This is a genomic window from Kineosporia succinea, assembly GCF_030811555.1.
Lineage (GTDB): Bacteria > Actinomycetota > Actinomycetes > Actinomycetales > Kineosporiaceae > Kineosporia > Kineosporia succinea.
This window is the reverse complement of record NZ_JAUSQZ010000001.1, coordinates 7,630,305-7,687,975: the sequence shown is the minus strand read 5'-3', so window position 1 is coordinate 7,687,975 and position 57,671 is coordinate 7,630,305. Positions and strand designations below refer to the sequence as shown.

Annotated in this window: 12 protein-coding genes (2 of these 12 cut by a window edge); 6 read left to right on the top strand and 6 right to left on the bottom strand. The window is 71.1% G+C overall.

Annotated features, from left to right (window positions below):
* Both J2S57_RS33615 and J2S57_RS33610 read right to left on the bottom strand, forming a co-directional pair.
* Positions 1-3, bottom strand: the start of a protein-coding gene (locus tag J2S57_RS33615; RefSeq protein WP_307250337.1) for a hypothetical protein. The gene continues 294 nt to the left of window position 1, outside the view; only the first 3 of its 297 coding nucleotides appear in the window; its start codon is at positions 1-3; its stop codon lies beyond the left edge, outside the window.
* A 27-nt stretch (positions 4-30) separates the two neighbouring features.
* On the bottom strand, positions 31-357 hold the full coding sequence (locus J2S57_RS33610; RefSeq protein ID WP_307250334.1) for a hypothetical protein: 327 nt from the start codon (positions 355-357) through the stop codon (positions 31-33).
* Positions 358-613: 256 nt separating this feature from the next.
* Here J2S57_RS33610 and J2S57_RS33605 point away from each other — a divergent pair, with 256 nt between their 5' ends.
* The 5 genes from J2S57_RS33605 (at position 614) to J2S57_RS33585 (ending at position 50,092) form a co-directional block, all read left to right on the top strand.
* The gene (locus J2S57_RS33605) at positions 614-1,744 is read left to right on the top strand and encodes a hypothetical protein (RefSeq protein ID WP_307250332.1); all 1,131 of its coding nucleotides are present in this window, start codon (positions 614-616) and stop codon (positions 1,742-1,744) included.
* A 113-nt stretch (positions 1,745-1,857) separates the two neighbouring features.
* Positions 1,858-29,721, top strand: a complete 27,864-nt coding sequence (locus tag J2S57_RS33600; RefSeq protein WP_307250330.1) for a coiled-coil domain-containing protein — start codon at positions 1,858-1,860, stop codon at positions 29,719-29,721.
* Entirely contained in the window at positions 29,718-32,321 is a 2,604-nt protein-coding gene (locus tag J2S57_RS33595; RefSeq protein ID WP_307250328.1) for a right-handed parallel beta-helix repeat-containing protein, read from the top strand. Before J2S57_RS33600 ends, J2S57_RS33595 begins: the two co-directional genes overlap by 4 nt.
* 90 nt (positions 32,322-32,411) lie before the next feature.
* Positions 32,412-48,563 (top strand): hypothetical protein, encoded by a 16,152-nt coding sequence (locus tag J2S57_RS33590; protein ID WP_307250326.1) that lies wholly within the window; start codon positions 32,412-32,414, stop codon positions 48,561-48,563.
* Positions 48,467-50,092, top strand: coding sequence for a hypothetical protein (locus J2S57_RS33585; protein ID WP_307250325.1), 1,626 nt, complete (start codon positions 48,467-48,469; stop codon positions 50,090-50,092). Before J2S57_RS33590 ends, J2S57_RS33585 begins: the two co-directional genes overlap by 97 nt.
* 26 nt (positions 50,093-50,118) lie before the next feature.
* On the opposite strand, the gene J2S57_RS33580 is transcribed toward J2S57_RS33585, so the two are convergent.
* On the bottom strand, positions 50,119-50,862 hold the full coding sequence (locus J2S57_RS33580) for an SDR family oxidoreductase (RefSeq protein ID WP_307250322.1): 744 nt from the start codon (positions 50,860-50,862) through the stop codon (positions 50,119-50,121).
* A 156-nt stretch (positions 50,863-51,018) separates the two neighbouring features.
* Here J2S57_RS33580 and J2S57_RS33575 point away from each other — a divergent pair, with 156 nt between their 5' ends.
* Entirely contained in the window at positions 51,019-52,062 is a 1,044-nt protein-coding gene (locus J2S57_RS33575) for an alpha/beta hydrolase (RefSeq protein WP_307250320.1), read from the top strand.
* Positions 52,063-52,070: 8 nt separating this feature from the next.
* On the opposite strand, the gene J2S57_RS33570 is transcribed toward J2S57_RS33575, so the two are convergent.
* The 3 genes from J2S57_RS33570 to J2S57_RS33560 form a co-directional block, all read right to left on the bottom strand.
* Positions 52,071-54,920 (bottom strand): AfsR/SARP family transcriptional regulator, encoded by a 2,850-nt coding sequence (locus tag J2S57_RS33570; RefSeq protein ID WP_307250318.1) that lies wholly within the window; start codon positions 54,918-54,920, stop codon positions 52,071-52,073.
* Positions 54,921-55,164: 244 nt separating this feature from the next.
* Positions 55,165-55,554, bottom strand: coding sequence for a YbaB/EbfC family nucleoid-associated protein (locus J2S57_RS33565; protein ID WP_307250316.1), 390 nt, complete (start codon positions 55,552-55,554; stop codon positions 55,165-55,167).
* Between the two features lie 17 nt (positions 55,555-55,571).
* Positions 55,572-57,671 carry the end of a hypothetical protein gene (locus tag J2S57_RS33560; protein WP_307250314.1) on the bottom strand. It continues 4,443 nt past the right edge of the window, so 2,100 of the gene's 6,543 nt are visible here — the last part of the coding sequence; the start codon falls outside the window, past its right edge; its stop codon occupies positions 55,572-55,574.

The following is a 57,671-nucleotide window of genomic DNA, read 5'->3' as shown; positions in this document are numbered from 1 at the left end:
CATGCGAATTCCTCCTCTTCCTGGGCTGTCTCAGCGCTTGGAGCTGTCTCCACCGGCTTCGGAGGCCTGGACGATCTGCCGGTCCATGTCCGAGATCTGCGTGACGATGTTGTCGAACTGATTGGCCCAGGAGGGGATCGCGTTGAGCGCCTGGGTGACGGAGGTGTTGAAGCTCTGGTACTTCGCCTCCAGCACCGGGCTGGCCTCGCGCAGCCACAGCCCGCCGCCGTCGGTCAGCAACGCGTTCACGGTGTTCTGCACGGTGGTGAGTTTCGGAACGGTGTCGGCGTTCGCCGAGTTCAGGCGGGTCGAGACCGTCTTCACGTCGTCGTACGTGACCTTGATGTCTGAGGGCACGGCTGGGCTCCACTTCGGTAGGACGACAGGATGCTCTCTCACCGGTACGACGCAGGCCGTCCCGTGTTCGTTCACTGTGCCTCTGACCTGCGTAATTATTGGTCCCCGAGGGGTGTTCGTGTCACCCGAGGGGCCAAGAGGTCTGCCCTTCCGGCCAGATCGGCATCGCCGGGCCACCGCACGTGGTGTCATCGTGGGTCCGGCCCGGCCGGTTCCCTGTCGTTCCTGCGTCCCTTCACCTTCGAGGAGTGCCGGCGTGCCCGACCTGCAGATCAACTACGACCGGCTGCACGAGCTCGCCGGTCAGGCCCGGCTGCTCAAGGAGCATCTGGACGACAAGGTGCCCGGTCTCAGTACCGGGGTGATCAACGCCAACGGCTCCCGGGGTGAGGGGGTGGGGGACCCCAAGGTCGCCAGCGCGCTGTCGCACTTCTACCACGCGTGGGACAAGCCGTTCCGGGACTCGATGAAGCGCCTGGACGAGATGGGCGAGCTGCTGGACTCGGTGGCGACCCAGTTCTTCACCATGGACGCCAAATTCGCGGCCAAGGCGCAGAGCTCGCTGTCGGCGATGATGTACGCGCAGTGGCAGTCCGAGCGCGACGAGTACCAGCTCTACCAGGAGACGAAGGACGAGAAGTTCCAGCCCTCACCGCTGTGGGGTGCGGACGGGCGCAAGCACGACCAGGAGGCCGTGCCGCTGCTGCCGTGGGAGAACCCGCCGGAGGACCCGGGAGCGGCTCCCACCCAGCTGAACGCCGAAGACGTCTGGAACGAGCTGCATCCCGGAGTGCCCTACCCCGGTGACAGCACCCCGACCGTCACCAGCAACCAGTACGACGACCACGAGCGGCTGGTGTCGCAGGAGACGACGGTCCAGTCGGACAAGGGGCTGGGGTACACCGAGAAGACGACCTACACCTACGACGACGACGGCAAGGACCCGTCGCAGGTGAGGACGGAACTGACGCACAGCGACGGAACCACCGAGACGATCGTCACCCATTACAACGACGACGGAACCATCACCAGCGAGAACAGTTTCGTCGATCCGGACAACAGCAAGAACAACTCCTCCTCGACGACGAACACCACGTTCAAGCCCGACGGGGGTGGGTACACGTCGGTCTCGAAGAACCAGGACGGCGAGGAGACGGTGATCGAGGTCGTGAACAACCCGGGCACCACCACCGACACCCGGGTCATGACCGACGACGAGGGACGCGTGCGCAAGTGGGTCGGTGACGCCGACACCGACGACTGGGAGCAGACCGAGGGCCCCAGCATCTACGACGACTCCGATCCCGACGGCGTCCCCGACGCCGGCCCGAACGGCAGCGGCAGTCGTGACAACAGCGACGGGGGAGCGTCCACCGAGGCCCTGTGACCGGGCGTCCACCCGCTCGTCGACCGTTCGTCAACACCGCTGCCGGAGGCTGGCCTCCGGCAGTGCCACCATTTTGCCCGCGGCCGCGCGTGGGCTGACCCTGGAGTTCCGACGTGCCCCGTGAGAGTGACTGGTCCAAGCTCGGTCTCGACGGCGACCCCACCCCCGGGGACCCGGAGGTCGTGCACCGGATCCGCGTCTACATGGAACTGATCCAGGGAGCGGTCACCGACGCCCGCAACGGCATCGGCGAGATCATGGCCGGTACCGGTGACGGTGCCTTCGTCGGCCAGACGGCCGACTGGCTGCGCCGCGAAATCGACACCAAGACCACGACGTTCCTGAACGCGGTCGCGGACGCCTTCGCGATCGCGGCCCCGGCGATGGCGACGTACGAGGAGAAACTGCGGGAGGCCCAGGGGGCCGCCGACACCGCGCTGACCAGCGCGCAGGGGCTGGCGGACGACGACCCGCAGCTGGAGGTGCTGAAGGGACGGGGCACCGGCGCCGCGGGTGACCTGAAGACGGCCGGTCAGGTGGCGGCGGCCGCGCTGGACTCGGCCTCGCACGCGGTGAACCCCTGGGCCAAGAGCCGCTGCGCCCAGTTCTGGGACGTGTTCTTCTGGATCACCCTGCTGATCACCATCGTGGCGATCTTCGTCGGTGGGCCGCTCGGGCTCCTCGCCTTCGCCGCGAACGCGGTGCTGCTGGTCAAGTCGGTGGTCGACCTGTACGCCGGGCACGGAAGTCTCGGCGAGGTGCTCTTCTCGCTGTTCGGGGTGCTGTTCCCGAGCACCCGGGCGATCAGGATCAGCGATCTGGTGAAGCTGATCGGCCGGGGTGCGCAGGCGGTGGGACGGGGCGCCGCCAGCATCCTGCGCTCGGCCGGCGGCGGTGCCTGGGCGTTCTTCCGGTCGATCTCCTTCAGCACGATCGTCAAAGGCGTGTTCGACATCGGCTCGGTGATCGCCGCGTCCACCCGCTCGGGGGCCACCTGGATCGCGAGGGGGATCGCCTCCGGCGGGCTGGCCGCGCGCGGATTCACCGTCCTGAGCGGATTCAGCATCACCGCGGGCTCCAAGGCGTTCATCTCCGGGATGGGCGTGATCGCTCGATCCGGGCGTACGGCGATCACCCGGGCGCTGGACGCGTTCTCCAACAGCGCGTTCGCGAACTTCATGCGGCGGGAGCTGGGCGACTGGGCCTGGCTGCGGATCTTCCTGCCGATGGCCGGTGACGAGATTCGGGTGCTGGGGGTCTCCGGGGCCTTCAAACTCGGTGTGCTGGGCCGGGGGCTGATGCTCCCGGCCTTCCGCGAGGGGATGATCCTCGACCGGATGGGCAACAGCCTCCAGATCACCAAGGGCCTGCTGAACGTCGGCGGTATGGGGGGCCACGTGGGCATGCACCTGATGCCGCGGCCCGAGATCCTCCTGCCCGGCCCGGGCGCCGGAGCGCCGGGCGGGCACGTTCCCGGGCTGCTGGGCGACCTGCCGCCGCTGACCGCCCACGACATGACGATCGGCTTCCGCGAGGCCGGGGCGCCGGTGGACGCTCCCTCTCTCGCGGGCCGCACGCCGGTCACCCCGCCCACCCCGAGCCTGACGAACCTGAACCTGACCACCCACGTGGCGGATTCGGGGTTCACGGCGACGCCCAACGGTCTTCTGGTGCCGACGCGGTTGGCGGACGGAAGCACGGTCGCCACGGGCGGGCGTGGCCTGGGTGTCGCTCGGCACACGGTCGACGTGCTCAGCAGCGCGTTCGTGCACGGCTCGGCGCACATCATGGGCGAGATCGACTCGCTGACCCGGGTCGGCAACCTCGCGCACGTCCTGGGCGGTGCCGACGCAGCGGCGGTGCGTCTCGGATCGGGCGACGTGCGTCTGAGCAGCACGGGTCTGTCCCTGACCGACGGGGGCACGACCGTCCCGCTGAACCGGGTGATGGTCACCGACGGTACCGCGCTGATCCCCCTGCGAGACGTGCGGCTGACCGACGGAACGAGCACGGTACGCCCGAACGGGCTTGAGGTGGTGGGGTCCTCGGTCTCCCTGGGCCACGGCGGGGTGGACATCCCCCGGACGTCGAGCACGGGGTCCGGGCTGAAGTTCACGAACGGCGAGGCGACGCTGGAGGCGGCCCGGATCCGGATCACCGACGGCGGCGACGTGTCCCTCTCGTACGGGCACCTCAAGTTCGCCGACACCGACGGGACGCCCCTGGACCCGGAGGACCTGCGCCTGAGCGACGGCGAGCAGTCCATCGCGCTCGACGAGGTGCACGTGCTGGGCACTGGGGAACCTACCCGGATCAGCGGGGTGCAGGGACTGGACGAGCTCTCGGAATCGCCCGAGACCCTGGACCTGCTCATCGGCCTGCCCCAGCCGGGTCTGGCCGACGAGGTCATCTCGAGTCTGAGCAGCGCCGCCTTCAGCCGCTCGGGCACCACCCACAGCGCTTACGCCGACACCCGGAATGCCAACCGGGTGGTCGACGACCTGCTGGGATTTTCCAGGAACTCGGTGCACCGGATCCTCGACAGCGAGATGACCGTGGTGCGCCGGGCCGACGACGTGATCACGGTGCACATCTCGGACGACGCACTGCCCGCGGGGAGCCCGGCGTATCTGAGGACGGAGCAGCGGGCCCGCACCGAGGCCCAGGTGGTCACCCCGGAGCATCTGATCGAGGAGTCGGTCGCGGTGTTCGACCACGTCGACAATGTGCGGCCGGTCACGGAGCGGGTTTCGCGGGGTGAAGGCCGGGCCAGCGCCGCCAGCGCGCACGACGCCGAGCTGGAGGTGGCGGGCGCGAGCGGGCAGCCGCGTGCGGATCTGGCGGGGGAGCGGAGGCCGACGACCTGGACCGAATTGCTGGCCCCGGAGGACGGCCTGGTGCGGGTCGGGCCGGACGAGACGGTTCCGCGACCGACGGACGTCAGCGCGCAGACGCGGTACGACGTGTTCGAGCGGGAGGCGCCGGGGGCGCTGGAGGACCAGATCGGCTGGGACACGAGCAGTGTGCGTTCCCTGGCGACAGAAGGGGACGGGTCCCGGTCGGTCACGGGCGGGACGTCGGTGGACGGGGCGGCGGACGTGCGTGCGGCGGACGTGCGAGTGGGGGACGTGCGAGTGGGCGACGCAGGGCCGGCGGATGTGCGGGTCCGGGACCTGGAGCCGGGGGACGCGCGGGTCAGGGACGCAGGGGCGGGGGACATGCGGGTCGGGGACGCAGGGGCGGGGGACGTGCGGGTGGGGGACGACGCCCGTCCCGCCGACTCCGTGGTCCCGGCTGCACCGGAGTCGTCCGCTTCCGTGCCACCGGTGGTTGCGTCGTCCTCTCCGGGACCGGCCACTGAGTCGTCCTCCTCGATGCCGGTACCTGAGTCGTCCTCCTCATCGGCGACCCCGGTCCCGGCCTCCACGCCGCTGTCGCCGGCTCTGCGGGACCTCACCGATCTCACCCGGCGCGTCTGGGGCCCCGACCATCCGGCCGTGGTCACCTACCTCCGGGCCGAGGCCCACGTGCAGCACACCCGCGCGGCCGCTTTCGAGGCGCGGGCGGCGCAGATCGGCAATCTTCGTGACGTCTCCCGGGTGCACGACGTGCACCTGGCGGTCATGCTGCGCGACCGCGCCCGCGATCGCCTCAGCCGGCTCGGGATCGACCCGAAGGACGTCATCCCCCAGCTGGAACGTCTGCACGCCGGTGACGAGGCGTTCCATGCGGCCCGGGCCGAGCTCAACGAGGCCTACGGCCGGCACGTGGAATCCCTGCGGGGCAGTGAGTCCGGCGGCCGGCCCAAGGCCGGTGCGGCCCGGGAGCGAGCGGGTGAGACCGAACCGGTCAAGGCACTGGGGCTGACGGACGAGCAGTGGGCCGCTCTGGACCGTGCCTACACGCAGTCGTCGCTGTTGCGTTCGCAGGCGGCGCACGATCACCTGAACGCCGTCCTGCACCGGTACCAGGTGGATGAGAAGGACTTCCGGACGCTGATGGTGGCTCGGGAGGTCGGTCCGTCCCCGTCCCAGGTCGTCGCCGGGCGGGGGAGCCGCGACGTGACGGACGCCCAGGTGCGCCGGGAACTGATGCTCTCGGCCAACGACCGCGACCTGCGCCAGGCCCTCTTCACCGATCCTGACTACCGGGAGATCCGCAGGCAGTTCGCGAGTGCCTGGCTCGACCACGCGGGTGTCTCCGACACGTTTTCCCGGGTCGACACCGAGCTCCTCGCCCTGGCCGAGAAACGGCTGGATTTCGCGCACTGGGAGGCGGCTCCCCTTCGGGAGGGTCGTCTGCCCGCAGACTGGATGCCCGGCGACTTCCAGAAGATCCTCGGGCGGCGTGACCTGGACGTCGCCCCCGAGGCCTTCCCGCCGGGGCTGCGGACCCAGCAGGTCGATGAACTGCGCGTCCCCGGGGATCTGTCGCTGTCCGGGCTGAGCCGGGTGCTGAACGACTACCTGGAGGCCGTCCGCGGAGCCATCACGGACCTGCGGCACAACCCCGGCCACCTGGACCGGGTCCAGGCCCACCGGCTGGACCTCGCGCTCGACGAGTTCGCCGAGGCGCTGCCCGCACGCTTCGCCCAGGAGTCCTGGTTCGAGACCGAGATCGTCGTCGCCATGCGGGAGTTCGAGCAGCGGGTGCAGGCGCTGGAGGTTCACGGCGGCTGGGGCGACCTGACCGGCCGGTCTCAGGTGGACCGGGCCCGGGTGGCCTTCCGCTCGGAGGCGCGGGCCCACTTCGACCGTACCGTGCGGAATCTGCAGGACCCGCTGGGCTCGTTCGAGGGTGATCACTGGGTGCGGTCGCGGTGGGACGAGGGGATCGAGGAGATGCTCGGGAACCTGCCCCAGCGCCTGCGTTTCGAGGTCGAGGCCGAACACGCGCTCGACCTGGCCGGTCGACGACTGCGCCAGATGACCGACGGCGCGAAGATCCACGAAGAGAGCCTGAAGTTGCTGGCGGCCGACTTCCGCGAGGACACGGCGCTGGCGTTCCACGACGCGTACCAGGCCGAGGGAAGCAAGCGGGTCTGGCTGGACCAGGAGGCCCGGCAGGTCAATGCCTTCGACGCGGGCCTGACGGCGCCCACGCTGGACGACCTGGCGGACCAGGCCACCTGGCGGCGGGAGATGCGCGAGCAGATGCGCCGGGCGTGGCCGGAGGAGGCCGCCGAAGGGGCCGAGTCGGAAGTGGCGCGGATCCCGCGTCCGGTGCCGTACGAGTTCCGCAAGGTGGCCACGGCGCAGGAACTGCTGAGCGACCCGGCCGCCGCGATCGCGCGGGACGCCGAGCAATTGCGTCCGGTGCTGCAACGGGGTCGCTTCTCCCCGGAGGGTGCCGAGGAAGTGCTCCAGCGGTACCGGAGCCGCACGCAGCAGCTGATCGAGGCGATCCCGGCCGAGCAGCGGGCCAACCCCGACGCCTCGGTGCTGTCCCGGCTCGACCGGGCGTACTCGGCCGGGCTGGTCCCGGGGTTCCACCGGCTCGGTGAGGTTCCGCAGGACATCCTGGAGACGATCAGTGATGTCTCGGGCGGTCTTTCGCGCCGGCTGGACCAGGCCGAGGCAACGGTGCCCACCCACCCTGAGGTCGCGGAGCGCGTCTCCCGCGGGCGGGAACTGGTGGCGGACCTGGCCGCCACCACCCGCCAGATCGAGCAGGCGGTGATCCATGCGCTGGACGCGCCGGGCAGCACCGCCAGGGTCGTTCCAGCACTGGTCGAGGGGCAGCTGAAGACGGAGGTCGGGCGGGTCACCCGGGAGCTGGACCGGGTGCTGGAAGGCCGGCCGCCGGAGGTCGTGTTCTCGAGCGCGCGGGATCTGCTGCGTGATCCGGAGACGGCGATCGCCGGTGACGTCGCCCAGTTGCGAGCCGGTCTGGAGTCGGAGGGAGTGAGCCCGGCCGCGGCCGAGACGTACCTGGACGACTTCCGGGCCGAGGCCTGGAAGATCGTCGACCGGGCGGGGCCCGAGGTCCGGGAGATCCCGTCCAGCCTGGACATCCAGAAGGTGGAGCGGGGGTACGGGCATCATCTGTTCCCCGACTGGGAGGCGTTCCGGGCCCTGCGTGAGGGGGCCGGGCGCCAGATCGACCAGGCCCACCTGGATCTGTCCCGGCGGATCGAGCAGGCCGACCTCAGCGGCCTGACCGCGGCGCAACGAGAAGCCCGCCTCGCCCAGGGACAGGAGATGCTGCACGAGCTTTCGGACCTGCGCGGCCGCATCGACGAAGTCGTGCAGGATGCGATGCGCTGGCCCGGAATCAACCTGGCCGAGGTACCGGCTGTCGTCACCGGGCACGTCGCCGGTGAGATCACCCGGGTCACCCACGAACTGAACCGCAGGCTCGAGGGCCGGCCCGACGACGTGCAGTGGTCCGGCGCGCAGGATCTGCTGCGTGATCCGGAGGGCGCCATCGCCCGCGACACCGAGCAGATCCAGGAGCACCTGCAGTTCCGCGGATACTCCCCGGAGGCGGCTGCGCACCTGATCCACGACTTCCGGGCGGGGGCCCACCAGATCGTCGACGCCGTCCCGGCCGAGCAGCGGATGGCTCCGGGCGACACGGTGATCCAGCAGGTGGCGCGGCAGTACGGGAGCCGGCTGTTCACCGGACTGCATCAGCTGAACATTCTGCGTGAGGAGGTCGAGGCCCGTGTCAGCCAGGCCGAGGCGAGCCTCTCGGCCGAGCTGGAGCAGGCCGATCTGGGGCACCTGCCCGAGGCCGAGGCGGCCGCGCGGATCGCGGGCGCCGAGCAGGAGATCCATCGGGTCTCGCAGCTGCGGTCCGACTTCGAGTCGCTCGTGCTCGACGTCCGGGCCGGGAACAGCTCCCAGGTCGAGGTCGAGGCCGAGGTCGACCGGCAGGTCCGGGACCGGATCCGCCACGCGAGCAGCGAACTGCGCAGGAAGCTGGAGGGGCGTCCGGAGGACGTGGTGTTCGGCGGGGCGCGGGATCTGCTGCGTGACCCGGACGGGGTGATCGCGCGGGACACCGAGCAGCTCCGCCCGCACGTGGAGTGGACGCGGGTCTCGCCGGAGATGTCCGGTGAGCTGCTGGACGAGTTCCAGGCCGGGGCCCGGCGACTGGTGGAGAGCATTCCGCCGGAACTTCGTGCGAACCCGGACACCGCGACGATACGCCGGGTGGAGCGGGAGTACGGCAGCTCGCTGATCCCGGACCCCAGAAGGCTGGTGGGCCTGCGCGAACGGTTCGAGGGACAGATCGGCCAGGCCGAGGCGGACCTCGCCCGGCAACTGCAGGAGACCGACCTGAGCCATCTGCCGCCGCAGGAGGCCGCGGCCCGGACCGCCCGGGTTCAGGAGGCCGTGCAGGAGGTTTCGGATCTGCGGTCCGGGTTCGAGCGGTCCCTGAGCGCGGCCCTGAAGACGTCCTCACCGGGGCAGCCGGGACTGGCGGCGGCGGTCACCCGGCCGCTGCGGGAGCCGATCGCCCGGGCCACCCGGCAGGTGCAGCTGCGCCTCCAGGGCCGGCCGGACGACGTGGCCTGGTCGAGCGCGGCGGAGCTGCTGCGCGATCCGGACACGGTGATCGCCCGCGACGCCGGGCAGGTGCGCCCGCACCTGCACCAGGCTGCCGTCGTCCCGGAGCTGGCCGAGGAGATGCTCACGGCCTTCGGCAACCGGGCCCGGCGGCTGGTGGAGACGGTGGAGCCGCAGGAGCGCGAGGCCCCGTTCCACGACGATCTGCGCCGGGTCGGGCAGGTGTACGGCCGGGGGATCGTTCCCGCGGCCCCGGAACTGATCGCGGCCCGGGAACAGTTCGAGCGGCAGGTCGGCGAGGCCACCCGCGATCTGACGCAGCAACTGGACCGGGCCGACCTGAGCCATCTGCCGCCCGAGGAGGCCGCGAGCCGGTTCGCCCGGGCCGAGCAGACGGTCCACGAGGTGTCGCAGCTGGCGGGCCAGTTCGACCACCGGATGCTCGACGCCCTCCGGCAGGAGAGCACCGCCCCGGTGCTGGAGACCGTCGCGAGCACCCTCACCGACAAGATCGCGAAGGCCCACACGGCGCTGCGCGAGCAGCTGCCCGAGAGGCCGCGGGTAGAGGAGGTTCGCGAGACGGTCCCGCTCGGGCAGGAGCTGCTGAGCGACCCGGAGACGGTGATCGCCCGGGACGCCGAGCGCCTGCGCGGCGAGCTGGAAGCCGATCACGTTCCACCGGAGGCGATCGGTGAGGCCCTCGGGCAGTTCGGCGACCGGACCCGCGGGCTGGTCGAGGCCGTCTCGCCGCAGGCCCGGCAGAACCCGGACGCCGCGATCCGGAGCGAGGTGGAGGCCGGCTACAACCGTCTGGTCCAGGGCGTCGAGCAGCTGGTGGGGGTGAGGCAACGCGTCGGCCGGCGGATCCTTACGGCCGAAAGGGATCTCTCGAGGCGGCTGGCCGAGATCGACCTTCGGCATCAGGGCCCCCTGGAGCGTGCGGCGACCCGGGAGCGCGTGCAGGCGTCGTTGCGGGGCGTGACGGCGCTCCCGCGGCAGTTCGGGCACCTCCTGCAGGAGAGCGTGGAACAGGCCGACGACCTCGGCCAGGTGCCGGACCTGGTTCTCGCCGAGGTGGACCGGCAGATCGAGGCGGCGTTCGACGTGCTCGGGGCCGTCGTGCGCCCGGCGGAGCCGAAGCCGGTGCCCGCGCCGGAGGCGGCCGCGCAGGCCGTCGAGGCCCGGTGGCGTTCGGACGCTGATCTGCTCACCGAGGTCCACCGGCAGGCGCGGCGCCTGTACCGGCTGGTCGAGGAACAAGCCGCCCAACGCCCGTCACTGATTGATCAAGCCGCCGAACGCCCGTCGCTGAATGAACGAGCCGCCGAACGCCCGTCGCTGGCGAAGACGGTTGACCAGTTCGTCCGGCGGGCGCAACGACTGGTTTCCCGGCGAGGAGGGTTCACACCCGAGATCGAGCAGGAGATACGCGCCCTGCTCGAGGGCGTGCAGTCCCTGGTCGAGACCGGTGTGGCCGTGAGGCAGTGGCAGTCCGCCCTCCAGGAGCACGCGTTCCAGCGGGTCCGGACGGTGGTGGCACTGGATCCGGCATGGGCCGCGAAGACGACCTCGGAGCTGGAGGAAGGCATCGAGCTGGCCGCCCAGTCGGTCATCAGGGTGATGGACGGGCATCCGGTGCGGTCACTGGCCGACCCGGGCACGGTGCGGGAGATCCGCGCCCGCGTCGGTGAGGTGATGAGCCGGATGCACACCGAGATGCTGGCCGAGCTGACCGACGAGATCGAGACGCAGCTGACGCGGGCCGGTTCGCCGGAATCGGCACCCGACACGGGGGTCCTGGAAGAAGTACCGGCGGGGTCGGAGCTGCCCGATGCCCACGGTTCTGCACCGAGGGAGCTCGCCACGATCGAGTGGGAGCCGACGGCCGTCGCGGAGCCCCTCAGCCCCGAGCAGGCGTTCACCGAGGGGAGCCCGATACCGGCCGGGCAGTGGCCGCACGCGTCGATGACGGAGTTCGGCCAGTGGCTGGACTGGATCGAGAGGAAGCTCGGGAAGACGGCCGAGCACCGCATTCCCGAGGTCGCCGATCCCTGGCTCCGTCTCATCGGTTCCGAACTGGCCGGCCCCGCGGCCGGAGCATCCCGCCGCGCCGCGACCGCGGCGCTCGCCGCTGTCCAGCGGGCCACCGGGATCACCGACCTGCGGGCGAGCCGTCACCGCAACGCCGAGCCGCTGCGGGACAGTGTTCTCCCGCTGGCCACCGTCCTGATGCACCGGGTGCACCAGGACCTCGGCCCCCGGATCGCCGGCGCCGAGGGCCGCGCGGCCCTCGAGGCCGTGGCCGAGGCGATGGGCCGGACGGTCACCGCGTTCGACCTGCGCCCGCGGGCTCTGCCCGCGGTTCCGCCGTCGCAGATCACCTTCTCCCCCCAGGACGTCCTCACCGAGGTCCGCCTTCAGCTGGCCCGGCCGGAGATGACGGGGGCCGCAACCGGTATCACACTCGATGCCGGCTCGGTGCTCGCAGCGATGGCCGCGGTCACGGTGCCCACGGCCAATGTCCGGGACATGGCCCACGCGGTGGTGAACGTCTTCCTGGACAACCGGCTCACTCTTCCGGGAGGGGCCCGTCAGGCCGGTCCCGCGCAGGCCACGTCGGCGGCCGGGGCCGAAAGGGTCTCGGGTCCGGCTGATGTCGTGGGCGCGGCTCCGACGACTGTCATCCGATGGCAGGACGCGTCGGCCCGGCTGGCCGAGGAGACCGGCCTCGACAGCTCGCCGGCCCGGCTGGAGCAGCACGGGTTGTCGGGGGCCCTGCCGTCGGCGGAACAGCCGTTCCCCGAAGGGCTCACCACCGTTCTCGAGCTGCGGGGCTTCCGATCGGGTGACGAGGCTTCGCTCCAGACCTGGATGGCGCTCCAGCGCTTGGGACGTGAAGTCAGGCAGGGCCAGCTGGCCGCCGAGTTCGACATCCGGGTGAGTGTCACACCCCTGACTGGTGACGAATTCGAGGCCCAGGGCGACGCCGAGGGCGCGACCCAGCAGTTCACCGTCATGCTGGACCAGGCCCTGCTGCGCCAGGGCGTGCTCCCCGGGACCTACGAGATTCTCGAGGAACCGGCCGAGTCCGCCGGCGAGAGCGGGTTCCGGGTTCGGGCCGAGTTCTCCCCGGTGGAAACGGTACCCAGCATCTGGACGGATTCCACTTCCGTGATCCAGTACCTGATCAGGGCCCGGCAGGCCGGCCGTGACGGTGTGATCAGGGTCTTTTCCGAGCGTGTCGACGACGCGGTCTCCGTCCTGAACCCCGGCGACCGGCGCCACGAGGCTGTGCTGGGTGATCTTGAAGTCCTGCAATATGTTCTCTCGCGGCATATTTCGCAGAACTCGGGTCCGGCGCAGACGTTCGTCCCCCGGCAGATGCATGTCGTCTGGATGGGGGGCGAGCTCTCTCCCGACGCGTTGGAACACCTTCGGGCCTGGCGCCGGGCAGCCGGTGGCGAGGTGCCGTTGCACCTGTGGACAGTTCCCGCCGTCAATCGTTGGTCCGGCGAGCATCGTTCTCTGCTCGGGGATCTCGTCGAGATCCACGACGACACGATGGATCTGGTGCAGGCCGTCGGTGGGCGTGAACTGACCATCTTGGTGGACGACGCGCTGGCGGCGGGTGCCTTCCCGGCGGCCAGCGACCTGATCCGGTTGTCGGCCCTGTGGCTGATGGGCGGTGTCTACGTGGACGTGGACGTGGCCCCGGGCGACTTCTCCTGGGCGGACACCGCGGACATGCCCATGCGCATCGGGGACATGCCGATCGTCGGACCTCTGATCCCCTCCCGGACCTGGCTCGAGCGGCACCTGCGGAACGCGAACCTGCCGGTTCCTGAGGCGATCGGCCCCGAGGACATCGAGGCGGCCGCCCGACAGTCCTACGGCGCCGGGCGGTTCAACAACAACATGCTCGTCTCGGTGGCCCAGAACCGGGTGCTGGGACTGCTGCTGAACCGCTCGAAGGAGTACCTGCAGCAGGTCCGGCCGATGGATCCGCACGATGCGGTGGCTGTGGCCGAGTACCACGCGCGGCTGCTGCAGCAGGCGTCGTTCATCAGCGGGCCGCTGGGTCTCTACGACCCGGAGCCCTTGCCCGGACGGCCGTTGCCGGCGGTGAACCGCTACGGGACAAGAGATCTGGGCCTTCGGATCGAGGGCGGCGGGACCGAGCTGCAGGCGCAGGAGGTACGGCATCTCTTTGACCCGGTCGTTCTCGACCTCTGGAAGGGGTTGAGGTGGTGGACCCCCGAGAGCGAGAACATCCTGCCCGGCCAGCGCGGCCTGGAGGGCCCTGGCGCCGATGAGGTCGTCGCCGCCGGGGTGAGCCTTTCGCCCCCGGCCCGGCTCGGCCGGGAGCTCGAGGCGTTGTCCGGGCCTGAGCACGAACAGGCACGCCGGGAGTGGTGGGACGCACTGGTGAGCGGGGCAGAGGCCGAAGTCGGCGACTTCGACCGGGTGGAGCAGGGACAGGCCCTGTTCCTGGCCGACACGATGGTGGGCAACCGGCTCGGGGGACGTGAGCCGGCCGACGTGCCCGTGCGCCGGGAACTGAGCCGGGTGGCGGCGCACCTCCTCCTGCGCGGTCTGCCGGAGGGCTCCACGGCGCCGCGTGCTCTGAACCCGGAGATCGTGCGCCCGGTCGGTGATTTCGCCGACCAGGTGGTGCGGGAGGTCTTCGGGCTGGAGGTGGCCCCGAGGCCCGCGGCCCCGGACACAGCTGCGGACACGGCTGGGCAGCCGCTCTCCTCCGACAGGACGCAGGCCCCGGAGAAGGCTGCCCGCCCGGACGGTCCGGTGCGGTCCTCGGCCCAGGCGGCCGGTGAGGCGCTGGCGTTCCTCGACGTCTCGGCGATGTCGGCCCCCGGCCCGGTCGGTGCCCCGGCGCCGGTGGACCCCGTCGCGGCCCCGGACCCGGTTTCGCCGGTGTCGGAACGGGTCCGGTGGTGGCGATCCATCCTGCTGGCCGGGTTGCGGCGCGGGGACCTGGGCCGGCGACTGGGCGGGTTCCTGTCCGCGAACCATGTGCGCGGCCAGGTCGAGGACTGGCGGCCGGGCATGCTCCAGTCGGCGGTCGCCAACGCGCGCGACATGCGCCCGGTGGGCTCGATCGCGATCGTCGTCGGCGGCGGGAAGGAACGGGGCCTGGTGTTCCGGTCCGGGGAGGAGTTCCTCTGGCTGGATCTGCAGGATGACGCCCTGCTGGCCGGAGGTGGGGTCGTGCCGCTGGAGGAGGCTCTGTTCCCCGACGGCGACCGGCTGACCATGACGTTCCACCGGTACGTGAACGCCGGGGTGGAGCCGGATCTCGAGCAGCTGCGGGAGGCCCTGCGGGGGATCGCGTTCAGCCCGCTGGCCACGGAGGAGACGTCTCTGTGGGCGCTGTACGGGGCGCGGCGTAACCTCACGACCGCCCATGTCCTCGATCCGCGGGACCTCGGCCTGTTCGGTGACGGTCTGCGCGCCAACCTGATTCAGGGCGGCCGCGGGACGTCCGTCGTGGTCCACGCCGGCAACCGGTTCCGGGGCATCGCCCACAACTCCCACGACGAGTTGCTGTGGATGGACGCGGACGCGAGCGCGGGGGGGCGCCGGGTCGGGTCCCTGGAGGCGGCCCTGGCCGCCGGCCGGGTGCCCACCGGGCTGGATGTCACCGTGGCGGTGAAGGATGCCGAACCCGGTCAGCGGAGCTGGCGGCCCCGGGCCCAGGGGGAGGCGCCCGCCCCGACCGTGCAGACCGGGTCCGACCGGCTCCTGGACGTCGCGCGGGCGAGAGCCGTCGCCCGACTCGCGGACGGTGACCTGCTGGGCCTGGCCGTCGGCAAGCCGCAGCTGGTCACGGTCGAGAAGGATCTGCCGGCCGATCTCTCCCGGTTGCTGGTGGAGCCGGACGACGCGGCTGTCGTGCTGATCGGGGGGACGTTCGCCGGGCTGGCCCAGAACCTCGGGGGTGAACGGGTCTGGCTCGACGCGGGACGCGCCCTGATGGACGCGACCCCGGCCCGGCTGTGGGACTCCCGCCTGCCCGCGGGCCGCAAGGCCGTGATCTTCTTGTTCCGGCGTCGGACCCGGCCGGTCGTGGGGGATTTCCGGGTGCAGCTGCGGAACCTTCTTCTTCTCAACCCCTTCGAGGTCGAACGGGTCGTCCTCGACACGCTCTACGGGCAGGATCTGGGCTCCACCGAGGCGGTCTGGGAGAAGGTCGACAACGCCGGGATCGCCGCCCGGCTGGCCCGCAATCTCGAGCTGGGCGGCCCCGGCACCACCGTGATGTTCCGGGACGGGACGGAACTCGCCGGCACGGCGACGAACCACGAAGGTGAACACGCCTGGCTGGCCGCCACGTTCGAGTTCGAGACCAAGGACTCGACCAGGTCGATGCGCGGATCGTGGGTGACCTCGTTGGCCGCCGGGCTCCGGCTGGTCGCCGGGCGTGAGCTCTCCCTCCGGGTGCTGGGTCCCGACGGCCTGCCCGCCGTCTGGCGCCGGCTTGACGACGACGTCGTCCTGGCGCCCGGATGGCGTCTGACTCCGGTGGCGTCGGGCGGTACGCCCGTGCTGATGCTGCTCCAGGGACAGGACGAGCCCGGTGAGCTGCCTGCCTACCCGAGCGAGCGTGGCCGGACCGGGCTGGTCGTCGGCCCGCGGCTCACCGCGCAGGTGGCCGGTAACCGTCACGTCAGGGCGCAGGTACGCGACCAGGTCGTCGCGGCCCTGACGACGCTGGCCCGTACCGGCACCCGACGGGTCCGGCTCCACGGCGACTACCTCGGCGGTGGCCTCGTCCGCCGCCTGGTCACCGACCTGGACCTCGACCTCGCCTACCCGCGTGATGGTCTGGTGGAGGGAACACTGGAGAGCCGGCAGGGCTGGATCCGGGTCCGCCCTCACCGGGTGGACGACATGCCCGGAACGGCCTGGCTCGTCGACGATCTGGGGAAGGAGTTCCAGATTCTCCCCCGCGAGCTGCCGGTGCCGGGCGGGATCGGCGCGAACGGGAATGCTCTCTCCCTGGCCGGTTCCCGGAACACGCCCTGGGCGGCGGGTGCGAAGACCTGGGAGCTGCGGGCGGGCTCGGGGTGGGGTGTGCTGGTTCCGCAGGGCACCGATGTCGCCCACCTCGTGGCCCCGCCGCTGGAGGAGGGCCGTGTCGTGCTGGCGGTGCTGGACGAGAACGGGCGTCCGGCGAAGGCCTTCGATCCGGGCGTCCGGAAGATCCTCGACAGCGTGATCGGGGCGATGGCGCAGGCCCGCGGGACGGCCACGTTCCGCCTCCTGGTGGGCCAGGTACCGGAGCGGTGGGCGAAGAGCTGGGTGGCGGAGCACAACTCGGCGATGATCTTCTCGGTGGACGACGTCGTGCGCCGGCCCGGCGACCGGGTGAACGACCCGGGGGAGCGGTACGAGAGCCGCGAGGTCCCGGGGCGGGCGGCGGTGGGGGGCTGGTTGCGGCTCTCGCCCGGGGACGTCCGGCAGGGGACCAGGGCCCAGCCCACCGGGGAGCTGGTGCTCCCCGCCCCGCCGTGGACGGGGATCCTGGACGACGTCCAGGCGAGCCAGCGCTGGATACACACCGGCAGGCCGACTCCGGGCAGCGCGGCCCTGGGGGTCGAGTCCGTCACCTACGCGCTGAAAACATCCTTCGGTGTGGTCCTGTCGGACCGGAGCGGGATCGGGCCGTCGGTCCGGAACGTGCCGGCTCACGCCGACCGCATCACGTTCTCGACCGGCCTGATCCAGGACGAGACCCTGGCCGAACGGGAACTGGACTCCTGGCGCCGGTACGTCAAGGCGGAGAACATCGTCCTGCACAACGACCGAGCACCCTGGAGTCTGAGCTCGGTCCGGCCCAACGAGCAGAACTCGGCCCGGCGCCCGGTGCCGGTGAACGCGACGAACTGGCTGGCGGTCTCGTCCGGGGGCACGGCCTGGCAGCCGGCCTTCGCCGATGCCCTGCGTGACCCGCGCCAGGGGCGGATGGTGCAGGTCCGCGACACCCCGCAGGCCTTGATCGCCCGGGGAAAGCTCGAGCACTTCGTCTGGACGCTGCCGGAGACGGTGTCCCGGCTGGCCGACTCCGCGGCAATGATGGCCGATTCTCGGGGGAGCCGGGCCGCTGTGCGCATCTACGCCGCTGCCCTCCGACGGTCGGGACTGCTCGTGCCCCGGTTCCTCATGCCGCCGGCGCAGCGGGAGGCGGTCTGGCGCGCCATCCAGGCGGAACTGGCGCAGATGAGGAATCAGGGTGACCCGGACCCGGTGGCCACGATCCATGCGGACCTGGGGATCCCCGCCAAGGAGAAGCCCACCTTCGACGCCGGCCCGATCCGGGCGTTCCTCGAGAACGGCTCGGTGCCGGCCGGACCGTACCGGCAGTGGCTGCTGCAGGAGAACGTGCGGCGGCTGGCCGAGATGCTGAGCTCGTCCGAGACGAACCACGACCCGGCCCGGCGGCGCGCGGAGACGAAGGCCCGGGCCCGCGCGTTCGACACGAAGAGCCCGACGACGCGGCGGACACCCCGGCTGGCCCAGCACCCCCGGAACAGTCCGGTCCCGGAGCTGAGAACCTATGTCAACCAGCAGATCCGGTGGATCAGGGAGATGACCGCCCCGGTCGCAGGCGGGGCGACGGTGGATCCCCTGCCCGGGCTGCTCGCCCGGCTCGACGACGAGCCCTTCGGCGGTACGTCCCGGATGCGGCACGTCTCGCCCCGGTACCCGGCCCGGATCGTCGACGTCGCGGGAACCCTTCCGCCCGTCCGCATCGTCGAACTGCACCCGCAGATCCATTTCCAGGCGCAGAAGGGCGTCACCCCGGACCAGATGGAGGCCGTCGCCGCCCGGGCCCGCACGGGACTGGCGCGCCGGTGGAACCGGACCGAGGGGTTCGCCGAGGCGGGCCACACCGTCTTCGTCCGGGTCCGGCCGTCGATCACGACGGGATCCCTCGTGCCCGAGGGCGCGAAAGTCGTGCGGGTGGGGATCGGTCCAGGTCGTGAGACCGAGATGTACGTGTTCGCCTCGACCTCGGCGGACGTCCTCGCCCACGAGATCAGTCACGCCCTCGGACTACAGGACCGGTACATCACGGATGCCGGCGAGGGCCTGCCCTCGGTGCTCCGGGCCGCCCAGCTCCGTAAACGCACGCAGAAGCGGGACGCGGCGGATCCCGCGAAGGGGCTCGTCGCCTTCGAGCCGACCACGCTCGACCCGGAGGGGTCGCTGATGTGGAGCGGCCGGGCCGAGCCCACCCTGCGGGACCTGCGCGAGACGTACGACCTGGTGATGACGTTCGACCCGGGCGCGAACCGGCTGGCCCAGCCGGCCCCGGACGGCGTCGCCCGGCACCACGAGCGGATCCTCCAGGGGCTGCGCCGGACCTTCGCGGCCCAGGGGCTGGGCACACTGCTCCCTCCCATCGATCAGGTGGCCCCGGGCGACGTCGGGGGATTCCCGCGCCACCACGTACTGGTGCGACTGACGGATCCGAGGCTCACCGCGGCCGAACGCGCGAAGATGGCCGCGCGCGGCGAGAACATCCTGCGGGGCGAGAGCGGCGACCCCGAGGACGACCGGGTCGTTCACGTCGACTTCCCGGCCGCGACCGGCCCGGGGCCGGTCGAGCCGTCGGTGCGGATCGAGAAGCCGGCCCGGCCCCGGCCCCGGCCCCAGTCGGTCGCCTGGAGTCTGGCGTCGCTGGAGAGCCCGATCCCGGTGGAGAACCTGGGCAACCTGCCCTGGCACGACCTGGTAGAGGGTTACGCCCCGGGCGCCGGGGTCTTCCCGGGGGCGGGGCGGCCGGCCGGCACCGGGGTGGGCCCGGAGGACGGAAGCGCGCTGTCCCCGTCGGAATTCGTGTCCTGGTCGGCACCCCGCGAGGACACCTCGTTCACCGGGGCCGAGCCGGCGGTCGAGACCGCACTTCCTCCGGCCTCGGAGGTCACGACCTTCTCGGCCGTGACTGCGGGGAACCCCGTCACAGCGAGCGTCCCGCTGCCTCCGGCCGCCGTTCCGGTCCCGGCACAGGTGGCCAGATTGCGTCGCGCTCTCGCCTCCGAGCTCGTCCGGGCCGACCTGATGGCCGAGTTCTCACGGGAGCTGAGGTACTTCACCGCGCACCCCTATCAGCGTGTGCCGGCAGGCGACGGTCAGAGCCAGACGATCGCTGCGATGCTCAGGCATCCGGGGTCGCTGGCCATGGTGACCGCCCAGGGCGAGAACCTGGGGGTGGCCCATTGGAGCCAGGACGGGCTCCAGTGGTTCGCCATGGGGGAGGACGGGACGCTGACGGACCCGGTGCCCCTGCAGTCCGCGGTGTTCCCGGCCGGAGTGGACGTCCAGGTGGGCGTGTTCGAGAACCGCAGGACCGCGGACGTCGGCGACCTGATGGGGCAGCTGCGAGCGGATCTCCGGTCCAGGGTTCTCGCGAAGGTGACGACCGAGAGCAAGGTCCTGAAGTTCTGGTACGGGCGGGAGATCCCGGGTCTGCACTACGGTCTCGCCCTCGACGCCCGGGAGACAGCGCTCCTGAAGGAAGGACTGCGAGTACAGCTGTACCTGAATGGGCCGGGTACGGCGTTGGCGGTCCGGCACGGGCAGAAGTTCGCCGGCGTCGCCGTCAACGTCGCAGGAGAGCTGCTGTGGGTCGGCTCCGCCCCGAACACCCTGCCGCATCCGGTGACGAGCCTGGACGAGGCCAGGGTTCACCCGGCTGACCGGATCGGTCAGCCGGTCAGCGTGGCGGTCCTGGGCCCGGACGGGCTCAACCGGGGCTGGCGTCCGCGCCGGGAGCTGCAGGTCCCGACCGGATCGGAGCCGGCCGTGATCGCGCCTCCCCCCGGAGTTCTCGGACTGCTGGACGCCGCCCGGTCTCTCGAGGTCATGACCTCCTCCATCGCCGCGCTGGTGGATCTGGCGCCCGGCGGGCCGGTGATGAAGGAGATCGGGCCGGAGGTGGGCGCGGATCTGTCCGACGCCGTACCCCGCACCGGCGACGTGGCCGTGCTGCTGGTCAACGGTGTGGTGGCGGGCCTCGTGCAGAACAGCGGAAACGGACGGGTCTGGTCCGGTCTCGAGCAGATCAGGAGCAAGACCGCCCCCGTGCCGTTGTGGGACGCCCCGATCCCGGAGGAGGCGAAGGGCTGGATCGTGCTCCTTCGCCCGGCCCGGCCCGGGTCGTCGACCACGGTGTTCCGGGAGACGATCGGATCGATGCTGATGACTCCGTTCGCCACCGAGAACATCGTGGTCAGAACCCTCTTCGGCAGCCCCCTGGCCGATCTGCCCGGCCAGTGGCGAAAGGTCGTGCTGAAGCACCCGCGTCAAGAGCTGCAGGCCAATCTCACGGCGTGGGGTCCGGGTACCACGGTCCTGGTGCGGATCCGTGGCCGATTCGCCGGGGCGGCGAGGAACCACGACGGTGAGAAGGTGTGGCTGGAGCCCGGCTCCGCCGCCGGAACCGGATCCCAGGTGCGTCCGCTGGCGGGGGCGGACCTCTCCGCCCTGCGCTCGCCCGAGCTCTCGCTGTGGGTTCTCGGTCTTGACGGTGACGAGAGACTGTGGCGCAGCGAAGAGCACCCGGCGGAGCTGGAGGCCCACTGGCAGACGTCGTCCCTGCCCGGCACCAACACGAACGGGATGGTCCTGGAGTACAAGCCGGCGCCGGGTCGGCAGATGCGGGCGCACCCGCACGAGCCGGCCCGAAGGGCACTCGTGCTGGGTGCGACCGGGGACAGAAACCCCGGTCAGATCCGGAGCCAGGTCCTGCGGATCCTGACCCGTCACGCCGGTGAGGGGATCCGGACCTGGCGGTTCTACGGTGACGTCCTGGAAGAGAGCCTGATCCGGAGGGCTGTGACCGACCTGGGGCTCGACGTGGTCTACTCACGGGGGAAGATCGATCCGGTCACCTTCGCCAGTGAGCACGGCTGGACCCGGGTCCGGCCCTACGGCAAGCCGACCGGGATGCGGGGCCAGGCCTGGCTGATCGACGACCTGGGAAAGACGTTCCGGCGGGCCGGGTTCGGGTCGGACGCCGCAGTGCCGGAGGCGCCGTTGGCGCGACTGGCCGACCTTCGGGTGGTCAACCCACGTCCCCTCCCGGGCGGACAGCAGTGGACGCTGCGGTTCGGTCCGGGCTGGGCGGTGGCCGTGGATCCGCGCGCCGATGTCTCGGCGATTCCGGTCCCGGTCGCGGAACAGACAGCGGACGGGCCGAGGAGCGTCATCGTCCTGCTCGACGAGCACGGGCATCCGGCCGACGCCCGGAAAGAGCCGGTGCGGCTGATGATTCGCGACATGCTGCTGAAGAGTCGGGGGCCGCGCAGGCCAGGGAATCGCCCCTCGTTCCGTCTGGTGGTCAGTCACCTGTCCGAGGAGCAGGCCGAGAACCTGGTCGCGGAGGCGGACATCGACCTGGTCTTCTCCATGGACGAGGTACGGGCTGCCTCTTCGGCGGCAGGCGACCCGCTCTGGCGTGTCTACCAGGTCATGTCGGTCGAGCGCACCCGGGTTCACCGGGGCTGGGTACGAGCCCGGCCGGTCGGTGACGTGATCTCGGTGGAACGGTACGAGCCGCTGCACTACCCGGAAATTCCCTGGGGCAGACGTCTTCCGGCGCCCGGGGCCGACGACACCTTCACCCTGAGGCAAGAGTCGGCCGCGGCCCTCGAGGCCGGGGCGGAAAGGTTCGCCCAGACCGTTCACGAGGTGCGGACCGGGGCCGGAGTCGTGCTGTCCGACGACGGATCGCTGGGCGTGCGCTCCCTCGACCTCCCCGCTCACAAGGAACGGATGACGATCTCGGTGAGCGAGGTTCGGGACGCCGGGTCGGCGGCCCGGCTCCTCACGGTCTGGCAAGGACGGGGGGCCACCCACGGACCTCTCGTCCTGCACGACGAGCGGGCCTCCGAGGACATGCGCCTGGTTCTCCCGGCCGCCACGGGTTCGGGGCGTCTGGCGGTTGCCGACGCGTCCACGGACGGGCTGCCGGCGAGCGCCGACGGGGTGCCCTGGCGGGAGTCGTACGCCGAAGCCCTGCGGGACCCGGATCTGGTGCGCACTGTCGAGATCGAGTCCTCTCCGGTCATGATCCCGCAGCTGATCGACGAGGACGCGTTGGCCGCAGCGCTCTCACCTGCGGATTTCGAGAAGCAGCTGGCCGACAACTCGATCTACCACACCCTGCCCGGCACCTGGGCCGCCTACCGCGTCTACGCCGAGATCCTGCATCGCGACGGGCTTCTCGTTCCTCGCTACTACCGCGGGAAGGACGACCGGGGTGCACTGATCCAGGCGATCGCCGCCGAGGTGAGCGCCCTGCGGTCGGCCGGCTCCTCCGCACTGGACGACATCCTCAAGGAGCTGGCCACGGTTCGGTCGGCCCGGTCCGGAACCCGTGAGGCGCTCGCCGGGTACCGCCCGCGTCCGTTCCGCTCGGATGTCGTGCAGGCGTTCCTCGACAATCCCGCAGCGGTTGCCGTGAGCCCGAACCGGCGGGAGATTCTCCGCGACACGCTGAGGCAGCTCTCGCACCTGATGTCCAGCTCGCTTCCGAAGGACCGGACGATCGAGGGGGAGGGGAAACCGGACGAGGCGGAGGCGCAGAATCCGGACCCGGCGTACTACCGCTTCCTGCCGGAGGATGAGCTGATCACCCGCGTGCGCGAGCAACTCGCCCGGCTGCGCCGCCGCCGGAGTGGGGGCCGGCGTCTGGGCGACCCACTGCCGGATCTGCTGAGGCGGCTCGCCAGTGAGCCCTTCCCGTTCCGGGCGCTGCTGAACTACCCCCAGGACCGGTTGCAGGCGAAGGTGGCCGACGTGCCGGACCTCCCGAGGACGCGTGTCGTGGAGTTGCAGCCGGTTGTTCACCTGAAGGCAGCGCCCGGGGTCACCCCGGCCCAGGTCAATGAGGTCGCCGCCCGTCTGACGAGAGGGCTGGCCCGCAGCTGGAACCGGACGGAGGGTTTCGAGGACTCGGGCTGGACGGTGTTCCTGCGTACCCGGCTGACCGTCTCGACGGGCCCGGTGGCGCCCGCCGGGGCGAGCGTCATCCAGGTGGCTCCGGGGTCGGGGCGGGAGCACAGCCGCGAGGTCTTCGTCGGCTCGGACGCCCACGTGCTCAGTCACGAGGTCAGCCATCGGCTGGGCCTCCCCGACCGGTACGCCTATGTGTCCGGTGACGAGCCGACACCTCTGCGTCGCCGGAAGCTCGTCACGCGTCCCCTGCCCGAGGGACGCCACACGCACCTGGAGCCGGACGACCCCCGGCCGGAGATCGACCGGGTCGCGATCCAGCCGACCGGGCTGGATCCGGGTCCCTCTCTCATGGCTGGCACCTCCTGGCAGCCGACGCTGCGGGACATGCGGTACCTGCACGCCATGGTCATGGCGCAGCACCCGGGCCTGGCGCCTCAGCAGACCCCGGCCGTGAGGGCCAACCACGTGAAGATCCTGACCGGGCTCCGGACCCTGATCGAGAAGGAGAAGATGGGGCGCCTGCTGCCACCGCTGGACCAGGCCGCTCCGGGTGACATGGCGGGGTTCCCGCCCAATCATCCGCTGGTGAGGCTGACGGACCCCCGGCCCCGGGGCCGGGAACGGGAGGAGGCAAGAATCCTCCGGAGGGTCGTCCTCACCGGCGACGGCGAGACATCGGGTGGCCGCCTGGAGATTCAGCTCGGCTTCCCGAACGGACAGGCACCGGAACGGCTGGTGCCCGACATCAGGATCATCGACCCGGCCTCGATCGACGAGGCGGCCACGATCGACGAGGCGGCCGGGGACCTGAGGCGGCAGAGCACCCTGAGGCCGGGCCGGGGTGTCCCGACCCCGGCGGGGATCCGGCCGCAGTCGGAGGTGGTGCCCCGGTCCGCCGTAACCGGGAGCGCGGCTCACCTCGGTGCGGCCCGGCCGGTGGAGGAGGCTGTCGCGACCGCGGAGGCTGTCACCACGCCGAAGGCCGTCACTACGCCCGAGCAGGAGGTCCGGAGCTGGCGCACCCGCATCGAGGAAGGGTTCGCCCAGCAGGACGTCCTGGAGCAACTGGCGTCACGGCTGGCCCCCACGCACGAGCCGGCCGGCACGGTGGGCCTGTCGTCGGAGAACTGGGCGACCGAGTTGGGCAACCGTCTGTCGGCCCCCGGAACCGTGTCGGTGGTGACGGCCGGCGGCACGGCCGTGGGAGTGGCTTTCGGCACGCCGGAAGGGGCTCGGTGGCTGGAGCTGTCCGGGAACGGGGTCTTCGGTGACCACGAGCCGATCGCTCTGTCCGGGGCCGACCTGCCCGGTGCCACGGCGGTCTCGGCCGGGATGCTGCGCCCGCACCCCGAGCCGGCTCCCGGGGACCTGGTGGACAGCGTCCGCCATCATCTCCGGGATCTGGCCCACACTCGCCTGCAGCACGAGGAGTCGGTCTTCCGGCTGTTGCACGGCGTTGACCTGCCCGTGCTGGAACACGGCCCGGTTCTGGGTTTCTGGGAGACGACGATCCTGGGGGAAGGGCTGGGGGCCAACCTCCTGCGCGGCGGTCCGGGGACCACGATTCTCGTGCACGACGGACATCGCTTCGCCGGAACGGCTTTCAATTCGGAAGGCCAGCTGATCTGGCTGGACGCCTCGGCGGCAACCGACGGGCACCCCGTCAGCCGGCTGGATCGGGCCGTGCTGCACACCATCGGCAGTTTCACGGTGACGGTGATCGGAGCCGACCGCAGTGCCCGGCCCTGGCAGAAGCGGGTGCAGCCCCCGGCCCACCCGACGCTGTGGTGGCCGGACTCGCGTCCCCGTGGAGATTTCCGCGCGTTCCAGGACGCGGTGAGTACGGTGCAGCTTCTGGGCCCGGTGGCGATCAGGCAGCTCGGCCTGGCGGCCGCTGAACCGGATGTCTGGTCGATGGGCCCGGACCTGGCCGCGGGACTGGTGGCGGCGCTGCCTCGGGAGGGAGACACGGCCGTCGTCCTGATGGGCGGCCAGGTCGCCGGTATCGGCCATCACGACGGGGTGCAGCGCGTATGGCTCTCCGCCCGCGATCTGGTCGCCGGAACCCCCCTGGTCCCTCTCTGGGAGGCACCGCTGCCGGAGGGACTGGCCGGCTGGGGTGCCGTCTTCCGGTCCGGTGCGGAGGGCCTGTCGGCAGCTGAATCGCTGGATCGGGTACGCCGTATGGCGATGACTCCCTTCGCCACGGACGAAGCGATCCTCGTGACGCTCTACGGGGACGACGTCCGGCACGATCCGGGCCGGTGGACCACCATCGACGCGGAGGCGCTCGTCGACCTTCTCGAGGAGCTGCTCGATCGCGGGGGGCCCGCGACCGCGGTCGTCGTCCACGCCCAGGTGGGACCCGCCGGGCAGTTCTTCGGCGCGGCGATCAATCACCTCGGGAGCAACGTGTGGTTGTCGTCCGGCTCGCAGCAGGACGGGATCGCCTCGGGGATCCGGCCACTGGACGACTCCCTTCTCGACGGATCGTCCGCGTCGATGTTCACCGTGCGCGCGTTCGGCGCGGACGGCCTGACGGCGGACGAGTGGTGGTCTCGGGACGTGCCGCTCGAGTACGGCTGGACGATCAACGAGGTTGCCGGATCGGACGGCCCTCAGGCGTACGCCCTGTTGCGAGAGCGTGCCGACGCGGGCGGGATGCCCGTGGTCGCCGATGAGCCGGGGCGCCTCGGACTGGTTCTCGATCAGTGGGGGCATCTGGACGAGGTGCCGGAGAGACACCACCCGCAGGCCCGGGAGCAGGTCGCGGCGGTGCTGGGCAAGCTCGCGCGGCTCGGGCACCGGAGCCTGAGGATCTACCACGATCTCCTCGGGGACGATCTGGTTCGGCAGTTGGTGCAGGAGCACGACCTCGACCTGATTCATCCCAGGGGTCGCGTCCATCGTCGGACGCTGGAGAATGCGGGCGGCTGGACGCGGGTGCGAAAGGCCGACGGGCGCGGGGCGGGGCAGTTCTGGCTGGTCGACGACCTGGGGCCGGAGTTCGTGGCTGTTCCCGGGAACGGGCCGACCGGCACCGACGGCGTCGGCGCACCGCCCGTCTCCTCACTGGCCGAGGTTGAGGCACGCCAGGTCACGGTCCCGGGCGGACAACCGGTGTGGGACGTACGCAGCGGTTCGCACTGGCAGGTGGCGACGCCGTCCGGTGCGGAGGTCGCCGGCCTGCTCCTGCCCCCGGTCGAGGAACGCTCGCTGGTCGTGCTGGACCCGGCGGGCCGTCCGGACGATGCCCGCCGCCCGGAGATCCAGGCCCTGATCCGGCAGTTGCTGGAGGCGGACGTCTTCGGCGAGGACTCCGTGCGGCTGGTGGCGAGCCACGTCACCCCGGCTCTCGCGGAGTCCCTGGCCCGGCGGTCCGGGCGGGAGGTGCGCTACGCCCAGGACGAGGTGACGCGGCTGACCGGCTTCCCGGCGAGGGTTTCCCGGCTGCGGTTCCAGGCCCAGCCCCGTCAGGACGCCCCGGGCGAGCAGCGCGGCTGGCGGCGGGCTTTCCCGTCCGGTGAGCAGATCCGGCACGAGGCGCTGACCGGGCTCAGCTTCCCGGTACCCGGGTGGGAGCCGACACTTGCCGCTCGCCTCGTCGACGGGCCGCTGCGGTGGGGCCAGGATCTGCTCGGACGCGACGGATCGGTTCTGGAGGGTGTGCGCGTGTCTTTCCCGGTGCTGCGCAGCGGCTCCGGGTTGATGGTCTCGGACGAGCGGTGGGCCGGCGCGCGAGGGCGTGCTCTGCCGGTCGATCCCGACCGCCTGACGATCTCGGTGCGGCAGGTCAGCGACCCGCTGGGGGCTACGAACGCCCTGAACCGCTGGCGGGAGCTGGTGCCCGGTGTCACGCAGGTGGTCCTGCACGACGAGCGCATCCCTCTGTACCTGCCTTCGTCCCGGCCCGGCTCGGCTCTGACCGATCGGTTCGCCGTTCCGCTCAATCGCTCGTCCCGGCTCCCGATCACCGAGAGCGGCACACCCTGGCGCCGCGAGTACCAGGAAGCACTGAGGAACCAGGCACACGGTCGATGGCTCGAGATCGAGGAACTCCGGGAGCTGGGGGGCCGCGATCTGGATGCCCGCGACCTGCATCTGCCCGAGTTGTCCGTGCTGGCGGAGCGCCTGGCCGTGCCCCGCTTCGTCGGGATCGACTTCTCGACGAGCCTGGCCGCCGTGGCGCTCTACGAACGGGCCCTTCGTCGATCGGGGGTGCCGTTCTACGCGGTGTCACTGGTCCAGGACCGGGTTGCCCTGGCGGAGAATCTCCAGAAAGAACTGGCGCACATGGAGGCTCAGGGGGACCCGTCTCCCCTGGCCACGCTGGTGGGTGACCTGGAGCCCCCGAAACGACCCAGCTACCAGGGACCTTCGAGTGGGGTCGACTTCGATCCGCGGGTGTTCCGGGCGTTCTTGTCGAGAGGCGAGGTTCCGCCGGGGCCGGACCGTGAGCTCCTGCTCGAGCGCAGTCTGGTCCGGGTGGCCGAGGTGCTGGCCTCCTCGGGAAGCGGACTGGAGCGGCCGGAACAGGCCTACCCGACGGGAGGCGGAAGGGCGGACCTTGCGGCGTACGTGAGTTCGTGGCTCGACATCCTGGCCCGCAACTCGCTGGACCCATCGGTCGATCCTCTGCCCGCAGTCCTGAACCGCCTGGCGGGAGACGCCGTACAGGCGACGGTGCGCGTGGACAACAGACCTCGCTTCCGGGCCCGGGTCGTCGAGCTGGAGAACGAGAATCCGCCCGTCCGTCTGATCGAGGTCGTCCAGCACATCCACCTCTGGCCGAAGGACTGGGACGTGCGGCCGGACCAGCTGTTCACGGCCGGAGCCCGGATGCAGGCCGACATGGTCCGGGCGTGGAACCGCACGGAGGGCTTCGCGGACGGGGGATGGACCGTCTTCGTCCGTTCGAAGGTGCGGGTCACCCACGGTTTCAACCCACCACCGGACGCCAGGGTCGTCGTGGCGCAACTGCCCCGGACCCGGGAGAACGACCGGCTCATCAGCGTGCACACCGAGCGCGGGATCCTGGCCCACGAGGTCAGCCACGCGCTGAATCTTCCGGACCGGTACCCGTACGCGCCGAAGGACCCGGTGGCGGTGCTGCGCCGCGGGCGGAGAGTCAGATGGCCGGTCCCGGAGGGCCGTACCCGGAATGTGAAGAAGGGGGAAGACCCCTCGCAGGTGCTCGATCCGGTGAGGTTCGTGCCGTCGGGCATCGACCTGTCGGTGTCCCTGATGAGGGACTCCTCGGCGGCGCCGACCCGGCGGGACCTGAAGTACCTCCATGCCCTGGTCATGGGGCACGCCACCGGTGAAGGCGCGCACCACCAGGCCCCTCCCGGGGCGGAGCTCGACACCGAGGAACACACGGTGACGGTGGAGGAACTGCAGGGGGCCTTCCAGCGGCTCGGGTACGGCGAGCTGCTGCGCGAGCAGGACACGGTGCCCACCCGGCCCGAGTCCGGGGCCCCCGATCCCAGAACTGCGGCCCCACCGACGGTTGCCGGCCTTTCCCGTCAGCACCCGCTGATTCGCTCGACCCACCCGAGTGCGGTGACCGACCAGGAACGGGCCGCAGGGTTCGCCGAACGGATCGTTCTGCTGAGAACGCCGAACGATCCGGAGACGGAGGCTCTGGCGTTCCGAATCCGGTTCCGGGCCGGGGACGGCGAGGAGGACAGCACCGTGGACCTGATCGCGCGGGTGACTGCCGATCCGCGACGTGGCACTCCGATCACGGACGTCCGCCTGCTCTCGCAGATGCGGGACGAGGGTTTCGAGGCCCTGACCGTCCCCCGGCTGCGGGCAGCGCTGGAGGCGACCACCGCGCGGATGCGGGCAGGCTGGTGGGCGGTGCTCGCTCGCCAGGCGTGGGACGAGATCCACCACGCGACCGAGGCGGGAACGACGCCGGCGCACCGTCAGGCGGCCGAACTCGCCCAGCAGATGGTGCGGGAACGGGTGCGGGCGGTGCCCGACGGGCCCGCCGCCCGCCAGATCACCCAGGAACTCCCGAGCGTCCTGACCGGGCTGTTGCTGCCACGGGCCGGGGAGAGTTCCGGCTCTCCCTCCGCCGAAACGGTGCAGGAGGTGGGCGAACTCGCCGACGAGCTGCTGCACAAGGTGTTCGGGGTCGAGGGGGCGGCCGGTGGGCAGCTCGACCGGCTCGTCCACCTCGGCGAGACGGTGGCTGCCCGGCCGGAGGGCCTGGACGAGATGCTCGGGGCCCTGGAGGCCGACGACGCGATCCGGGAACTGACGACCTTCGAAGCCACGATGACCCGGGCGGTCCTGATGATCCTCGCCGGTGAAGGGAATCGTTCTCTCGCCGAGGTTTCCGCCGTCTGTGCCGGCGCTCCCGATCCGGTCAAGCTGGGCTGGCTGGATCACCTGTCGGCCCTGTCGGCGCGGCGCCCGCAGTGGGCGGAGCCGCTTCGCGTGCTCCAGATCGCGATGGTGTCGTGCGTATGAGCGGCGTGACGAACAGCCCGGCGTCGGTGCGCACCGTGCGGGTCGCACCGGGCGAGCGCAAGGCGTTCAGCACGATCGGTGCGGCGCTGCGGGCCGCGGCGCCGGGGGAGACCGTGTCGGTCGCCCCCGGCGTCTACGCCGAGGACCTGGTGATCGAGCGGGCGGTGACCGTGACCGCGGCGAAGGGCCCGGGCACGGTTCGCGTCGTGGCCCGTGCGGGGAGTGAGGTGCGGGCCCGGGCGACGGTGCGCGGGCTGGTCTTCGAAGGGCCGGGGGAAGCGGTTGCGGCCCTGCGGATCTCGTCCGGTGCGGTCGAGCTGGAGCGGTGTGAGGTGCAGGCCGGGCGTCTCGAGGTCGAGGGAACGGCGACCCTGCGCCTGCTCGCGTGCCGTATCACGGACGCGCCGGTCGTCGGGGTGTATCTGGGTGGGCGGAGCGCGGGAACGTTCGAGGACTGTGTGATCGCCGGGGTGGAGGGGACCGGCGTGGTGGTCGGTGACGCGGCGCGGCTGACTCTTCAGGGCACGCAGATCCGCGCCACCGCGGGCTCCGGCCTGCGGTTGCGGGGCGGCGGCGCCGCCGAGGTCCGCGACAGCGAGATCTCCGTGACCGGGCGCAGCGGCGTGCTGGTCGAGGGAACCTCGTCCCTGGTGGTGTCGGGAACACGGATCGAGCGGTGCGGTGGCGAGGGACTGCGGGTGCTGGCGACGGACGCCCGGGGCGAGGGAGTCGTCGTCACCGATTCGGTTGTCGAGAAGGCCTCGGGGGAAGGGGTTCTCGTCGTCGACGGGACGGTGCGCCTGGAGCGGTGCCGGATCTCCGGAGCCGGCCGGTCGGGACTGGTCGTCCTGCGCGGCAGCTCGCTGACGCTCACCTCCTGCATCGTGGAGAAGATCACCGATACCGGTGTGGTGGTTCGTGATTCGGCTCAGCTCACCGTGACGGGCTCCACGGTCCGCGAGGTCACGGGGAACGGCGTGTACCTGTCCGACACCTCTCACACCCGGCTGGAGGACGTGAGGGTGGACGACAGCAGGTTCAGCGCCGTCTACGTGGGCGACGGTGCCCGGGTCGAGGCCGACGGCGTGCGGATCGCCCGGACCCCTGAGCACGGAATGCATCTGGCCGGACGCGCGACGGCCCGGGTTCGGGACAGCCGGGTCCGGGAGGCAGGACTGAGCGGGATCCGGGTGGAGGACGACGTGGTCCTGGAGGCGTCCGGCCTCGACATCGATCGGTGCGGGGTGGGCGCCGCCCTGGCTTCGCGCGAGAAGGTGACACTCGAGGCGTCCACCGTGGTCGAGAGCGGGCGTTCGGCGCTCCAGGTCGGGCCGGGAGCCGTGGCGACGGTCCGGGACGTGCGGGTGCGCCGGGCCGGCACGGCCGGGATCGTGCTGGAGCAGGACTGCCGGGCCACGCTGGAGGAGTGCCGGATCGAAGGGGCGGGCGGCTCGGGTCTGGTGGTCGGCAGAGGGGCCCGCCCGGTCGTGACCGGGCTGCGGGTGTGGGACATCGCGAAGAACGGCATCTTCGTGAGTGACGGAGCCGGAGGCACTTTCGAGGACTGTGACCTTTCGGCCTGCGGCTTCCCCGCCGTGCACGTCGGGGCCGAGGCGGACCCGGTGTTCCGGGCCGGTCACATTCACGACACCGAGGTGGACCTGAGCCAGGACGAGAACGCCCGTCCGCGGTTCTCGGACCTGCGCGTCCGGAGCGTGGAGCGGCCGTCCGGGCCGGAACCGGTGAGCAGTGAGAGTGTTCCGGAGGACGACGAGAGCACCCCGTCGCTGGACGAACTACGGGGGCAGCTCTCCGGCCTGATCGGCCTGGAACAGGTGAAGGCCGACGTCAGCGCCCTGGTCAAGCTCATGCAGATGGTCCGGCGCCGGCAGGAGGCCGGTCTGGCGGCGCCGCCGCTCAACCGGCACCTGGTCTTCGCCGGTAACCCGGGAACCGGCAAGACCACCGTGGCCCGGCTCTACGGTGGCCTGCTGGCCCGCCTCGGGGTGCTGGAGAAGGGGCATCTCGTGGAGGCCGACCGGGGTGCCCTGGTCGGGTCGTACGTCGGGCACACCGCGCCCAAGACCGAGGCGATCTTCCGGAAGGCCCTGGGCGGCGTGCTGTTCCTGGACGAGGCCTACTCGCTGGCGCCGCCCGGGCAACCGAACGACTTCGGGCACGAGGCCATCGTCACGCTGATGAAGCTGATGGAGGACCACCGCGACGAGATCGTGGTGATCGTGGCCGGGTACTCCAGCGAGATGGCCCGGTTCCTCGCCTCCAATCCGGGCCTGGGGTCCCGGTTCTCGCGGACGCTGGAGTTCGTGGACTACAGTTCCGAGGAACTCACCCGGATCGTCGAACTTCAGGCGGCCCATCACGAGTACCGGCTCGCCGCGTCCACCCGGGACGCGCTGGTGACCTACTTCGGTTCACTGCCCCGCAACGCCGGTTTCGGCAACGGCCGCCTCGCCCGGCAACTGTTCCAGACCCTCACCGAGCGGCAGGCCGCGCGACTGGCCGACCTGGACCCGGACCAGACCGGGACCGACGTGCTGCAGCTCGTCGAGCCCGCGGACATCCCGCCGCACAGCATCTGACCGGCTGCCCACCCCGGAACCGGAGATCACGACCACTCTGCCGCAGCCCTGTCAACCCGACGTCAACGTCCGTGTCCGACCCTGCTGGTCATGCCGCGTCCCAGTGACTGGTCCCCGCTCGGTCTGTCCTGCGATCCGGCGCCGGGCGACCCGGGGGCCGTGCAGCAGGTCGTCACCCGTCTGGAGACGGTCCGCCAGTCGATCGCCGATGCGAGGACCGGGGTCGACAGCAGCGCGGCGAGAATCGGTGACGACGCCTGCATCGACGGGACGGGACACGTACCGCTCGCCGAGATCCATTCCCGGACCGGCCATCTCCTCGGTCTGCTGGATGCGGCGCTCGAGGTCGTGTCCAGTGCGGTCAGCTCATATCACGTCAAGCTGCTGACGACCCAGGCTGAGGCGGACGGCGCGCTGCGCCGGGCCCCGGGACTGGCCGAGCGTTCTCCTCAGCTCGCAGCCGAGGTCCAGAACGTCACCTCGGCCCGAGCTGAGCTGGATACGGCGGGCCGGGCAACGGTGTCTGCCATACCGGCGGTCTCGGTCCAGCCTCCGCGGCTGTCGGTGGAACGCCCCGGGACGGGAGCCGGGACGGTCCAGGAGGCGCTGGGTCTTCTGCGGTCGTCCCCGGAGTCACCGTCCTCGTCCGAGACCGGGCCGGTCCGGCCCTTCAGCGACGAGGACCTGTTCGTCCGTGTGCGCGGTCACCTGACCGGGATCGTTCCCGAGGGGAGGATGCCGGACCGGCCGGACGTGCTGCGCCACGCGGCGGCGATCGACCTGTCCGGGGACGGCGTGGTGCGGGCCGCGGGCACCGTGGCGAGGGACATGTTCTCGCTCCGGCTCCCCGGTGGCTCTTCGACGGGAGCCGCCGCTCCCCGGATCGTCTCGGACGGGCCGTCGCCGAGTTCAGCGAACCCCGAAATGCTCTCCGGCAGTGCGTATCTGAAAAGGCTGTGGCACGGGGACGAAGCGCTCTTCCGGGTGACCCGGGACTGGCGCTCCGCGGATGACTCGGTGATCGGTTCGAGCGCGGACAGCTGGAATGCGTCGTTCGTCCGGGGGCAGCTGGTCGGGCCCGGATCGGCCGTGCTCGTCGCGGTCGGCACGGACCCGGCCGGACTGGCCTACCGGGGTGAGCAGGACATGTGGATATCCCTGCGGGGAGAGGTCGCCGGCCCCCTCGACCTACACCAGGTGTCGGAATTCACTGCTCGGGAACGGGTTTCGGTCCTCTCCCTGCAGGCCCGGGACGCGGCGTCCCCCTTGACGTCCGTTGTCACGAAAGCGGTGCTCGAGGAGGTGATCTCGTCGGGAACACCCCGGGCGCCGCAGGCCGGAACGCCGTTCGCCGGGCCGGATTCCGACGTGGAGATGGATGAAGCGGGCGCGCAGGGTGTCCAGGATGTGCTGGGGCTCCTGTCGCAAACGCCCGAGGGGAGGTACAGCGATCAGCAGCTGCACCTGCAGGTGCAGGGCTACCTGCGGGGAGTCGGCCTGCCCGAGAAGGAGATGCCGACGCAGGATGACGTGGTCGAGGCCCGTGACGCAGCCGGGATCACCGGCGACCGGGTGGTGGAAGCCGCGGCCGTGGTGGCCCGCAACCTGTTCGGCCTGAGGATGGAGGGCGGCGCGTCCAGGGGTACCGACGCCTTGACCGGCGTCGCAGAGTCGGCGCCCCAGGCGTCCGGCGAGGCCGGAACGACCTCCGCCCCCACCGCGACACCAGCCGGACTGGTTTACCTGACCAGCCTTTGGGAAGGAGATTCGGCTCCTTTCCGGGTGAGCCAGGACTGGCGGCCGGCTGGGACCCCGGTGACGGGGGCCAGTTCGGAGAACTGGATCCAGTCCTTCCTCCGGTCGCAGCGGAGCGAACCGGGGACGATCGCTCTCGTCGTCGCCGGCCCGGACCCGATCGGTCTGGCTTATCGGGGAGCACACGACGTGTGGATCCCCCTGCCGTGGGAGTCCTCCGGTCTGACCGAACTGCGCCACGCGCCGGATATCTCTGCGCAGGAGGCGGTTTCGGTGCTCGTCCTGCAGCCCCGCGCCTCGGTGGTTCCTGCGGTCTCGGGCGTCGTGAACGCGGTGCGGCAGCTCGCCGACCGTTCCGTGGCCGCGGTGCCGGGGGTTCGCCTGTTGCTGGGAAAGAGCCTGCCCGAGCCGCCCGAGTTCGAATTCGCCCTGAAAGGTCGCCAGGAGTATCTCCTCTGGGATGCCCTTCAGGCCAACCTCTCTCAGGCGGGCCCGGGATCGAGTGCCGTGGTGCGCCACGGCGGTGCGGCCGTGGGCGCAGCTGTACGGCTCGGGAGCCGGATCTTCTGGGAGACGCTGGCCCCGACCGATGGCGCGCTGATGAGTGAGCCCCTGCACCGGGCGGCCGGGAGAGGAGTCCTGCCCCGGGACGGAGAGGTTCTGGTCGCGCTCCTGCGGGCCGACGGAACCGCCACGCCCTGGTGGCAGCGTGGAGAGGTGCGGTGGGCGGAACGACACGTCAGCGAGCCCGTCGACGCCTTCTACACCACCGTGCTGCGAGGGCACGTCCATGACGCGCTGGAGACCACTCTCCGCCAGGAGCTGGGGTTGTCCAAACCTTCTGCGTCGTCCCCCGGCACGAACGTCGTGGACATCGACAAAGATCTCGACAGCACCCTCGTGAACCCCGGTGACACCGTCCTGGTGAGCATGAACGGCGAGTTGCTCGGAATCGCGCACCAGGCCGGGCCGGAACGTCTCTGGCTCTCCGCGCCGGCCGCCGCCGGATATGGTCCTCCCGACCACCTGTGGGAAAAGGGCCTGGGCGCAGGGACTGACTATCGGGCTGAACCCGTGGTCGGCCGGCCCGGTCTCCGAGGCCTTCGAGGGACGCTCGCGCAGGTGGCACGACGTACCCTCTCGGCCTTGTTCGCTGACGCGCCTGCCCTGATCGAGGTGCTGTACGGGGAGAAGGTCGACAGCTTGCCCGCACCACTCGACCTGGCGCCCGGGGCCACGTTGTCGCAGGGGCTGGCTCGCACCCTTCGTTGGCACGGGCCTGGCGCCACCGTTCAGTTGCGCCGCGGAGACGTCCATCTCGGAACGGCGCATCACCATGCCGGCGACCTGCTGTGGTTGTCCTCCGACGAGGGCAGTCCGGTCGAGCTTCTGCAGAACCTGGGAGCCGAGCGAGAGGCCCGGTTCAGCGGGAACGACGTCTCGGTGTCCGTGACCACTCCGCTGGGCAAGCCCGGGGCGTGGTTGACCGACGACCCGTTCTCGGCGCTCGGACCGTCCTGGAAAGTCTTGCGGCACGGTGTCTCTGACCCGTCCGGCGGACCCTTGCGGTACGTCCTCGGTCTTCCGGGGCATCTTGATCCGGCAGTGCTCCCGCCCCTCGCCGCCGGACGCTCGACCCTGCTGGTCGCGGACGGAAACACGACCAGTGAGGTGGTGCTGAAAGACGTTCTTCGCGGCTTCTTCCGGAACGTGGCCGGGACCGGTCAGAAGACCTGGACGATCTATCGGGAGGGCCTGAGCGAAGGATTCGTGCGCGAGCTCGTCGCGCTCTTCGACCTGGACATCATCCATCTGCGGAGTATCACCACCGGGCCGCCGAACACCCAGGTCAGGCACTGGACCAGGACACGTCCGTACCGCTACGTGTCCGAGAACGGCGGCGAGGCCTGGATGGTCGACGACCTGGGGGAACAACCGCACATCCCGGTGCCGGACGACTTCGGCCGGCTCACCGCCGACCTCGACGAAGCTCCGTGGCCGATGTTGGGTGATCGGGTAACCGTCGGGAAGATCGAGGGCCAGGACTGGGCCGGCTACCGTGGGGCCGGATGGTTCTTCGTGGCACCCCTGCACCTGGAGGCCTCCGGGTGGGCGGCGCCACCGGTCGAGAACGACCGGGTGACCGTGGTGATCCACGACGAAGGCAGCACTCGGGGCCATGTCGAGATCGTCACCCGAACGGTGCTGGCAGATCACCAGGGGAAGCGGGTACGCCTGGTCCTCCCCGAGGTGAGCGACGAGTTCGCGGCCGAGCTCGCCGCTGACTTCGACATCGACCTGGTCTTCAGCCGGGGCCGCCTGAAGACGTTCCGGGACAGCACTCCGGGGAAGGGCAGGTACCGGGTCCTGATCTCGGTCGAGACCGGCGAGACGGACGACGTTCAGCAAGGCTGGCTGCGGGCCTACCCGTCCCGGTTCTCCGTTGCCGACCCGCTCCCGCACCCCTGGACCGCACGGACGAGGCCGGTCCTGGTGGGATCGACGTACCAGACCTTCTTCCCCTCGATTCTCTGGGACGAGCAGCTGGGCCGGACGAAAGCACCTCGGCCGTACGCCGTGCCCGGACAGCCCGGCCCGGTGAAGTTCATCCTCCGGACCCGGTCCGGAGTCGTGATCTCGGACGATCGTCAGGTCGGGGCCGCGGCGGCCGGAGTTCTCGCCGATCCCGCGCGCATCACCGTCTCGGTGGCCCAGATCGGTCCCGACATCACGGCCGAGACGGTGCTCGACAGCTGGCGGGCCCTGGCCCCCGCCGGAGTACCGGTCCTTCTGCACGACAAGCGTTTTGACCGGCGTGACGACCGGAAGCCGGTGTGGACCGCGCGGGAGATGCGTGCGGGGCTCGACAACCAGACCAAGGTACCTCAGCCCACGACGGGTGCTCTCTGGCGCGACGAGTACGACCGTGCGCTCGCCGATCCGGCTCGCGGAGAGATCGTGAGACTGGATGACCTCTCCTTCTGGGCGCAGCGGGTCCTGGACCCGCATCGGATCCAGGTGGCGTCGCAAGCGGCTGTCCAGCAGTATCTGAACGCTCCCGGGCAGCATGAGCTCACGTCGGCTCTGCGGCAGAGCCTGGTGCTGATCTACGCGGAGGCGCTGCACCACTCGGGTCTGCTCGGACCCCGGAAGGTGCCTGACCAGGAACTGGCCGATCGGGTGCAGGCGGAGCTGGAGCACCTGCGCACGACCGGTACCGGGCCGCAGAGGCTGGATCCGCTGAAGTGGCTCCTCGAGGAACGGAACTACCGGGGCGTCGAGAGCCGGGACGGGACCGTTCTGCAGGCCTATCTCGATCGGAAGACGGTTCCCGCCGGCCCGCGCCGACGGGAGATCCTGGTGGACAACCTGTCCCAGATCGCCGATGTGCTGGCTGCTCTCCCGGGGATCACCGGGCGTCCCCCTGCCGGCGAGGGACCGGACCGGGAGTCGAAGCTGGTCGAGTACGTCACGACTCGCATGCCGGCCACTCTCCGCCCGGTCGACGACCAGGCCCTGCTCCACCTCGGGGAACGGGCCGAGCCGCTGGAACCTGAGATCCTGATCGGCGAGCTGATGAACCGGGCCCTTTCGGAGCGGTGGAGCCGCCTCGACGTCATGCGGCCGGACTCGCTCCAGGTCCGGGTCATCGACGATCTCCCGGGGGTGAGGCTGGTGGAAGCCCGTCCCTGGGTGCACCTGGTGCCGAGGGCGGGGGTGGCTCAGGCCGACGTGCAGAAGCTGGCGGTCCGGATGGCCGTCGGGATCCGCGACAGCTGGAACGGCACCGACGGGTTCCGGGCGCACGGCCGTACCGTCTTCGTCCGGGTCAGGCCCGAAATCACCTACGGGCAGCTCGTTTCTGGTTCCGCAGCAGCATTCATCGCTGTCCATCCGGGCAGCGGCCGGGCGACCTCGGATCACGTGTACGTCACCACCTCGGCCCAGACACTCAGCCACGAGGTCGCTCATCGGATGGGACTGGCCGACCGGTATCCGTTCACTCCAGGAGACGCGGTCCAGCCCTTGCGTCTGAGGCGGATCCTTCTGAAGCCAGGCCTGACGTTTCCTCCGAAGGAAGCCCGATTCCTGCGACCCACCACCCTGGATCACGAGTCGGCCTTGATGCACGGCGGGCATGAGGTGACGGAGAGGGATCTGAGGATCCTGTACGAACGGGTCATGGCGCGCCACAGCCATGACACGGAGGCCGATGTCCGGAGCGTTCCGGGCGCCTCAGCTCCGGCACCGGGCGAGGCGGCGATGCTCAGGCCGACAGGCCATCCGGGCATCGACACCCTGAAGTACCACCACCTGGCGATTCTGGCGGCCGTGCGGAACTATCTGCAGCACCAAGGGCTCGGACGGCTGCTCCCGGCGCTTGACTGGGCGGATCCGGACGGAGTCGGAGGGCTGCCACGACTGCATCCGCTGGTGATCCAGACCGATCCGAAACGGATCTCGCCGTCCGGTCCCGGTCCGGTGTCGGCGACGGTGAAACTCAAGGCCGAGGAACCATATCCGGGCGACTACCTGGTGATCGTCGGGTTCGAACCGCGCCCGGAGAGCCGCAGGACTCCGGTGAGGGTGAAGGTTGTTCCGGACTTCGCCGCCGGCACGCTGACGCGGCGTCTGCTCACGCTGACCGGTCCGGAACGTACGGAGTCACGTCGGTGGTGGTGGTCGAACCTGGTCGGGCCGGCGACATATCAGATCTCCGGGCTCCGAGGGCGGATTCCAGGCGCCGCAAGCATCATGGCGGCTCAGGTCATGAACGCGCATCTTCCCGTCGGACCGGGACCGGAGTGGCGGGACACCTCCCAGCTCGAGTCGGCTCGTCGGGACCTGTCGGCGGTCCTGGCCATGGCACTGGTGGAATCGTTGTCCCGGCTCTCCGCCACTCCCATCACGACCGATCCGGATGCAATGCCCCGGATCCTCCGGGAGGTCGAAGGACTGGCCGCCACGCTGGCCGACGAGGTGCTCAGGCCGACGAACGGCGGGCCCTTGCCCGACGGAACTCTGCCCGCCGCAACGGATTCCGACGTGGTGATGACTGATCACGGGGCGCCGGTGACGACCGGTTCCCGGGTCCCCGACGGTACGGTGTGGAACGAGCACCGCATCGACGGAGCCGTGGTCCTGTCCCGCCCCGGGGCGAGCCCCACGATCACCCCGCAGATGCTGCCCCAGGAGCCGGGGCGTCTGGCCCTGAGCCTCGACGGCTTCCCCGCGATCGACTCCCGGCTGCACCAGGCACTCGCGGCCTACCTCCAGGAGAACCGGGCCGGTATTCGTGCCCTGCGGATCCTGGCCCCGCTTCCGGACAAGGTGGCCCGGAACCTGTCGGCCCGGACCGGTGTCGACCTGATCTACACGACATCGGGTCTCGACCGCACCACCGGGACACTGCTGCCCGTCCCCGGCGCGCCGGTCATGTCCTGGGTCCGGATCCGCTCCGACGCCATGCGCGACGGTTCGCAGGCCTGGCTGGTGGACGACCTCGGTCCTGTCTTCGCCCCGGTCCCGTCCGGACCCGATCTGCAGGCGGCGCCCGTCGGGGCCGTGGCCGGGCAGCCCACGAGCGTCATCCACCTCGGGCCCCGTGATTCCGGGTGGGCCCTGCACCGTGGAGAGAACGCGGGTGCGGTGACCCGTCGCGGTGAGGTTCCTGCCCTTCTGCCTCCGGGAGAGGAAGACGGGTTCGACCTCTGGGTGCCTGGCGACGGGGTGTCCCCGGACACACAAGCACTCGTGTGGTCGGCCTTTGAGCAGATCTCACCCGCTCGGCGGGCGTCCGTGCGTCTCATCCTCGCCAACACCCCTGACCACTTCGCCGACGAACTGGTCAAGGCCTATGGAACCAACCTGGTCTACTCCCGGGACGCGTTGCGGGTCGACGGCATCGATGGGTTCCGGGCCCTGATCGAGCCCGCGCCGACGGGCCCGGTGGACGGCTGGCTGCAGGCCCGGCCGGCGGCGGACGGCGCCGTGCAGAGAAGGGCGTCCGGATACACGATCTATCCCTGGACTCCCTGGGAGCAGCACCTTCTCGACGGGACCCGCCCCGGGATCGCACAGTTCGTCGCCATTCCTGACAGCTACGGCAAGCTCGTCCGGGACGGCCAGGAGGAGCCCCGCCGCACGGAGGGGGCCGCCATGAACCCGCACGTCCTGCGGACCTCGGCCGGGCTGATGGGTTCCGAACGGGGCATCCTGACCGAACGGTCCGTGCGAGTAGTCCGTCAGATGCACCCGGAGCGGGCTACGGTGTCGGCGGCACAACTCGGCGACGGTGCCCTCGCCGACCAGTTCCTCGACGTCTGGCGCAGCCTGCTGCCGGGGGCCCGTTCGGTGCGTCTGCACGACGAGCCCCGGGCCCTCCATCTCCCCGATCCCCACACCAGCAGCGGAACTTTCAGCCGCAGAGCGTTGCCGGTGGGGCCCTCGGAGTGGGACCCGGCCTGGGACGTCCTTCTCACGGCCACGCCCGGCGCCGCAGCGATCCGCGTCAGCGGTGAGGCACCGATGAGGATCGACCGTTACCGCGGCGCGATGCCCAGCCTGGGCGCCCTCGGTGCCGCGCTGGGCTCGGTCAGGGAACTCACCCAGGTGATGCGCCACGCCCTGCTGCGGCTGAGCGAAGGGTTCGAGCTCGAGCAGGGCCGGATCCCCCACCCCTCGGGCCTGTCCCGGACCGACGAGGAGCAGCGGGCCCACCTGAACGATCTGCTCGGTCGGGAACACCGGCAGGGACGCCCCGACGCACTGGCCGTCATGCACGAGAAGCTGGAGAAGAACCCGCCGAACAAGCCGGACCTGGAGAAGTTCCGGGCGAACCTGGAAGCGACCGGCGAGTTCGTGGAGCACGAGCAGGAGAGCCTGCTGGAGTTCGCCCGTGAGCTGAGGTCCATGACCGGTGAGGCGTCCGGATCGCTGGACGAACTCACCGGCCTCAGGGCCGTCGAGCTGCGCGCGGCGATCCGTGATCAGCTGACGCAGCGGGAGAACGAGATCCCGGACCTGCTCACCCAGGTCCTCGGGCGGCTGATGACGCGGCTCAGCCTGCGCAGCGTCAACCTCGACGAGTACCGTTTCTCCGCCCGGGTGATCGACATCGGCGAGCACGTCCGGGCCGTGGTGGTCCAGCCGGTGATCCTGCTGGAGGCGGCGCCGGGCGTGACCCCGGTGCAGCTCGCGAAGGTGGCCGCCCGGGCGCGGCGGGCGATGACCGATGCCTGGCGCACCAGCCGGGGAGTCGTCGAGGGCGCACACACGGTCTTCGTCAGGGCCGATCCGCAGGTGCTCGTCGCACCCGATCAGCACCGACCGGCGGACCGGACCATCACCGTGTACCCCGGGCGCAGGCGTGCCGACGCCCTCAGCATCCACCTGGGCGACAACGCCTTCGTCCTCGCCCACGAGCTCTCGCATGCTCTCGGGCTGGGCGATCACTACGGGCACGACCCCGCCGTGGTCGACCCGCTGCGCTCGCCGGGCCGGCGCATCCGGCCCGCCGCCTTCAAGAACCCGGACAATCCCCATGTACCGGAGTCCTGGAAGAAGGAACCGAGGGTCACGCACGCGGCCTCGACGGCCCTCGACCTGGGTCGCAGCCTGATGCGGGGAGACGGCTCGACCCCGTCCCCCCGCGACGTGCGCGAGGTGTACCGCCGGGTGCGGGCCGGCGACACGGCCACCCCGCGATCCGGCGAACGTCCCTGGCAGCCGGCCGACGGTCCGCAGGACCTGCGGGAGACACTCCCGGTGCGCTCGTTCTACGTACCGTCCTCGGCTCCCGCGCCGACGGTCACCGACGTCCGCGTCCGCTGGGTCGGCGATGAAGCGACGCCGTCGTCGGCGGTCGTCGCCCAGCCGGTGGTCGACCCGGCCACCGCGACACCCAGCCAGATCCGCCAGGAACTGCGCAACGTCATCCACACCGACCCGGAGCTCCGGGAGGCCCTGACCGCGGTCATCCGGGGCGGCGTGAGATCTCACGTCGACGACCCCATGCCCCCGACGTTCTTCACCGAGACCAGGGCCTTCGGCGACGGCGCGGTGGTCAACGTGGACGCCGTGCTCGAGCACACCACCGCCCCGGCCGGCGCCACCACCGACTGGGTCAACTGGGTGGTCGCCGGAGCCGATCTGGGACCGACCGAGGCCGCCCGGTTGCGGAACCGGATCCGCCGGACCCTGTCCGACCAGGACCCGGCCGCCTGGAAAAAGATGATCCAGAGCGGTGTCTCGCTCCAGCAGGGCACCGTGACGGTCAAGCTGAGATTCGAGCCGACCACGATCGTCCACGACCCGAAGGAACCCCTGGAGGAGTTCCTGATCCGCTACGTCAGTGCCTACGGTGACCTCACGGTGGCCCGGGGCGAGGCGAAGAAGTACCGCACCGGGGCCTCGCTCCTGATCGACCCGCTGATCTTCATGATGACGGCCGGTCCGCTCGGCCACATCATGCCGATGCTGCGGATCTCGGCGGGCAGCGGCGGGAGCCGGCACCACGGATCCACCACCGAGATCCAGTCGGGCAACCGGCCTCTCGTCAACGACCGCGCCGAGTTCTGGGTCGCGCTGCGCGTGGACGCAGAGGTCACCCGTGACGGTGAGGCCGTCACGATGCCGGAGCCGCGGCCCCTGCACCTGCCGGGGATGGACGTCGAGTTCGCCAAGGCGTTCTCGACCACCCCGGCGATGCGCGCGGCGAACGTCCGCGAAGCCTTGGCCACGCCGGGGCAGTGGCGGGAGCGGATGGACTCGTTCAGGGTGTCCGACCAGGCCCGGGCCGATCTGGCCGCGGTCTTCTCGGCGGTCCCGCGGCTGTGGGCCGAGCTCGGCCGGCTCTATCAGGCATCCCCGGCGGACTGGGAACCGCTCCGGATGGCGTTCGTGGGGCAAGCCAAGGCCTGGAATCATTTCCGGGCGGCGGCCGCCGCACCGAGTCCCGAGGTCTGGGCCGCCTTCGCCCCGGTGGTCCGGGTGACACCGGAGTTCTGGGAACTGTTCGTGAACGCGATCGCGGCCTGGAAGCTGCCCGAGGGGGGATGGCCCACCGTGGCGCAGGTGCTCTCGGGCACCACCGAGCTGTGGGACGCGTTCACCCAGATGCCGGTCACGAGTCTGACCGCTGCCACCCTCTCCTCGCCGCACCCGGTCGTGCCGGTCGTCGAGCCCGACGTGCTGCACGGCCTGAAACCGACGATCAACGCGGTGAACCTGCAGGCCGTCCTGGACCGGATCTCCGAGCTGCTGGTCGAGAGGTTCGGCGGCCGGACCGAGGCCCACGACGAGCTCATGGACGAGATCCGCCAGGAGTTCCTGGGCGAGGGCCGGGCGAAGGACCGCACCCAGTGGTGGGGATCGGGCGCCTACGTCTCGCCGCGCATGGCCAATGCCGAGCTGAACTTCGACGGGTACCTGCGGATGGGGGCCAAAGCCGTTTCGGTGCAGTACATCACCACCACCCCGGACAACGTGCCGATCCGTGACGACATGGCCGACACCTACACCACGAAGTCCGGTGAGGACGTGCGGCGCGACGCCGGAGTGGGCATCGGGGTCGACTTCAGCTTCGACGTCGACCACCACCGTTTCCTGTTCTCACCCTCGCTCTCGATCCCCGTCCTGGAGAGCCACACCGTCGACCACCGCACGGTCGGCCTGCAGGGCCAGGCCAAGATCGCCACGATGCGCTTCGACAAGCTGGTGCGCTACCGCGCCGTGTACCGCTTCACCGGCGAAATCGTCTCGAGCCACGGCGACATCCCGTTCGACGTCACCACCGCGCTCGAGATGGGCATGGGCGAGAAGGACGCCGACCGGTTCGAGCACATGGCGCTGGGCGGCGAACACACCGGACGCCGCCCGGCCGCCTCGAGAGTCCCGGAGCCGGCTTCGAACGACTTCGTCCACGACAGAGAGGGAAACCAGAAGCTCCCGGAACCGGTCCTGGCGAAAACCCGCTTCGGCAAGGCCAGTCCGCTGATAGGGCAGCCGGTGCGCACCGTTCGCGACCTCGTCCGCCTGAGCAGGCTCCGGCATCCGGTTCCGACGCCGGCGGCGGCCCCGCCCGCCGCCCTCCAGAGCCCCAGGACCCGCGTCCTCAATCTGTTCCGCCCACTCAGACGCAAACTGGCCGGTGGTCAGGCGGTCACGATCAGGATCACCGCCTCGGACGGGCTCGACCTGAAAGACCTCCGCGGCCACTCGCCCCAGACGTCCTACCGTTGGCGCAAACTCCGGGCAGCCTCCGACCAGCGGAGCGAGGCGGAGCAGCTCCGCCGCCCCTCGACCGTCTTCGTCAACCCGCCGGCCGGCGACCGCGCCTACGACCTGAGCTTCGAGCTGGACCGCGAGGGCAACCTCATCGGTGGACCCGGGCGGGCGCTCCCGGTCACCTCCCCGTTCGGCCCGGGGAAGCTACCCGCCCGCACGCCGCTGGGCCTGCACCGGATACCGGTCGCCAGCCCCCTGGGCTTCGGGCGTGTCCAGACCGTCGGTGATCTCCGCGAACTCGCCCTGCGGCGTCCCGAAACGGTTTTCGAGGTCGAACTGCCGGCCCGGTTCGACGAGGGCATCGGGGCGGACTGGAACCGGCTGCGCCGCCTCCGGCCGCAGAACCTCCGGGTCGTGGACGAAACCACCCGCACCCGGCAGGATCTGAGCGCCCGGCAGATCGCCGACCTCACCCCGATCGTCGACCGCTACGTGGTCGCCCCGGACGGTCAGATCGACGGTGCTCGCGAGATGCGGGTCACCACCCGGCGAATCGCCCGGGAGGACGGCACTTTCACCGAGGTCGGGCGGCGTGCGCCGGTGGGCTTCCAGGTCAACCCGTCGCTGACGCGAACCCCGGTCCCCGCCCCCCTGGATCAGACCCTCCAGGAGCTGACCCGGGTCGCCGCCGGTCTGGAGAGCCGGCTGACGAGCCTGCGGAACCAGATCGCCCGGGACGGGCAGCTGCAGGTGCACTACTCGTCGGCGTTCACCGAGATGCTGCGCACCGACAGCGATCTGGCCCGGCGCTGGAGTGCGGTCGACGAGGTGCTGCGGGGCAGCCCGGTGGTGCAGGTGCTCGAGCCGCACGGGCAGCCGCGCACCAACCCTCTTCTCGAGCCGCGCCACCGCATCGTGCTCGACTTCCGGGCCCCTTTGATGGAGGACGAGAGTGGGCACGTGACCGTCTCGACCCCCCAGCAGCGGTGGTCGGGTAAGTTCCACCCGGAGTACCGGGAGCCCGCGATCGCGGCGGCCGGCCGGGGTATCGGCCCCGGGGTCCTGACCCACGCGGTCGGGATGGCCCGGGTGTTCCGGGACTTCCGGGAGAAGTTCGAGCACCTGCGCCGGGTCACCGACCAGGACGAGAAGCTGTCGATGCGCGAGCTGAACCAGATCGACCGCACGCTCGCGGTGCGGTACGGCCTGCCCGCGATCCTGCCCCAGGGCAAGACCCTGTTCACCGGCTCGGGGATCCACCACTCCTTCGTGATCGGGGGAGTGACCTACGAGTTCATGATGAGCTGGGAGCCCCGGGGCCTGACCGGCCCGCCGGTGATCGAGGCGAACGTCGCGCTCGACCTGCAGGAGAAGGGCACCGTGTCGGTGGACACCGGTCGCGGGCAGGAGAAGTCGATCGGCGTCGACATCGGGCTGCACGTGCGCGCCCACGCCCTCGGGGTGCTCTACTTCGACTTCGCGTTCCCCGAGCTGAGCGCTCACTACGGCCAGGGGCGCAGCAACACCGAGGCGCACGCCTCGAAGGAGTACCGCCGGATGCGCACGAGTGGTGCGGTCCACCGGTTCGAGAAGCGGATGCGGGTCACCGAGACCTACCTGGCCCGCGACACCCGGAGCCGGGCGATCCTGGCCGGGGGAACCCAGCAGTTCGAGGCGACGTCGGTGACGACGGTGTCCGAGCACATGCTGCCCGCGCAGCCGCTGACAATCGACGAGGTGCTCCGGACCGGTCAGAGCACCGTCCTGACCGGCGATCTCAACAGTGGCACCGGGCCTCTGCTCCTCGACGCGTCCGGGGCGGAGCTCACCCGCAACGACATTCCGGCCCGGCAGATCAGCGGTGTGATGATGCTGTTCGCCGGCACCGACGTGATCGTGGAGCAGATCGCCGAACTGGTCCGGACGGGATCGGCCCCCGACACCGGGCTGATCCGGTCGATGCTCAGCCGGATGACCGGGGTGCCGGTGAGGGACCGGCGCCCGCCCGCTCCCGGGCCGGAACTGACGGCCTTCAGCGACGCGGGCGCCTTGATGGGAGCCCCGGAGCAGGCGCAGCGCTCCGGCACGCCGTTCTTCCTGGAGGCCCTGAGCCGCCGGGCGCTGGGGCGTGGTCTGCTCATCCATCTGCCCGGTGCGGCCGACGGTTACGACCACGCCGTCTCGGTGCGGTTCGGCATCTACAACCTCACTCACGTCGAGGCCACGAACCGCGTCCAGTTGGAGCAGTACACCGAGGGCGATCTCCGGAGCAAGTTCGCGGGTGAGTGGTCGTTGTCCGGGCACATCGGCGCCTCGGCCGGTGTCGTCATCCGTCCCCCGGCCCCGAAACAGCAGGGCAGCGCGGCCAACCGGCGCGGTGGCCCACAGGTCAGCGGGGGCGCCGGCGTCGGCGGCGAGAAGGCGCGGGGCGGGGAGGTCGCCGGGCTCGACGGCGCTCTGGTGCTGTTCCTGGAGAGCTGGTCCGGAGCGGGCGACTACCCCACCCAGCACTACGTCGGTGAGTTCGTCGCCAGCCTTCAGCACCAGCGCTGGCGCACCCCGGTTTTCCGGAGGTTCATCGCGGAGAAGAGCGAGGAGATCCACGTCCGTACGGGCAACGGCTTCGAGATGTGGGCGCCGCACGTGGCCGCGCTGCGGCTGGGGCTGCCCGGCACCGACGGGTTCGCGCCCCTGCCCGTGCCCGAGCCGGACGTCCGGCTGATCAACGAGCGATCGCTGGGCGTGAAATACCCGATCGAGGCCTACACGGCCGACGCCGTGCTTCCCGAGATCCTGAGCATGTTCGAGAGGCTGGGCCGCGCCGACGGGGTCTGGGACACCACGGCGGCCTGGTTCAAGAGCCTCGTCGTCGACCGGAACCCGTTGCGCGACGGTCGTGATCAGGTCGGCACCGACGTGATGCGAGGGCTGGAGGCGTACTACGACGAGGAGTCGCTGCGGGCGAACCACCACGCTCTGCGGAGCACCGGTCTGACCTACACGATCGCGACGCCCACGACCACCGGTGGCGTCACGTACACGACGGTCGTGGTCAGAGCCGTCGAGGACGACACCCCTCCGGTGCACGAGGGCGCCCGGCCCGACCTCAAGATCACCATCGGTGGCCAGATGTTCAGCCAGAAGGGACATTCCGAGCACGCCAGCACGGTGCGCCACCTCAGCGGTCACGTGCAGGGACGCGTCGGCGGGTTCGACGAGCACGGAACCCGGGTGCCGGTCCAGCTGTCCTACTCCCGCACGTCCGGCCGTCTGGAGGGCGAGGGCGAGAACGAGACCCGGCGGCAGATCTCGAGGGCGACCCCGGCCGACACCTCCGAGGAGTTCAGCAAGAGCGTCACGTTCGAGATCGGCATCTACCGCACCAGCGAGGCCCCGAAGGTGCTGCAGAGTGTCGCCGACGCCGTCGGTGAGGTCTCGAAGCGTCTGCCCGACGTCAGGATCGAGGCCCCGGAGGTCCTGAGCCGCATCGGTGACTTCAGCGCCGCACACACGCCGGAGCTCGTGCTGGAGTGGGTGCGGGGTATGCGCGACTGGTGGGCCCGGTTCCGGGACTCCTCGACGAAGCTGCTGCCCGGACAGGCCCGGGGCGAGTACCGGTTCCTGGCCGCGAGTCACGCGACGACCACCGCTGCGCGCCCGCCCTCGACGGTCGTGGGGCGTTTCACCCCGCGGGTCTTCCGCACCGGGGAGAACCCCTTCCCGGCGGCGGCGGACGTCGTGCCCCGCCAACTCGGGGAGGCCCTCGGTGAGGTCATCCAGGCCACCAGCGCCCTGCGCAGCGAGCAGGTCGGGCTCTGGGAGCAGGTGGCCGCCAACCGCCCGGGCCTGATGCACCGCGAACCCGACCGGGAGCGGCCCGTGTTCGGCCGGGAGCACGCCCCCGGAGGGACCGACCACGCCACTGCCTCGACGCGGTTCTCGGAGCGTAACCTCACCTCGGGCATCAGTTCGCTGCTGGGCGCCGCGAAGGCCGAGTTCTACCGGGACGGCCAGAAGGTCACGAGCCGCACCGAGTACCAGGTCGTCCACAGCGACGGCACCCGCAGCACGGTGGAGTTCATCCCGACCCGGCTGCGCTGGCTCACCCGGGGCCCTACGGGAGTGCGCTCAACTTTCCCGAGCACACGATCGAGCCGGAGCCGGTGTCGGAGAAGTTCTCGGGCAGCGGTCACGACGGCGGCGTCGCTGTCGGGCGCAACGCCGGGCAGCCGGTCCTGGGGGCCCACGACCCGACCCTGATGACCGCGAGCGGCGGCGTTCACCGCGGCAGCGACGTCAAGAAGTCGGCCGCGAACAGCACGGCGAGTTACGTCGAGAACAACCGGGAACGCAAGGGCGTCTTCGACTACTACGCCCTGGACGGCGATTTCGTCATCACCGGCCCGGACCGGGGGAGGCTCGGAGGTCAGGTGACGGTCCGCGGGTCGCTCGAGGACGCGTTCGAGGGGATCGTTCCGGCGTCCTGGGCGCACGCCCTGAGCCAGCGGTTCGAGGCGGTGGAACGGCCCCCGTTCCACCTCGACGAGCTCATCGACCGGGTCGAGGCGGTCGACTTCGCGGTGCTGCGCGACTGGCTGCTCGAAGACGTCCCGGGTGGGCAGGCGCGGCTGAGGGAGGAGACGGTGCGCCTGTCCACGCTGACCGACGGCACGGGCGAGCACACCCGCTTCGCCCAGTTCCTGGCCACCGACCTGGGGCAGGACGTCGAGCTGGTCACGTTCAACGCCGGCGGACGGCGCACGGTGATCCGGTTCTTCCCGCCCGAGGCGGACGGTCGTCTCGTCCCGCCGGTCCTGGACAGCGCCGGTCACGGCCAGGGAGCCCGCAACGTCGACGGCATCCGCAACGCGCCCCTGACCGCCGCGGTGAACGAGTTGCTGGCCCGGGCCGAGGTTCCCGCGATGACCCCGGCCCAGGTCGCGAACGCCGCCGCCGGTCTGACCGCGCCGGGCAGCACGCTCGAGGAGATGGCGGAGGAGATCGTCAGCAAGCGGGTCGCCCCCACCCTGGCGAGCGTGAGGGAGGTGCGCAAAGCGTTCAACCGGCTCTTCCTGGCGCTCTCCGGCAACCGGATCGCGCTGGCCCGCACCCGCAGTGAGAAGGCGGCGGGTCAACAGCGGGCTCTCCCCACCCGGCTCGATCCGGAGGAGGTGGCCGGGTTCGTCGAGCGGTACCGGGCCCAGAGGCCGCCGGCCGTGGATCTGTCCTCACCCGCATCGGTCGCGCAACAGATCGTCCGGGACATCGGGGGGCGCCTGAAGGACGGCGCCACCAGCGGCGGCCCGGCTCGCCGGGTGGCACAGGACGCGCGAGCGTCCGGATCTGCCGCACACCCCGCCGAGCGGGCGCTGGCCCTTCTGGACGTTCCGGTGGAGACACCCGGCGGGCAGGACGTCACGCCCGAGGCGCGGCCGGCCGAGCCGGGCCCGGCCGCGGTCCCGGCGCGCTCCCTGACGGAGTCGCTGGTCGAACTGGCGGATGGTGTCACGGGACGGGCCGTTTCGGCGCCCGAGGCGATGCTGTCCCTGAACGCGGCCTCGGAAGCGCTGGGGCTGGGGGACTTCGACCTGCCGATGAGCAGTGCTCTCCTGGTGGCTCTGGGTGGTGACCAGGAACGGGCGGCGGCGCAGATCGCGCTCCTGTGCCGCAGCATGGATCCGGAGACCAAACTGGCCTGGCACGACCGGTTCTCGGAGATGGCCGACGGCCGGGCCGACTGGCGCGAACCGATCACCTATCTGCAGATCCACATGCTCAGCTGTGATTGAGAACCTGGCAACGAGCGGGCCCTCGGTCAGGCGCGGCCGGGCAGCGTGTTCAGGGCCTGCGAGCGACGTGCCACCAGCTCGGCGTAGGTGCCGTCCTTCTCGGCCCAGCGGTGCTGGTGCACGGCCCTGACGAGAATCTCCGGCGGCGTGGGGTTCTGGGTCAGCAGGTCCCAGATCTCGTCGAGGTAGTCCTCCAGGGGCAGGGCGGCCGGGTTGACCTTCTCCTGCCCGGCGGTGGCGACGGCGGGCGGCACGAGCTCGGTGACCTCGACCCCGGTACCGGCCAGCTGGGCGCGCAGGGCCTCGGTGTAGGCGTGCACCCCGGCCTTCGAGGCGCCGTAGGTGGGCATGAGCGGGAACGGCAGGAACGCGATGCCGGAGGAGACCGTGACGATGTCGCCGCCGCCCCGTTCGACGAGGTGGGGGACGAAGGCGGTGAGGGTCCGGATCGTGCCGAGAAGGTTCACCGAGACGGTGGTTTCGGCGGCGGCGAGATGGGCCGGGTCCCGCAGGTCCTCGGGCAGCATCACCCCGGACATGGTCACCACCAGGTCGAGATCGGGATGGGCCAGGAGGACGCGGTCGCGGGCGTCGCGGACGGAGTCCGGGTCGGTGACGTCGAGAGTGACGCTCTCCAGCCCGTCGACGGCGGTCGTGCGACGGCCGGCGACGACCACCGTGGTGCCGGCGGCGGCCAGACGCCGGGCCAGGCCCAGGCCGATGCCGGAGGTGCCGCCGACGAGCAGGGCGGTTCGGGTGCGCAGCTGCATGAGGAACTCCTTGACGAGCGAGTGGTTACGCCTCCGAGTCTGAACGGGGTCGCCGGGCCGAGGTAGTGCCGCGCTGATCCTGGGAGTGGCAGGACCAGCCTTCTACGAGCACGGCAATCGGACGTCGATGCGTCGGCGGGACCGTGGACGGGTCCCGTGACGACGGTGACGCTGTCGTCCGCCGTGGCCCGAGGGGCCCGCGAGTTCGGGGAGAACATGTCGCCCGCAAGTGAGCAGTCCGCGCCCGGCGCAGGGGCGCGCCGTGTCATGAAGGTGTGCGCAGCCGTCGTGGTCGTTCTCGTCGTGCTGATCGGAGGCCTGTACGTGTTCCCGCTGAGCAACGAGCGGCTGCAGAACCCCCGGCCCCGGGTGATCTCGTTCGTCGAGGCCGCGGCCGTGGCCCAGAACGCCGCCGAGACCGACGCCGTCGACGACCAGGTCCGGCCCGAATGCCGCAGCCTGGCCCGGATCCACCCCGAGAAGACGGCCAAGTCCGTTCTGATGCTGCACGGCTACACCAGCTGCCCCAAGGACTACGTACAACTGGCCGAGGTCTTCTATGACCGCGGCTACAACGTCTACGCGCCGCGCGAGCCTCACCACGGCCTGCTCGACGCTGATCAGGCCCAGGAGGTCAGCACCGGCAGTCTGGCCGAGTATGCCGACGAGGCCATGAATGTCGTTGCGGGGCTGGGCGAGGAGACCGGGGTGATCGGCCTGTCCGGCGGCGCCGTGCTGGCCACCTGGCTGGCCGAGTTCCGCACCGACACGGTCGCCCACCTGCTGGCGCTGTCGCCCTTCTACCAGCCGGCCTCCTCGCAGGCCCCGGCCTTCGCGATCAAGCCGCTCATCGTGCTCTACGGTTTCCGGTTGCTGCCGAACCGGCGGGTGGGGGACACGAACTTCACCCTCAGCGGCCTGGCCCAGTACCTGCGCGTGGGGCGCAATCTGCGCGACGACCCCACGAGCGGGAAGCTGCGCACCGTGGCGGTGGCGACCTCGGCGAAGGATCCGTTCATCGACCGCGAGAAGGCCGTGGAGGTTCCCACGCGGCTCGCCGAGGCGAACGGCCTGAAGGTGAGGACGCACGAGTTCGGTCCCGAGACAGGGCTGGGGCACAACATCGTGAACCCTGATGCCCTGGGCCCGCGTTCCGACGAGATCCTCGGGCTGTACGTGGATCTGTACGAGCAGGGCTGAGGTCGCCGTCAGTCGTCGAGCGCCGCTTCGATGCTCCGCAAGCGGGCCTTCGTCTCCCCGGTCTCGTGATCCTGGAACCCGGCCGCCAGCGTGACGGCGCTGCGCCAGGCCTCGCGCGCCCGGACCCGGTCACCGAGCCGGATCCGGGCGTCGGCCAGGTCCAGCAGCACCTTCAGCTCGTCCGGCCGGTGCTTGAAGGCGCGCAGGTCCGGCAGCGCGGCCTCCCACTCCGCGGCTGCCTGACCGTCCTGGCCCATCCGGGCGAACAGGGAGCCGATGTCGATGCGGATCGACCCCTCGATCTCCGGTTTCCCCAGCTCCTGATTGAGTTTCAGGGCCTCGCGCATCCTGGTCTCCGACAGCGCGTACTCGCCGCAGTCCATGAGGGCCACACCCACCTGGAGCAGAGCCACGACCTCCCGGGTCGGGCTGATCGAACGCGCCGTCCGCAGAACCTCCTCGTGCGCGGCCAGCGCCTCGTCGAAGCGCCCCAGGCGGGTCAGGACGTCTCCCAGGTTCGACTGCACGAAGCTGAGTTCCCGCACCCGGCCGAGTTCGGCGAACAACTCCTGCGCCCCGTACAGGCACTCGAGCGCGGAGGAGCCCTCACCGAGGTAGTGGTGCGCCCCGGCCAGGCTGCGCAGGGCGTAAGCCTGCCCCAGCCGGTCGTTCTGGGCCCGGGCTGCGGTCAGGGCGGTCTGCATGACCGTCTTCCAGTCGTGGAAGAACCCGCCCCAGTGCAGATAGGTCTGCGCGCTCAGCGCCAGCTGCCAGGGCGACACCCCGAACTGGGGGTCACCGGCCCGGTTCACGGCCGCCATGAGCACCTGGTGCTCGGCCGCGAACCACGACATGGCCTGGTCGAAGGTGCCCACGTCCTGCGGGTGCACCCCCTCGACGGCCGGGGCCGGAGGGATCGGCTCGAGTTTCGGCCGGAGAGCGACGATGGCGTGGTGGCCGGTGTGCCGGTAGTGCTGCAGCAGGCGCCGGCTCGCCTCGGCGCGCTCGGCCCCGCTCTCGGTCTGGCGGCACAGTTCCTCGGCGTACGCCCGCACCAGCAGGTGGGCGCTGAAACGGTCCTGGGCCACCTCGGCCACGAGCGCGGCGTCGAGGAGCTCACCGAGCAGGCGCCGGGTCGGGGCGGGCTCGCCCCCGAGCAGGCTGGCGCACGCCGCGGCCGAGATCGACGGGCCGATGCTGAGCGACAGCAGCCGGAACAGGCGGGCCGCCTCGGCACTCAGGTGCCGGTACGACCAGCGGAAGACGCTGCGAGGACCGGCATCTCCGCCCCCGTCGGGAAAGGCGTGCAGGACGGTCGAGTGCGCGCGCAGCTCGTCGGCCGCCACCTGCAGCGGAAAGGTGGGGCGGGTCAGGGCCCGGGCCGCGACCAGGGCCAGCGCCAGCGGGAGACGGCCGCACAGGTCGACGATCTCGTCGATGACGGCGTCGTCGGCCGGGCGGGGGAGGGCCTGCAGCCGGGCCGCCATCATGGCTCGCGCCGAGGGGGCCGAGGGAAGGTCCAGGGGCAGGAGCACCGCGCCCTCGATCGCGGCCAGCCCGGCCAGCGGAGTGCGGCTGGTCACGATGACGAGGGCGCTGGCACTGTTCGGGATCAGCGGGCGCACATGCTGCACCGAGCGCGCGTTGTCGATCAGGACGATCAGCCGGCGGTCGGCGCTGGCCGTGCGGTAAAGGCCCACCTGGGCCTCGATCCGGCTCGGGACGGACGCCCCGGGCACCCCCAGGGAGTGCAGCAGGGTCGCCAGTGCCTCCGGGGTCGAGACCTCCTCCCCGTCGCCGTCGAAACCCCGCAGGTCCACGTAGAGCTGGCCGTCGGGGTGGGCGGCGCTGAATCGATGGGCCAGATGCACGGCGAGAGTGGACTTCCCGACACCTCCCATGCCGCTGAGGGCCAGCACCAGTGGGCCGGTGGACGTGCGTCCGGAGCGCTGCTCGATCAGCCGGGTGACGGCGGCGATCTGCTCCTCGCGGCCGACGAACATGCTCAGATCGGCCGGCAGCTGGGCCGGGCGGGGACGTTGCCCGGTCTCCGGGCGGACCGCGGGGGTGGTCAGGGCCGGCGCCTCGTCCCTGAGCACCTGCTGCTGGGCGGCGCGCAGTTCCGGGCCCGGGTCCAGGCCGAGTTCGTCGGCCAGACGGGCGGTCACGGTGCGGTGGACCGTCAGGGCCTCGGCCTGGTGCCCGGCCCCGGCCAGCAGCAGGATCAGGCGGGCGTGCAGCGACTCGTTCAGCGGGTCCCAGGAGCACACGCGACGGATGACGGCGACCGGACGACCGTGCTCGCCAGTGCGCAGCGCCAGATCGGCGGCCTCCGTGGCACTGTCGAAGAGCTGCTGGTTGACGCCGGCGAACACGGGCGAGCCCGCCGCGTCCTCACCGGCCGGCCCGTTCCAGAGGTGCAGAGCCTCCTGGTGCAGCAGGAGCGCGGCGTGGTCGTCGCCGCCCCGGGCGGCGGTGCGGGCCCGGTCGTGCAGCTCGACGAACCGGGCCAGGTCCAGTACGCGGGGATCGGCCACGAACCGGTAGCCGTTGCCGGAACGCAGCAGCCAGGACCCGCTGTCCCGCGGCGCCAGGTCGGGTTCCATGAGGCGGCGCAACGCCCCGACGTACTTGTGCACGATGTTGACCGCGCTGACCGGGGGGTCCGAGGGCCACAAGGTGTCGACCAGTTCGTTCATCCCCACCGGCTGACCGTTGTGGGCCAGCAGCAACCCCAGGAGGCATCGGCGCTGCCAGGGGCCGGCGTCGACCTCCACGCCGTCGCGCCAGATGCGCAGCGGCCCCAGAACCTGCAGTTTCAGAGGGGGTAGGTCACCACGCCGAGTGTCGTGCTCCACGAGATCGACCTATCCGATGGGGGACGCGTCGGTGTGGGCACCGGGGACGGTCGCCACCGCCGTGGTCGCGGGGGAACGGAGCGCGACGGCGGGTCGGCGCGCGGTCGCTCTGAGGTGAGCCACGGGTCGCTCCTGGGGCCGGAAAAATGGGACATTGATTAAACCACGCCCCTCTGAACGTCTTCTGGACGAAGAGCGACAAGCGCGAGACGGCCCCCAGATCCTCACACTCGGTCGTGAGTGATCATTTCGGGCCGGGCCGGAACAGGGCGTCGAGCCCGATCAGCAGGTCCCCGAGCGCGTCGCCGGGCAGCACGGTCTGCGTGCTCGGCGAGGCTCCGGTGCCGGTCACCTCCGCGGCCCGGGCCGTCGCCTGCTCACGGGCGTCGGTCAGGACCCGCAGCAGGTCCACGGCGAGCTGGGTGCCCGTCCGCTCCCGGTGCCGCTCGTCGGCGAACCGCAGGCCGGTGACCGATCCGTGCAGGGTGGTGGTCACCGTGATCGATCCGTCCGGGCTGCTCACGTCGATCGTGGTGGTCTCCAGCTGGTGAGCCAGCAGGGCCACCTCCTCGTTCAGGCGGGTGAGGTCGGCCAGGGTGGAGGAGATCTGGTCGTTGGGTGGGGGATTGTTCACGGGGAGAGTCTCTTTCGTCAGTCCGGGCAGTGGACGAGGATGAGCCGGAGTTCTTTGATCTTGCTTTCCCAGTCGCTGTTCCGGGTCCGGAGGTCGTGCAGCCGGAAGAGCCAGGCGACCTTCTGCGCCCCGCCCGGCCGGTGCCGGGTCATCAGCGCCGGCACGTCGACGGGCCGGCCGGCCAGGTGCTCGAGCAGGGCCAGGCTCATGGCCTCGTCGAAGGCCGTGAGTTCAGGTCGCCGGCCCAGGCGCAGGACCTCGTGCCGGGCTATGGACAGGAGATCCGGTCTCCCGGCGAATCCGTGCGTCAGGGCCGACAGGATCGACTGCAGGGCCGGGGCGTCGATCCGGGGGATCTGCAGGTGCAGGTCGTCGACCGCCTCTTCGAGCAGCTCGTGCAGCGATCGTCCGTTCGGCAACGCGGCGCCCCGGGTCCGGAGGTGGTGGGCGACGACCGGGACGACCTCGCTGCGCAGGAAGGCGGCCTCCGGGCCCGGGGCCCCGCTCAGATCCGCGCCGAACAGGCTGACCCGTCCCACGAGACCGGTCGCCTCGGCGAGGAGCTCGTCGCGCGAGGTACCCGCCTCGAGCGAGCTCAGGGCGTCGTGGGCAGCCCGGGCCGGGCCGTCTCGCCAGGCCGCCCGGGCGGTCACGATGCCCTCGGGTGACAATCGCGGACCCGGCAGCTGCGCGGCCCGGTGCGTGGGCGGGGTCTCGGTGGTGCGCAGCGTCATCCGGGACGGCACCCAGCGGGTCGTGCCCCCGGGACCCACGACCTCGAACACGGCCACCACGTCCACCCGGTGACCGTCGAAGGCTCCCGCCGCGCCGGCGGCGGAGCCGAAGCGCAGCACGTCGCGCAGCTGGGTGCCGTACGCCGAGGCGTTCCCGCCGCCGTCGGTGCTGCCGATGAGCGGGACCGAGCCGCCCAGGTCGGCGGCGTTGACGGTGCCGGAAGGGGCGAAGGTCAGGTTCCGGCTGACGGACGTGGCAGCGGTGCTGGTGCGGATCTCGTTGTCGACGCGGATGTCGTCGATCGCGATCTTCTGGCCGGTGAGGTCGACCACCGGGGCGTAGAGGGTCAGCCGGATCTGCACCGGGGCGCTGCGCGCCGAGACGAGGGGTGCGGTCGCGGCCCCGCTGAGCAGCGTCAGCGCTCCGCTCTGGATCAGCCGGTTCAGCCGGATGAACATGCCCTCGGCCGATTTCGAGGTGGGCGGGAAGAGGTCGCGCCAGTGGTCGGGCGCGACCTGCCGGACGGCCTCGCCCAGCCGGTCGATGTCGGGCACGTCGTAGACGTGGACCGGGCGGACCGGCCGCCAGACGTCGGCGGTCGTGAGATCCAGGGGGCCGGTGCCCACGGTGACCGCGACGTGATCGGCCGGGGATGCGCCGGGCTCGGCGGGTACGGAGGGCAGGGGGATCGGGTCCGCCGTGAGGATCTCGCCCAGACGCCAGGGCGCGGGGACCTGGGTGTCCTCCGGTCCCAGACGCAGGTCGGCCTCGCTGGCCTGGAACCGGACGCTGATCCGGGCCTCGACCCGGATCGGCTCGGGCGTGGCCGCCTCGGGAGCCGCGGTGACGGCGGTGACCGTGGTGACGACCGGGGCGCCGGTGGCGAGCGCGGCCAGCCTCCGCAGCGCCTGGTGCAGGACGTCGACGACCACGGCCACGTAGCCCCAGGTCATGAGCAGCACCAGGGCGCGCCGGAGGGCGATCAGCGCGTGACCGTAGGCCGGCTCGATGGTGACCTCGCCCCGGATCTGGCCGGCGAAGGTCGTCTCCATCGACTCCATGGAGCGTGTCCAGGTGCGAGTCTCACGGGTGGACGTGGCCGAGGTGGCCACGCTGTTGCGGGAGGCCGAGGTCAGCGTGGGCGTCAGCTCGGCCGCCCGGACGTTCCCGGCGGGCTGCAGGTCCACCTGGCTGGTGCGGAAACTGGTGTCGGTGATCCGGGTCCGTCCCGGCGTCCGCCCGGGCAGGGCCGTGCCCAGCGCGCTGATGTGGGAGATGACGTTGTCCACGCCGCCGGTGGCGACGCGGCGGGCCCGGGCCGCCTCCAGCTCCGCCGGGGCGACGTGCAGGTGCAGCTTGATGCTGACGATCCGGGGCCAGCC

Coding starts and splice junctions, on each gene's coding strand:
- J2S57_RS33590 (WP_307250326.1), top strand. CDS start 32,412: ATGCCGCGTCCCAGTGACTGGTCCCCGCTCGGTCTGTCCTGCGATCCG.
- J2S57_RS33595 (WP_307250328.1), top strand. CDS start 29,718: ATGAGCGGCGTGACGAACAGCCCGGCGTCGGTGCGCACCGTGCGGGTC.
- J2S57_RS33580 (WP_307250322.1), bottom strand. CDS start 50,862: ATGCAGCTGCGCACCCGAACCGCCCTGCTCGTCGGCGGCACCTCCGGC.